Annotated in this window: 45 protein-coding genes and 1 tRNA gene; 14 read left to right on the top strand and 32 right to left on the bottom strand. The window is 60.5% G+C overall.

Annotated features, from left to right (window positions below; translation table 11 throughout):
• Nucleotides 1-290: 290 nt before the first annotated feature.
• The 5 genes from ABD112_RS00615 to ABD112_RS00595 all read right to left on the bottom strand — a co-directional run bounded on the left by ABD112_RS00615 (nt 291) and on the right by ABD112_RS00595 (nt 5,963).
• On the bottom strand, nt 291-1,169 hold the full coding sequence (locus ABD112_RS00615; RefSeq protein ID WP_343922245.1) for a DUF4268 domain-containing protein: 879 nt from the start codon (nt 1,167-1,169) through the stop codon (nt 291-293).
• Between the two features lie 247 nt (nt 1,170-1,416).
• On the bottom strand, nt 1,417-2,091 hold the full coding sequence (locus ABD112_RS00610) for an SDR family NAD(P)-dependent oxidoreductase (RefSeq protein ID WP_343922243.1): 675 nt from the start codon (nt 2,089-2,091) through the stop codon (nt 1,417-1,419).
• 145 nt (nt 2,092-2,236) lie between these two features.
• The gene (gene ychF / locus ABD112_RS00605; RefSeq protein WP_343922241.1) at nt 2,237-3,313 is read right to left on the bottom strand and encodes a redox-regulated ATPase YchF; all 1,077 of its coding nucleotides are present in this window, start codon (nt 3,311-3,313) and stop codon (nt 2,237-2,239) included.
• 73 nt (nt 3,314-3,386) lie between these two features.
• Complete coding sequence (locus ABD112_RS00600) at nt 3,387-4,883, bottom strand: CoA-acylating methylmalonate-semialdehyde dehydrogenase (RefSeq protein ID WP_343922239.1); 1,497 nt, start codon at nt 4,881-4,883, stop codon at nt 3,387-3,389.
• Nucleotides 4,884-5,042: 159 nt separating this feature from the next.
• Nucleotides 5,043-5,963 (bottom strand): LysR family transcriptional regulator, encoded by a 921-nt coding sequence (locus ABD112_RS00595; RefSeq protein ID WP_343922238.1) that lies wholly within the window; start codon nt 5,961-5,963, stop codon nt 5,043-5,045.
• An 80-nt stretch (nt 5,964-6,043) separates the two neighbouring features.
• Here ABD112_RS00595 and ABD112_RS00590 point away from each other — a divergent pair, with 80 nt between their 5' ends.
• Complete coding sequence (locus tag ABD112_RS00590; protein ID WP_343922237.1) at nt 6,044-7,351, top strand: DNA recombination protein RmuC; 1,308 nt, start codon at nt 6,044-6,046, stop codon at nt 7,349-7,351.
• Between the two features lie 4 nt (nt 7,352-7,355).
• Here the strand turns inward: ABD112_RS00590 and glpX are convergent, their stop codons facing one another.
• Nucleotides 7,356-8,345, bottom strand: coding sequence for a class II fructose-bisphosphatase (gene glpX / locus ABD112_RS00585; protein ID WP_343922236.1), 990 nt, complete (start codon nt 8,343-8,345; stop codon nt 7,356-7,358).
• A gap of 211 nt (nt 8,346-8,556) precedes the next feature.
• Here glpX and fbaA point away from each other — a divergent pair, with 211 nt between their 5' ends.
• Nucleotides 8,557-9,582, top strand: coding sequence for a class II fructose-bisphosphate aldolase (gene fbaA, locus ABD112_RS00580; protein WP_343922235.1), 1,026 nt, complete (start codon nt 8,557-8,559; stop codon nt 9,580-9,582).
• 79 nt (nt 9,583-9,661) lie between these two features.
• Here fbaA and ABD112_RS00575 read toward each other — a convergent pair whose 3' ends face one another.
• Together ABD112_RS00575 and ABD112_RS00570 are read right to left on the bottom strand one after the other, a co-directional pair.
• The gene (locus tag ABD112_RS00575; RefSeq protein WP_343922233.1) at nt 9,662-10,273 is read right to left on the bottom strand and encodes a DUF6264 family protein; all 612 of its coding nucleotides are present in this window, start codon (nt 10,271-10,273) and stop codon (nt 9,662-9,664) included.
• Nucleotides 10,274-10,276: 3 nt separating this feature from the next.
• Nucleotides 10,277-11,323: a 4-hydroxy-3-methylbut-2-enyl diphosphate reductase gene (locus ABD112_RS00570; protein ID WP_343922247.1), complete on the bottom strand. Its 1,047-nt coding sequence runs from the start codon at nt 11,321-11,323 to the stop codon at nt 10,277-10,279.
• A 135-nt stretch (nt 11,324-11,458) separates the two neighbouring features.
• Between ABD112_RS00570 and xseA the strand changes: the two genes are divergently transcribed.
• From xseA to ABD112_RS00545, 5 genes are read left to right on the top strand one after another with little or no spacing between them, the layout of a single operon-like run.
• Nucleotides 11,459-12,679: an exodeoxyribonuclease VII large subunit gene (xseA, locus tag ABD112_RS00565; RefSeq protein ID WP_343922232.1), complete on the top strand. Its 1,221-nt coding sequence runs from the start codon at nt 11,459-11,461 to the stop codon at nt 12,677-12,679.
• Nucleotides 12,680-12,698: 19 nt separating this feature from the next.
• A complete protein-coding gene (locus ABD112_RS00560) occupies nt 12,699-12,953 on the top strand; it encodes an exodeoxyribonuclease VII small subunit (RefSeq protein WP_343922231.1) in 255 nt (84 codons plus the stop codon).
• Nucleotides 12,953-13,597 (top strand): DUF4245 domain-containing protein, encoded by a 645-nt coding sequence (locus ABD112_RS00555; RefSeq protein WP_343922229.1) that lies wholly within the window; start codon nt 12,953-12,955, stop codon nt 13,595-13,597. Before ABD112_RS00560 ends, ABD112_RS00555 begins: the two co-directional genes overlap by 1 nt.
• The gene (locus ABD112_RS00550) at nt 13,594-14,232 is read left to right on the top strand and encodes a carbonic anhydrase (RefSeq protein ID WP_343922228.1); all 639 of its coding nucleotides are present in this window, start codon (nt 13,594-13,596) and stop codon (nt 14,230-14,232) included. The genes ABD112_RS00555 and ABD112_RS00550 overlap by 4 nt, the downstream gene beginning before the upstream one ends.
• Before the next feature lie 56 nt (nt 14,233-14,288).
• The gene (locus ABD112_RS00545; RefSeq protein ID WP_343922227.1) at nt 14,289-15,686 is read left to right on the top strand and encodes a class II fumarate hydratase; all 1,398 of its coding nucleotides are present in this window, start codon (nt 14,289-14,291) and stop codon (nt 15,684-15,686) included.
• A gap of 38 nt (nt 15,687-15,724) precedes the next feature.
• Here the strand turns inward: ABD112_RS00545 and ABD112_RS00540 are convergent, their stop codons facing one another.
• The 3 genes from ABD112_RS00540 to ABD112_RS00530 all read right to left on the bottom strand — a co-directional run bounded on the left by ABD112_RS00540 (nt 15,725) and on the right by ABD112_RS00530 (nt 19,005).
• Nucleotides 15,725-16,492 carry a fumarate hydratase gene (locus ABD112_RS00540; protein WP_343922226.1) on the bottom strand — a complete coding sequence of 256 codons (768 nt, stop codon included), beginning with the start codon at nt 16,490-16,492 and terminating at the stop codon, nt 15,725-15,727.
• Between the two features lie 73 nt (nt 16,493-16,565).
• Entirely contained in the window at nt 16,566-17,927 is a 1,362-nt protein-coding gene (gene phoH2 / locus ABD112_RS00535) for an RNA 5'-3' helicase PhoH2 (RefSeq protein WP_343922224.1), read from the bottom strand.
• Between the two features lie 292 nt (nt 17,928-18,219).
• On the bottom strand, nt 18,220-19,005 hold the full coding sequence (locus ABD112_RS00530; RefSeq protein WP_343922222.1) for an isoprenyl transferase: 786 nt from the start codon (nt 19,003-19,005) through the stop codon (nt 18,220-18,222).
• A gap of 63 nt (nt 19,006-19,068) precedes the next feature.
• Here ABD112_RS00530 and trhA point away from each other — a divergent pair, with 63 nt between their 5' ends.
• Nucleotides 19,069-19,818, top strand: a complete 750-nt coding sequence (trhA, locus tag ABD112_RS00525; protein WP_343922220.1) for a PAQR family membrane homeostasis protein TrhA — start codon at nt 19,069-19,071, stop codon at nt 19,816-19,818.
• Here trhA and ABD112_RS00520 read toward each other — a convergent pair.
• Nucleotides 19,799-20,158 carry a hypothetical protein gene (locus tag ABD112_RS00520; protein WP_343922218.1) on the bottom strand — a complete coding sequence of 120 codons (360 nt, stop codon included), beginning with the start codon at nt 20,156-20,158 and terminating at the stop codon, nt 19,799-19,801. The two genes, trhA and ABD112_RS00520, sit on opposite strands and share 20 nt — an antisense overlap.
• A 96-nt stretch (nt 20,159-20,254) precedes the next feature.
• Between ABD112_RS00520 and ABD112_RS00515 the strand changes: the two genes are divergently transcribed.
• Together ABD112_RS00515 and greA are read left to right on the top strand one after the other, a co-directional pair.
• The gene (locus ABD112_RS00515) at nt 20,255-20,719 is read left to right on the top strand and encodes a DUF4307 domain-containing protein (RefSeq protein WP_343922216.1); all 465 of its coding nucleotides are present in this window, start codon (nt 20,255-20,257) and stop codon (nt 20,717-20,719) included.
• A 66-nt stretch (nt 20,720-20,785) separates the two neighbouring features.
• Nucleotides 20,786-21,277: a transcription elongation factor GreA gene (gene greA, locus ABD112_RS00510; RefSeq protein WP_343922214.1), complete on the top strand. Its 492-nt coding sequence runs from the start codon at nt 20,786-20,788 to the stop codon at nt 21,275-21,277.
• Here greA and ilvA read toward each other — a convergent pair.
• The 6 genes from ilvA to ABD112_RS00480 form a co-directional block, all read right to left on the bottom strand.
• Complete coding sequence (gene ilvA, locus ABD112_RS00505) at nt 21,274-22,524, bottom strand: threonine ammonia-lyase (protein WP_425563782.1); 1,251 nt, start codon at nt 22,522-22,524, stop codon at nt 21,274-21,276. The genes greA and ilvA overlap by 4 nt on opposite strands.
• A complete protein-coding gene (locus ABD112_RS00500; RefSeq protein ID WP_343922211.1) occupies nt 22,502-23,668 on the bottom strand; it encodes an AI-2E family transporter in 1,167 nt (388 codons plus the stop codon). Before ABD112_RS00500 ends, ilvA begins: the two co-directional genes overlap by 23 nt.
• Nucleotides 23,669-23,738: 70 nt before the next feature.
• Nucleotides 23,739-24,821, bottom strand: a complete 1,083-nt coding sequence (locus tag ABD112_RS00495) for an ABC transporter ATP-binding protein (RefSeq protein WP_343922209.1) — start codon at nt 24,819-24,821, stop codon at nt 23,739-23,741.
• On the bottom strand, nt 24,818-25,696 hold the full coding sequence (locus ABD112_RS00490) for an ABC transporter permease (protein ID WP_343922208.1): 879 nt from the start codon (nt 25,694-25,696) through the stop codon (nt 24,818-24,820). Before ABD112_RS00490 ends, ABD112_RS00495 begins: the two co-directional genes overlap by 4 nt.
• Nucleotides 25,693-26,565 (bottom strand): ABC transporter permease, encoded by an 873-nt coding sequence (locus ABD112_RS00485; RefSeq protein ID WP_343922207.1) that lies wholly within the window; start codon nt 26,563-26,565, stop codon nt 25,693-25,695. The genes ABD112_RS00490 and ABD112_RS00485 overlap by 4 nt, the downstream gene beginning before the upstream one ends.
• Nucleotides 26,566-26,659: 94 nt before the next feature.
• Entirely contained in the window at nt 26,660-27,772 is a 1,113-nt protein-coding gene (locus tag ABD112_RS00480) for an ABC transporter substrate-binding protein (protein ID WP_343922206.1), read from the bottom strand.
• A gap of 195 nt (nt 27,773-27,967) precedes the next feature.
• Between ABD112_RS00480 and ABD112_RS00475 the strand changes: the two genes are divergently transcribed.
• Nucleotides 27,968-29,200 carry a winged helix-turn-helix domain-containing protein gene (locus ABD112_RS00475; RefSeq protein WP_343922204.1) on the top strand — a complete coding sequence of 411 codons (1,233 nt, stop codon included), beginning with the start codon at nt 27,968-27,970 and terminating at the stop codon, nt 29,198-29,200.
• Between the two features lie 51 nt (nt 29,201-29,251).
• On the opposite strand, the gene ABD112_RS00470 is transcribed toward ABD112_RS00475, so the two are convergent.
• From ABD112_RS00470 to ABD112_RS00450, 5 genes are all read right to left on the bottom strand, one after another.
• Nucleotides 29,252-30,136, bottom strand: coding sequence for a M48 family metallopeptidase (locus tag ABD112_RS00470; protein WP_343922202.1), 885 nt, complete (start codon nt 30,134-30,136; stop codon nt 29,252-29,254).
• A gap of 37 nt (nt 30,137-30,173) precedes the next feature.
• Nucleotides 30,174-30,740, bottom strand: coding sequence for a LemA family protein (locus tag ABD112_RS00465; RefSeq protein ID WP_343922201.1), 567 nt, complete (start codon nt 30,738-30,740; stop codon nt 30,174-30,176).
• A gap of 91 nt (nt 30,741-30,831) precedes the next feature.
• On the bottom strand, nt 30,832-31,974 hold the full coding sequence (locus tag ABD112_RS00460; RefSeq protein ID WP_343922200.1) for an FAD-dependent monooxygenase: 1,143 nt from the start codon (nt 31,972-31,974) through the stop codon (nt 30,832-30,834).
• A 61-nt stretch (nt 31,975-32,035) separates the two neighbouring features.
• Nucleotides 32,036-33,364 carry a D-arabinono-1,4-lactone oxidase gene (locus ABD112_RS00455; RefSeq protein WP_343922198.1) on the bottom strand — a complete coding sequence of 443 codons (1,329 nt, stop codon included), beginning with the start codon at nt 33,362-33,364 and terminating at the stop codon, nt 32,036-32,038.
• Nucleotides 33,361-34,587, bottom strand: coding sequence for an amino acid deaminase/aldolase (locus tag ABD112_RS00450; RefSeq protein ID WP_343922196.1), 1,227 nt, complete (start codon nt 34,585-34,587; stop codon nt 33,361-33,363). Before ABD112_RS00450 ends, ABD112_RS00455 begins: the two co-directional genes overlap by 4 nt.
• Nucleotides 34,588-34,762: 175 nt before the next feature.
• Here ABD112_RS00450 and ABD112_RS00445 point away from each other — a divergent pair, with 175 nt between their 5' ends.
• A complete protein-coding gene (locus tag ABD112_RS00445) occupies nt 34,763-35,065 on the top strand; it encodes a putative quinol monooxygenase (protein WP_343922194.1) in 303 nt (100 codons plus the stop codon).
• Here ABD112_RS00445 and ABD112_RS00440 read toward each other — a convergent pair.
• Nucleotides 35,062-35,307, bottom strand: a complete 246-nt coding sequence (locus ABD112_RS00440; protein WP_343922193.1) for a PLDc N-terminal domain-containing protein — start codon at nt 35,305-35,307, stop codon at nt 35,062-35,064. The genes ABD112_RS00445 and ABD112_RS00440 overlap by 4 nt on opposite strands.
• 64 nt (nt 35,308-35,371) lie before the next feature.
• Nucleotides 35,372-36,058: an aquaporin gene (locus ABD112_RS00435; protein WP_343922191.1), complete on the bottom strand. Its 687-nt coding sequence runs from the start codon at nt 36,056-36,058 to the stop codon at nt 35,372-35,374.
• Between the two features lie 66 nt (nt 36,059-36,124).
• Between ABD112_RS00435 and ABD112_RS00430 the strand changes: the two genes are divergently transcribed.
• Together ABD112_RS00430 and ABD112_RS00425 are read left to right on the top strand one after the other, a co-directional pair.
• Nucleotides 36,125-37,090, top strand: coding sequence for a metalloregulator ArsR/SmtB family transcription factor (locus ABD112_RS00430; RefSeq protein ID WP_343922189.1), 966 nt, complete (start codon nt 36,125-36,127; stop codon nt 37,088-37,090).
• A gap of 63 nt (nt 37,091-37,153) precedes the next feature.
• The gene (locus tag ABD112_RS00425; RefSeq protein WP_343922187.1) at nt 37,154-37,576 is read left to right on the top strand and encodes an arsenate reductase ArsC; all 423 of its coding nucleotides are present in this window, start codon (nt 37,154-37,156) and stop codon (nt 37,574-37,576) included.
• Nucleotides 37,577-37,628: 52 nt separating this feature from the next.
• On the opposite strand, the gene ABD112_RS00420 is transcribed toward ABD112_RS00425, so the two are convergent.
• From ABD112_RS00420 to ABD112_RS00390, 7 genes are all read right to left on the bottom strand, one after another.
• Nucleotides 37,629-37,701: transfer RNA gene (locus ABD112_RS00420), tRNA-Leu, on the bottom strand.
• Nucleotides 37,702-37,734: 33 nt separating this feature from the next.
• Nucleotides 37,735-39,051, bottom strand: coding sequence for an NAD(P)/FAD-dependent oxidoreductase (locus tag ABD112_RS00415; protein WP_343922186.1), 1,317 nt, complete (start codon nt 39,049-39,051; stop codon nt 37,735-37,737).
• 40 nt (nt 39,052-39,091) lie between these two features.
• The gene (locus ABD112_RS00410) at nt 39,092-40,345 is read right to left on the bottom strand and encodes a S8 family serine peptidase (protein WP_343922184.1); all 1,254 of its coding nucleotides are present in this window, start codon (nt 40,343-40,345) and stop codon (nt 39,092-39,094) included.
• Nucleotides 40,342-40,941 carry a DUF501 domain-containing protein gene (locus ABD112_RS00405; RefSeq protein WP_343922182.1) on the bottom strand — a complete coding sequence of 200 codons (600 nt, stop codon included), beginning with the start codon at nt 40,939-40,941 and terminating at the stop codon, nt 40,342-40,344. Before ABD112_RS00405 ends, ABD112_RS00410 begins: the two co-directional genes overlap by 4 nt.
• Complete coding sequence (locus tag ABD112_RS00400; protein ID WP_343922181.1) at nt 40,938-41,444, bottom strand: FtsB family cell division protein; 507 nt, start codon at nt 41,442-41,444, stop codon at nt 40,938-40,940. Before ABD112_RS00400 ends, ABD112_RS00405 begins: the two co-directional genes overlap by 4 nt.
• 30 nt (nt 41,445-41,474) lie before the next feature.
• Nucleotides 41,475-42,755, bottom strand: coding sequence for a phosphopyruvate hydratase (gene eno / locus ABD112_RS00395; protein ID WP_343922180.1), 1,281 nt, complete (start codon nt 42,753-42,755; stop codon nt 41,475-41,477).
• A 60-nt stretch (nt 42,756-42,815) separates the two neighbouring features.
• A complete protein-coding gene (locus ABD112_RS00390; RefSeq protein ID WP_343922179.1) occupies nt 42,816-43,775 on the bottom strand; it encodes a CPBP family intramembrane glutamic endopeptidase in 960 nt (319 codons plus the stop codon).
• Nucleotides 43,776-44,019: the final 244 nt, after the last annotated feature.

Raw genomic sequence — 44,019 nt, 5'->3', positions numbered from 1 at the left:
ACCGGCCACGCAAAATCCTCGGCTGGGCAACACCCGCCGAAGTCTTCCAAGAACTATCATCGAACGAAACCACACCGTGTTGCACTTCGAACTAGAACCCGGGGCTCGACTCGGCAGGAAACCTGTGTGCATCGAGTGCGGTGCGCAGTTTGGTGCCCGAATCAATAAGCCACCCGATCCACACGTCCCACTGATCAACTGATCAACTGATCAACTGATCAACTGATCAACTGATCAACTGATCAACTGATCAACTGATCAACTGATCAACTGATCAACTGATCAACTGATCAACTGATCAACTGATCAACTGAGGTTACCTTCGCTAAGGAGGTATAAGTTGCGATCTTTGTGCTCTTGTTGCCGTCCTTCGCATCCCAGATGAGTGCTGCCCCGAAAGCATGCTCAATGCTGTCGCGCTGGGCGTGAAGAGCCTTGAACTTCGCTTCATTAACTTCAGGATCGGGACTGCCAAACTCTAAATAGACCGCCAATCCGAGCTTCGTGAATGCGAACACCCACCGCACGTGCTGCTCGCCAGCCGACATAGCAAACCATGACGCTTTCGAAGATGTTGCCTGTGTCCAGGTTGGATTGGTTGACTTGACCGCTTCGCTGAACTTCACCCAGAAATCCTGATACTGCCGCTCTAATTCGGTCATCCCTGCTGACTTGGCGGCGATCTTGACCTGCTTGCCCCAATCATTCGGCTGGGCAATCAGTTTGAAGGCCGGCGCCGGCTGCGAGTCACCAATTCGCACCACGTGAATCTCGACGCCAAAGAACCGTGTGTCTTCGCCCGTGCGTTCGTTCAACCAGTCGAGCGCAGCTCTGTGTTCAGCCCGAAAGCGGGTGGCGATCCAGACGACAGAAGTAGCCTCCGTCCCTGCTGCATACGTCAGGATTTGCCCGAGATGACTGTGATCGGACTCCTCGAGTTGGTTCTCAACAATCACGCGTTCGCCCGTGGCCTCGTCTCGGCCGATCAGATCGAGCCAAAACCCACCGACCGGGTGTTCGGCAGCTTCAAGCACCAGCTCCATCCCGAGCAAATCCGAGAGCACCACCGAGTTTTTGAGCAGCCAGGGAGTGAAGTCCTGCGCCTCATGGGGCCAAATATCACGAGGCTTAACTGCGACTAGGCGTCCGAGCAATTCACTTGAAGTCATGCCCACACCCTACTGAACTGTTGATGCTGTGAGTTCGTGGGCGCAATCCAATCCGCACATCCGTCTAGTCGTTGCTCGATCCCCGAGTACCGACGATATCCGCGATGACAAAGGCATGATCAGCCCCAGCCGCTATCGCTCCCGGTATTCATAGCAAGCTTCGCCGATACTGATTTCGGGGCTTATCCAGGGAGCATCATAGCGTCGTAGACATCCTGGAGATCCGCGCGCGTTGCGGAGCGGAGCGCTACTCTTTGCCGTCCTCGAGCGGGATGAGCATAGTGCGGAAGGGTCCGGCGGCGGCGTGGATCTCCCAGATGCGAGACGCGACGTCGTCAATGCCGTTGGGCAGTTGAAGCTTGGGAATGCCTCCCGGGATCACGAGCTGACGGACGCGGATTCCCTCGCCCTCGAGCGCTTCGTAAAGCATCTCGCCGTAAGCACTCTCGGCCGGGAAAGCTACCGACGTTCCGGCGAAACCGGCGCGGGCCTTCACCGATGTTCCGCCGTTGATCAGGATGATGCTGCCGTCACCCGTTTCACGCATTGCGGGCAGCACTGTGCGCACCGCGTGGATGAGACCGAGCGCTGAGAACTGCAGCGCTTCCAGTGCTAGCTCGGGAGTCAACTCAAGCACCGGCTTCAGGTAGTCGCGCGACGGGAGCGGGCTGTACTGCAACGTCGTGATCGGCCCCAACTCGGCGGCGACCTGCGCGAGTGCGGCCTCGAGCTGCGCGGGCTCCCGCACGTCCGCGGCATAACCGCTGGCGGACAGGCCATCCGCTTCAAGCTCAGCGGCTAGAGCGTCGAGCTTCGACTGATCCCTTGAAATCAGGGCTACAGCAAAGCCTTCGCGTCCGAACTTACGAGCTACCGCTGCTCCGAGTCCCGGTCCGGCTCCAATGATGGCGATGACGGGCATGAAGTTCCTTCGGTTGGAGCTTGCGGCGGGTAGTGCCGTCCGAAAAGCCTATCGGCGTTTATCGAGATTGATCCGGATGAGGGCGTGCCCGAACAGTCGTGCCGAGACAATCGCCGCCGACATCATCGCGTCACCAGCCAGGGCGCTAGTTGTTGAAGCGGAACTCCACGACGTCGCCGTCGTTCATGACGTAGTCCTTGCCTTCAACACGTGCCTTGCCCTTGGCGCGAGCCTCAGCGATGGAGCCCGTCTCGACGAGGTCGTCGAAGCCGATTACCTCAGCCTTGATGAAGCCCTTTTCGAAGTCGGTGTGAATGACGCCAGCCGCCTGGGGTGCCTTAGCGCCCTTGGGAATCGTCCAGGCGCGGGTCTCTTTCGGACCAGCAGTGAGGTACGTCTGCAGACCGAGAGTGTCGAAGCCGATGCGGGCGAGCTGGTCGAGACCGCTCTCTTCCTGACCGGTGCTTGCAAGAAGTTCTGCGGCATCCTCTTCGTCGAGGTCGATGAGTTCGGCCTCCAACTTGGCGTCGAGAAAGATGGCCTTCGCGGGGGCAACCAGGGCTGCCAATTCGGCGAGCTTTTCCGTGCTGCCGAGCACCACTTCATCCACGTTGAAAACGTAAATGAACGGCTTGGAGGTGAGTAGACCCAGTTCGCGGATCAGTTCGAGCTCAATCTTCGTCGCCTCTGACAACGGCTTGCCGTCATTGAGGAAAGCCTGCGCGGCAAGCGCAGCGTCAAGAACAGCCGGCACGATGCGCTTGGTCTTGAGCTCCTTCTCGTAGCGAGCAATCGACTTCTCGAGAGTTTGGAGGTCAGCCAAAATCAGCTCAGTGTTGATGGTCTCCATGTCGGAAGCGGCATCCACCTTGCCATCAACGTGAATAACATCCGGGTCACTGAAGCCACGCACGACCTGCGCAATAGCGTCAGCTTCGCGGATGTTCGCCAAGAACTTGTTGCCCAGGCCTTCGCCCTCGCTGGCGCCCTGCACAATGCCGGCGATGTCCACGAAGGAAACTGGAGCGGGAAGGATGCGTTCGCTCTTGAAGATACCGGCCAGCACCTTCAGGCGCGGGTCGGGCAGGTTGACGATGCCCACGTTAGGTTCGATGGTCGCGAACGGATAGTTCGCGGCGAGCACCGAATTCTTGGTCAGAGCGTTAAAGAGGGTGGACTTGCCGACATTCGGGAGTCCAACGATTGCAATAGTGAGAGCCACAGAAGACAATCCTACCGGCGATAGCGGCCCCGAGGAACGGGACCGCTATCGCGACGGAAGAGCCAGCCAGAAGCTAGGCGTCGTTTTGCGGGAAGCCTAGGTTGATTCCACCGTGGCTGGGGTCGAGCCAGCGACTCGTTACGGCCTTCTGGCGGGTGAAGAAACGGATCGCGTCGGGGCCATAAGCCTTCGTGTCGCCGAACATCGAGTCCTTCCAACCACCGAAGGAGAAGAAGGCAACCGGCACGGGGATGGGAACGTTGATGCCGACCAAGCCGACCTCAACTTCGCGCTGGAAGCGACGAGCCGCTCCGCCATCGTTCGTGAAGATCGCGGTGCCGTTTCCGTACTGCGACGAGTTGATCAGTGCGAGACCCTCTTCGTAGCTTTCAACACGAATCACGCCAAGAACAGGTCCGAAGATTTCGTGCTTGTAGACATCCGACTCAGTGGAGACGTTGTCGATGAGCGTCGGGCCGAGCCAGAAACCGTTAGCGTCGCCATCGATCTCGATGCCGCGACCATCAACGACGACAGTGGAGCCGTCAGTCTCAGCCAGCTCGATGTAGCCAGCGACCTTGTCGCGGTGCTGCTGCGTGATGAGCGGACCCATGTCGCACGAGCGAGTTCCGTCGCCAACTTTGAGGGTCGCCATCCGCTCGCTGACCTTCGCAATGAGCTCGTCAGCAACAGGCTCGACAGCAACGACAACCGAGATCGCCATGCAGCGCTCGCCGGCAGAACCGAAACCAGCGTTGACAGCAGAGTCAGCAACGAGGTCGAGGTCAGCATCCGGAAGCACGAGCATGTGATTCTTAGCGCCGCCGAGAGCCTGAACGCGCTTGCCGTGGTGAGCAGCAGTTTCGTAGATGTACTTGGCGATCGGAGTGGAACCAACGAACGATACGCTGGCGACATCAGGATGCTCGAGCAGAGTGTCAACAGCGATCTTGTCACCGTGCACGACGTTGAAGACGCCATCCGGCAGTCCGGCCTCGGTGAAGAGTTCAGCCATCCAGAGCGACGCCGACGGGTCCTTCTCACTGGGCTTCAACACAACAGTGTTACCGGCGGCGACAGCCATCGGGAAGAACCACATGGGCACCATGGCCGGGAAGTTGAACGGGCTGATAATCGATACGACACCGAGCGGCTGCTGCAACGAATACACGTCAACACCGGTCGACACGTTCTCGCTGTATTCGCCCTTGCTGAGGTGCGCGATGCCACAAGCGAAGTCGAGAACTTCGAGGCCGCGTGCGATTTCGCCAGCAGCATCCGAGAGGACCTTGCCATGCTCAGCGGTGATGATGGCAGCAAGCTCATCCTTGCGAGCGTTGAACAACTCGCGGAAGGCAAACATGACCGCGGTGCGCTTAGCGGTCGAGGTGTTGCCCCAGGCGGGGAATGCTGCCTTCGCAGCGGCAACCCCAGCGTTGACGTCATTGACGGATGCGAGAGGAACGGTGCGAGCGACAGCACCCGTTGCGGGGTTGAAGACATCGCCACGGTTGGGCGAGTCGCCCTCGGTAGCTGAGCCGTTGATCCAGTGTGGAATCGTGGAGTACATGGGCCTACTTTCGATCAGAGGTAGGCCCAGTCTGCAACCCATACGATCTGCAATCAAGACCTATTAGCGCACGGGCAATCTGCGAAAACGCACAAGGTGCTCGTTGGGTGCTCTGCGATCGGCGCTTTGCCTCGCTGCACCTTCGCGCTATACACCTCGCTAGCGCGAAGGCAGCAACTCTGCGCCCCGCCGAGCAACCTCGCGATGCAGCGCCGCGCGAACCAACTGCACGGCCTCAATCTCCGCAGCTTCCTTGCGCACCGACAGCGCGAATTCCAACCGAAAGCTCACCTCATCGGGCAACACCGCAACGAGTCCGTCATCATGCTCGGCCATAAACGCGTGCAGCAACCCAACGCCGGCTCCCCGACGTGTGGCCTCCAGTTGCGCAAACACGCTCGTGGAACCGAACCCCACGCGCATGCTGCCGAGCACCGGCGCCAGGTCGAGCTCGCGAACCATGAGCAGGGCATCCACATAGAAAACTAGGGGGTGACTGTCGAGATCGGCGAGGGAATGAATAGGCGTATGCGTGGCCACGTAGTCGGGCGAGGCGTAGAGCCTAAGCGCATAGGCGGCGAGAGGTTCGGACGCGAGGCGTGAAGTTGCGGCCGAACCAATCGTGATCGCCAGATCGAAGCCGGCTCCGCGCAGGCTGAGGGGCCTCGTCGACGTGATCAATTCGACAGTGATGGCCGGATGTTCCGCCTGCACTGCCGCAAGCGCTGCAGTAACAAAGGTGGCCCCGAATCCATCGGGCGCAACGATTCTCACGGTGCCGCGAACCTCGTCGGCTCCCCCGCTGGTTGCTCCGACCACGTTTTCGACAATGTTCTCGAGTCCGGCGGCACGGGTGGCGACTTCGCGGCCAATGGCGGTGAGTTCCCAGCCGTCAGCACCCCGATCGAGCAAGCGCACGCCGAGCGCGGCTTCGAGCCGGTCAATGCGGCGGCGAACCGTGGTGTGGTCGACGCCGAGCAGGGTTGCTGCCGACACCATCCGGCCGGCTCGTGCGACGGCGATCAGGTACCGCAGATCGTCGGTGCTCACATCGAGCGGATGCACGGAATCGCTGGCCATTCCCCCAGCCTAGAGCGGTGAAGCGGTCGCCCTCCCGCATTGCTCCCCGAAATGTCCGCGCAGGCTGGCACACTGGCGGAATGGATCCCATCCTCGCACTCATCATCGGCCTTCTTGTCGGCGCAATTCTTGGCGTCGTTATTGGGCTGCTTGTCGCCCGCGTGCGTGCGGCGGCACCGACCGATCGCATCGACCCAGAAGTTCTTGAGGCCCGCCACCAGGCCGCAATCGCTCAGGTGACAGCGCAAGAACGTGAGCAGCAAGCGCGGCTCTCGGCCGAACTAGCGTCGATTACGGCGCGTGCCGGAGCAATGGGCGAGCAGGTTGCGTCACTGCAACAGCAGTACAAGGAGACCATCGACCGTCAGCGAGATGAAGCTCAAGCGCTGGCCGAGCGCGAGCGTCGCGAATCAAAGGTGTTGCAGGCGCTCACTCCCGTGCAAGAGACACTGCGCACCATGCAGAACAAGGTCACCGAGTTGGAGTCACAGCGCAGCCTGCAGCACGGCGAGCTGAGCCAACAATTGAAGTCGGCCACCGAATCCGAAGAACGTCTTCGCAGCACCGCCGAGTCGTTGGCGTCTGCCCTGCGCAATAACTCCACCCGTGGCGTGTGGGGAGAAACCCAGCTGCGCAACGTTGTGCAGGCTGCGGGCCTCATCGAGCGGGTCGACTTCGACGTGCAGTCGAGCATCACTTCGGATGCCGGCGCCGGCCGCCCCGACATGGTCGTGCACCTCCCTGGTGGCAAGAACATCGCTGTCGACGCCAAGGTGCCGTTCAGCGCATTCTTGGAGGCAAGCCAAATCTCGGTCACTGCCACCGGCGAAGAAGGTGCGCGTCGCGAGGCGCTCATCAAGCAACACGTCAAGGTGATGCGCGGCCACATCGACACTCTCGCCAGCAAGGCCTACTGGGCCGGGCTCGATGCCTCCCCCGAACTTGTGATCGCCTTCATCCCGAGCGAATCGCTGGTGTCCTCAGCGATGGAAGCTGACCCGTCGATCATGGATTACGCCTTCGGCAAGCGAGTAGCACTCGCCTCGCCCGTAACGCTGTGGTCAGTTCTGAAGACCGTCGCGTTCTCGTGGCAGCAAGATGTGCTCACCGACCAAGCCAAAACCCTGTTCGACCTCAGCAAAGAGCTCTACCAGCGCCTGGCCACCCTCGCCGAGCACGCCGACAAGTTGCGTCGCTCCATCGATACCACGGTGAACAGTTACAACCAGTTCGCGAACTCCCTAGAGACTCGCGTGCTCGTTACCGCTCGCAAGCTCAACGCCCTCGACGAGTCAAAAGTCATCGGTGCCACAAACACGGTAGAAGGCACACCGAAACACATCACGGCAGCCGAAATGGACCTCGAACTTCCCGACGAAGACGCCTAAAGGCTTAGTGGTCGAGCCACTTCTCCGCGAGGTGATCGGCCGAAATGCGGCGGATCGTTCCCGAGTGTGATCGCAAGACAATCGACTCCGTGCGAATGATCGGGCCAAAACGACGCACACCCTTCACGAGTCCGCCGTCAGTCACTCCGGTCGCGACGAAGAAGGTGTTATCGCTGGCCACCATCTCGTCTGCCGTATAGACGTGATCAAACTTGAGCCCGGCATCCATTCCACGTTGACGCTCGTCGTCAGTTTGCGGGTACAGGATCGTCTGAATCTCCCCGCCGAGAGCCTTGATGGCACACGCCGTCGCAACACCCTCAGGGCTGCCGCCGATACCGACACACATGTCGATACGGGTGCCGTAGAGCGCGGCGTTGATTCCGCCAGCAACATCGCCATCGAGCATGAGGCGCGTTCCCGCACCCGCCGCACGGATGTCTTCAATGAGCTGCGCGTGACGCGGACGGTCAAGTACCGCAACCACGATGTCTTCGGGGAGCTTGCCCTTAGCCTTGGCCAACGCACGAATGTTTTCGCCAATGGGCTTATGGATGTCGACAACACCGACGCCTTCAGCACCGGTGACGATCTTGTCCATGTAGAAAACTGTGGATGCGTCGAGCATCGTGCCGCGGTCAGAAACAGCAATCATCGAGATCGCGTTCTGGCGCCCCGCAGCCGTTAGCGAGGTGCCGTCGATCGGGTCAACCGCGATATCGCAGGCGGGCCCACGACCGGTGCCAACCCGCTCGCCGTTGAAGAGCATGGGGGCGTGGTCTTTCTCGCCCTCACCAATAACAACAAGACCATCGAACTCGACGGTTCCCAAAAATTTGCGCATCGCATCGACGGCGGCACCATCAGCACCGAGCTTGTCGCCCTTGCCAATAAAGGGAACGGCGCGAATCGCTGCCGCTTCGGTGGCCCGCACAAGCTCAAGAGCGAGGTTGCGGTCGGGATGGAGGAAAAGCGTTTCGGTTTCTGGACTCACCTAGAGGCATCCTTCGTTGATAGAGGTCGACTGGGGACGCGCCGGTGGTGGTCAGCGCGGCCCCAGTCTACCGGAATCCCGATTGGCCGTCGCCGTACAGAGGGCCCCACCGTCGCACTGCGAAACAGTTCGCGCCCACACAGAGGTGGTGGATAGAATCGACGCGAGCCGTACCAGAGCGGTAATCGGTACCGTACGAGGAGAGACAACAATGCCCGTCGCAACCCCAGACCAGTACGCAGAAATGCTCGACAAGGCGAAGAAGAACTCTTTCGCCTATCCCGCCATCAACGTCTCGTCGTCATCGACGATCAACGGCGTGCTGCAGGGACTCAGCGATGCCGGCTCTGACGGCATCATCCAGGTCACCACCGGTGGTGCAGACTACTTTGCCGGCCAGTCGGTCAAGGCACGCGCCTCCGGAGCACTCGCATTCGCCGCATTTGTCACCGAGGTTGCCAAGAACTACCCGGTCACTGTTGCTCTGCACACCGACCACTGCCCGAAGAACGCCCTCGATGACTTCGTTTACCCGCTGATTGCGGCATCCGAAGCTGAGGTGAAGGCCGGCCGCAACCCGATCTTCCAGTCGCACATGTGGGACGGTTCCGCTGTTCCTCTCGATGAGAACCTCGACATTGCGCGCGAAATCTTGCCACGCATGAAGGCAATCAACTCGATTCTCGAAGTAGAAATTGGTGTTGTTGGTGGCGAAGAAGACGGCGTAAGTCACGACATCAATGACAGCCTGTACACGACGCTGGATGACGTAATCGCTACCGTTGAAGCGCTCGGTCTCGGCGACCAAGGCCGCTACATCGCCGCCCTCACGTTTGGCAACGTGCACGGGGTGTACAAGCCAGGCAACGTGAAGCTTCGCCCCGAACTGCTCGGCGAAATCCAGGCAGGTATCGCCGCCAAGTATGGCACTGATGCTAACCCGCTCGACCTCGTCTTCCACGGTGGATCAGGTTCGACGGATGAAGAAATTGCGACCGCTGTTGCCAACGGTGTCATCAAGATGAACATCGACACCGACACCCAGTACGCCTACAGCCGCTCAATCGCGGACAGCGTTCTGAGCAACTATGCCGGCTTCCTCAAGGTAGACGGCGAAGTCGGAAACAAGAAGATTTACGACCCCCGCGCCTGGGGCAAGACCGCAGAGTCCGCTCTTGCGCTTCGCGTTGTCGAAGCAACCAAGCAGCTCGGTTCTGCTGGGCACTCCAGCAAGTAGCCATTTATGCAGAACGGGGTCAACCTTCGGGTTGGCCCCGTTTGGCGTTTAACGCGTAGCCGCCCAGCTACGCACGCAGCTACTGCTGTTGCTGGATGCCCTCTACGTACGCGATGAAACCAGGGTCATTCATTACGGCAACGACGACCGCAACAGTAAGGACGATTCCAGCGATCGTAGCCCCGACAACAGGAATCCAGAACGCGAGGCGCTTGCGTTGGATCTGGATGAGAGCGAACACAATCGTGAGAACCAGCACGACAACGCGCACAATGTTGGCGGCGCCTCCGGCCTCGGCCGCAACAGCATCTGAAGTAAACGACGCGCCCTGAGGCTCGAGCGCCTCCCGCAAAAATGGTCCCATAGCGGCCAACACAGGGATCGTTCCCACGACATCCAGGACTCCCAGGAGAAGCAATGCTGAGGTGAGCAGAACATCCCACATGCGCCGTTTGCGTTCAGGGGCGACAGCGTCACTCGCGGTGTTAGCGAAAGCGGGCTGTGCTGAATTGGGCTGAGCTGCACCGTGGTGGACGGCACCGGGCGGCGGCGCGGGGGGCGCCGGGTACTGCGGCGCTACGGGAGCGACCGAACCGGGCGAACCGTCAACAGCATCGGCAACGTTCTCAGGGCCAGCAGGGGGCAGCGGCGCGTACTCACCGTACTTCGGCCGGGGGCGCGGGTCAGTCATGGTCTATTGCCAATCAAGTTTGCGATTGCGACCGCCGAGGCCGCGCTCATCAGGGTTGCCTGCGGCATCAGTGCGCAGTTCTTTGGGCAGCGAGAACATGAGATCTTCCTCGGCAGTCACCACGCTGGATACATCGCCGTAGCCTGCATCAGCAAGGTCAGCGAGAACTTCTTGAACCAGAACTTCAGGGACGGATGCCCCACTCGTAACACCGACGGTCGAGATTCCGTCAAGCCACTCCTGCTTGATTTCGCTGGCGTAGTCAACGCGGTAGGCGGCCTTGGCGCCGTACTCGAGGGCAACATCCACCAATCGCACGGTGTTTGAGCTGTTCGCACTGCCCACAACGATCACGAGTTCTGCCTCTTCGGCAACCTTCTTGATCGCAACCTGGCGGTTCTGAGTCGCATAACAAATGTCGTCGCTCGGAGGATCTTGCAAAGTTGGAAAGCGCTCGCGCAGCAGGCGAACCGTCTCCATGGTTTCGTCAACGCTCAGAGTGGTTTGTGAAAGCCACACGAGGTTGTCGGTGTTGTCGACCACGATATTGGGCACATCAGCGGGGCTATTGACGAGGATGGTGCGCTCGGGCGCGTGGCCCATCGTGCCCTCAACCTCTTCGTGGCCGTGGTGGCCGATCAGCAAGATTTGGTAGTTGTCGCGAGCGAAGCGCGTTGCCTCGCGGTGCACCTTGGTGACCAGCGGGCAGGTGGCATCAATCGCGTGAAGTTCTCGGTCGGCTGCGCCCTTGACGACGGCGGGCGAGACGCCGTGGGCAGAAAACACCACGGTTGATCCTTCAGGAATCTCTTCAACTTCATCCACAAAAATGGCGCCCTGAGCTTCAAGCGTTGTCACGACGTGGATGTTGTGAACAATCTGCTTGCGCACATACACGGGAGCACCATAGTTTGCGAGCGCTTTCTCAACCGCGATGACGGCCCGATCTACTCCTGCACAGTAGCCACGAGGAGCAGCCAACAGCACGCGTTTGCCACCCGCAACCGGCAGGTCTTTCAGCTGTTCGCGGCGTGCGGGCATCGGGGGCATCGCTAGCGCTTGGGCGCTTCCGTTAGAAATGGTGCTCACTTGATTTATTCTACCGAACGCTGCTGCACGAACGCCGAGCGCACTGCGATATCAGCGGCATCCTCTACCCTGTAATCACAAGCTTGAGGAGGCTAGGTGACGATCACAGAGGGCCCGCCCACCGTCGATACTCCGTGGCCGGTATCAGTTCTGTCGCACAAGATTCGCGGCTGGATTGAACGACTCGGCACCGCGTGGGTTGAAGGCGAAATCACCCAGTGGGGTGGTTCGGGCGGCAATATCTACGGCAAGCTCAAAGACCTTGAAGTAGATGCCACCATTTCGTTCACCGTTTGGTCGTCAGTTCGCACCAAACTTCCCAATGATCTGAAGCAGGGCGACCGCGTTGTTGCCCTCGTCAAGCCCAATTACTGGGTCAAGGGCGGCACGCTCACGATGCAGGTGCTTGAGATGCGCCACGTTGGTCTCGGCGACTTGCTCGAACGCCTTGAGCTGCTGCGCCAGAAGCTGCGCGCCGAGGGCCTCTTCGAGCACAAGAAACCGCTGCCCTTCTTGCCGAACTGCATCGGTCTCGTGACTGGCAAAGACAGCGACGCGGAGAAAGACGTGCTGCGCAATGCGCAATTGCGGTGGCCTGCCGTGAAGTTCCGCACCGTGCACGCCGCAGTGCAGGGCGAGCGTGCCGTCAGCGAGGTTTCGAAAGCGATCACACAGCTGGATGCTGACCCTGAGGTCGATGTCATCATTGTCGCCCGAGGCGGTGGAGACTTTCAGAACCTGCTCGTGTTCAGCGATGAATCACTCGTGCGTACGGCTGCGGCCTGCCAGACTCCCTTGGTCTCCGCGATTGGACACGAGAACGATCGGCCACTACTCGACGAGGTTGCCGACCTGCGAGCATCCACCCCCACGGATGCCGCCAAACGGGTCGTTCCCGATGTTGCCGAAGAGTTGAGCCGGGTGCAGCAGGCGCGCGCGGGGATGCGATTGCGCATCACTCAACGTCTGGCCCACGAGGGTGACCGCTTGGAGTCACTGCGTACCAGACCGGTGTTGGCTAATCCGGTAACGCTCGTTGATGCGCACGCCGATGAGCTTTCACGCTACGTTTCGCGCAGCAACGAGTTGGTTGAGCGGGCGATCGAGAAAGCCCATGCTGGCGTGACCGAGCTCACCGGCCAGTTGCGTGCTCTGTCTCCGCAGCGCACGCTGCAGCGTGGCTATGCGATTGCTCAGCTTTCCGATGGCACTGCGGTGCGCTCCACGGCTGATACTCCCAACGGCACCGAGCTCCTGCTCACCGTTGCCGACGGCAAGATTTCCACCACTGTCACCGGCCAGCCGGCAGACACCTAGAGGACAGTAGAATTACTCCGTGGCTACCCCCAACGAGACCCCCGTCAGTGACCTCAGCTATGAACAGGCTCGGGATGAGCTCATCGCCGTTGTCAACGAGCTAGAGCAAGGTTCAGCGACTCTCGAGCAGTCACTCGCCCTCTGGGAGCGCGGAGAAGCGCTAGCTCAGCGGTGTGAAGAGTGGCTCATCGGAGCGCGTGCCCGCCTCGACGCCGCCAGAAGTGTTGCGTCGACGGATGCTGACCCCACCGGTGACGCGAGCGCTGACCAGTAATGGCCAAGAACACCGAACCGCGTGTCGTCGCCGAACTTGGTCGCCCAGAAACCCCAGAAGAGACATTCGCGCGCAAGGCAGAAAATTCGCGCAAGCACCGCGCGAATCAAACGCTGTTCAACTTGGTGATCGCCACGGTCGCGTCTCTCGGCATCGTGCTACTCCTTGTGTTGGTCGTCGTTCGCCCGACTGATGACAAGCCAGTAACCGCTGATTACCAGACCATTGCTGCTGATGCCCAGACCGATGCCAGCGAACCTCTTCTTGCACCAACGCTCCCCCCTGATTGGTACGCGAATTCAGCGCGGCTTGGAACCAGCTCGTCGGTTCAGACTTGGTACATCGGCTTTGTGACCCCGCCGTCGCCATCCGCACAGTTTGTTGCCCTTGAGCAGGGAATTGAGGCGAACGAGACCTGGTTGTCGATCGCTACCGACGGTGCTCCAGCCACTGATGCGACGACGATCGAGGGAATCGACTGGAAGATTTATGACCGTCGGTCTTCTTCAGGCACCGGAAACTACGCATACTCAATGTCGGCGCAGATTGCGGGCAGCACGGTTGTGCTGCACGGAACAGCCACGGACAACGAGTTTGAACTACTGGCAGCGTCCATCGCTGCCGAGGCGGAGGCGCAACGATGAGTCCCACCAGAACACCAGCACAGGTGTGGAACGAGATGGCTCGCGGTAACGAACGATTCGTTGCTGGCGAGCCGAATCATCCTCGCCAAGACGTTGAGCGACGCACCGAAGTAGCCAACGCTCAAACGCCTCACGCTGCTCTGTTCGGCTGCAGCGATTCACGTCTAGCTGCAGAGATCATTTTCGATAAAGGGCTCGGTGATCTGTTTGTTGTGCGTAACGCCGGCCAGATCATCTCCGACTCTGTCATCGGATCGCTTGAGTACGCTGTCGGAGTTCTCGACGTGCCGCTCATCCTGGTTCTCGGGCATGACGAGTGCGGCGCCGTGGCGGCAGCCATTGAGTCCCAGGCGTCAGATGCTCCCGTACTCCCCCCGCACATCCAGTCGCTCATCTCAAAGATCGTGCCCGCCGTGCGCCGCGTCGCCGGCAGTGAGACGGGTGCGATCGACATCGAGAGCATCAGTTCTACGGATGTCGGCCGCGAGCACCTGCGCGAAACAATCGCCGAACTGGTGAGCTCCTCTGAGCTCATCAGCGACGCAATTGCCGCAGGTACGCTTGCAGTAGTTGGCGCGAACTACCGCTTGCTTGAAGGTAGAGCTGTGCCCGACGTCGTTGTCGGCACGGTCTAGCGCTCTCCACCACGTTCTCACCCCCAGTTCGCTCGCAAACAAAGGATTACAACGCTGTGACGAGTTCCACCGAATACCGCATCGAACACGACACCATGGGCGAGGTTCGCGTGCCCAAGGATGCCCTCTACGGCGCTCAAACCCAGCGTGCCGTCGAGAACTTTCCCATCTCGGGCACTGGCCTAGAGCCAGCCCAGATCATCGCCCTAGCCCGCGTCAAGCGCGCGGCGGCAATGGCCAACGCTGAACTTGGCAAGCTTGATTCGGCGATAGCTGATGCCATTGTCGGTGCTGCAGACCAGATCATCGATGGCCAGCACCACAACCACTTCCCGGTCGACACATACCAGACCGGCAGCGGCACCTCATCGAATATGAACATGAACGAGGTGCTTGCTCGACTCGCAAGCGACTCACTCGGCAGCGCCGTTCACCCCAACGACCACGTGAATGCCTCACAGTCGTCGAACGACGTCTTCCCCACCTCGGTACACCTTGCCGTTACCGGTGCACTTCTCGGCGATCTGATTCCCGCGCTCGAGCACCTCGCTGCAGCACTGGAAGTGAAAGCAGAACTGTGGAAGGGCGCAGTCAAGGCTGGCCGCACCCACCTCATGGATGCCACCCCAGTGACCCTCGGTCAAGAGTTTGCCGGCTACGCCCGCCAGATCCGTCTCGGCGTCGCCCGCGTGCAGTCGAGCATCCCGCGCGTTGCTGAGGTACCGCTCGGTGGCACCGCAGTTGGCACCGGAATCAACACCCCGCTGGGCTTTCCGCAGCGCGTGATCGCGATTCTCGCCGAGAACTCGGGCCTGCCAATAACCGAAGCCGAAGACCACTTCGAAGCTCAGGGTGCGCGCGACGCACTTGTTGAAGCCTCCGGCGCATTGCGCGTGATCGCGGTTTCTGTCACCAAGATTTGTAACGACCTTCGATGGATGGGTTCCGGCCCGAACACTGGGCTCGGCGAGCTACGCATCCCCGATCTTCAGCCCGGATCCTCGATCATGCCCGGCAAGGTCAACCCCGTCATTCCCGAAGCCGTGCTCATGGTGTGCGCACGCGTAATCGGCAACGATGCGACGATCGCGTGGGGTGGAGCATCCGGAGCATTCGAACTGAATGTCGCGATTCCTGTGATGGGAACCTCGCTGCTTGAATCGAGCCGACTGCTCTCCAACTCGCTGCGTGCACTCGCCGACAAGACCGTTGACGGCCTCGAAGCGAACCTGCCGCGTGCACTCGCACTCGCCGAGTCATCGCCGTCGATCGTTACACCGCTCAACAAGATCATCGGCTACGAAGCGGCCTCCAAGATTGCCAAGCACGCTGTAGCGCAGTCGATCACCGTGCGTGAAGCCGTGATCGACCTCGGCTTCGTCGAGCGCGGCGAAGTAACCATTGACCAGTTGGATGCTGCACTCGACGTTTTGTCGATGACCACGCCTGGCTAGTCGATGACCACACTGGGCTAGTTGATAAACAGGCCGGGCTAGTAGCCGAGGTCCACCATCGTGAGGGGCGCGCCGTCGAGAGTTTCGACGGTGCGTTCTCCTATTGGGTCACTCAGTGTGATCGGAATCAGCACCGAACCAGCGAGATCTTCACCCAACGGGCAGCCCTCAGCGTTGTCAGGTTCTGAGCCATCCCTTGGGGTCGGCAGCCCATACATCACAGCAAGTTGAACCCGCTCTGGCGTTTCAATCGCGACAACGCGACGAGGGATGCACAGCAGAGGTCCGCGCACCTTGACCACCACATCTGCCCGGCTAATCGTGGAATCAGTCTCACTAGGCGTGCTGCCGATATAACCGGGGATGTTGGTAGTTCCGAGTCGAGAAAATGGTTCAAGATCAAGCAGATACAGTGGCGCGCGCTCTTCGTCATTCACCGGCAGATAGCTCTCAATGGGCACATCGACAAGCGTTTCGTCTATCGAACGGCTCGTCTGAAAAGTGCGGTACACCAGCAGAGGCTCGGGCGTTCCCCACGCCTGTTCGATGTCATTGGCGCGGGGTGGCTCGACAGGCTCCCTGGCGGCAGAGGCCACGACAGAGAGCACGATCGTTAGTAACGCAACGCTTAGGGCAACGGCCGCAATGAGCTGACGGTAGGCGAATGCTGCACCGCCCGGTTCTGAACTGTGGGTGTTGCCCACCGACCACGAGAACAGGCTGCGCCACTGATTCCGGGGAGCAAAAATCGCCCATACAGCGACTAACGCTAAGGGAACCGCAAGAAACCACCAGTTCGAGCCCACGAGAAAACCTTACGTTGCCTGAGCGCGCCCTGCTGACACTCGCACGGCACGCTCAGACTTCGAGAGGTAATTGTTAGGCGAGTTCGTTGCCTTCCAGAAGCTCGGTGACGAGGGCAGCAATTGCTGACCGCTCAGAACGAGTCAGGGTGATGTGTCCAAACAATGAGTGGCCCTTCAGCGTTTCAATCACCGAGGCAACACCGTCGTGGCGTCCCACTCTGAGGTTGTCGCGTTGCGCCACATCGTGGGTGAGCACGACACGAGAATTCTGGCCGATGCGGCTGAGCACTGTCAGCAGAACGTTGCGTTCGAGTGACTGCGCCTCATCCACGATCACAAAGGCATCGTGCAATGAACGACCGCGGATATGCGTCAGCGGCAGAACTTCGAGCAGGCCACGATCGAGCACCTCCTCGAGCACATTCTCAGAAACAACAGACCCCAGGGTGTCGAACACTGCCTGCGCCCACGGATTCATCTTCTCGGAAGCATCCCCGGGGAGGTAACCCAATTCTTGGCCACCCACCGCGTACAGCGGGCGGAAAACCATGATCTTGCGGTGTTGTTGCTTCTCAAGCACCGCTTCGAGACCGGCGCAGAGAGCTAGAGCAGACTTACCTGTTCCCGCGCGACCACCGAGCGAGACGATCCCCAGCTCCGGGTCAAGCAGCATCTCGATCGCTAATCGCTGTTCGGCGCTACGACCGTGGAGACCAAAGATGTCGCGGTCGCCGCGCACGAGCGACATCTTGCCGCGCGCCGTCACACGAGCGAGAGCCGAGCCTCGTTCGGAGTGCACGATGAGGCCGGTATTGATCGGCAAATCGCCAACGGTGCGGGAGTGAAGTTCTTCTTTGTCGTAAAGTTCGGCGACCTGATCTCCGCTGAGCTCAATCTCGGCTTGCCCTGTCCAGCCAGAGTCGACCGCAAGCTCTGCACGGTACTCCTCGGCCGCGAGACCGATGGATGCCGCCTTCACCCGCAGGGGAAGATCCTTTGACACGACTGTGACATCCAGCCCCTCATTGGAGAGGTTCAGCGCAACAGCAAGGATTCGGGAATCGTTGTCACCGAGCTGCAGGCCGGAGGGAAGCACCGACATGTTGGAGTGGTTGAGCTCGACTCGAAGCGTGCCACCAACGTCGCCGACCGAGATCGGAAAATCGAGTCGCTCATGCTTGACGCGCATCTCATCGAGGTTGCGCAACGCTTGCCGAGCGAAATACCCGATCTCGGGATCGTTTCGTTTGGCTTCGAGTTCGGTGATCACCACAACGGGCAGAACAACATTGTGTTCGGCGAACCGCTTGATCGAACTCGGATCGGAGAGCAAAACGGAAGTGTCGAGCACGTAGGTGCGCTCGGCTTGTCGTTGGGCCCGCCCTCCCGCCTTCGACGTGGTGATCGTGGTCTTGGGGGTAGCTAGATCGGCCAACGTGCACTCCATCCCCGAGTGCGCGAGCACTCGGATCCAGTCTGCGAAGACGGCCAGTACTTTACGAAAACGAACTTACGTGGCCGTCTCGATCAGGCGCCATACCTGATATTTGAACGCTAATCCTGTCGCGCATTCTGGGCGCGACGACACGCCACGAGACACCATTGCGCCACAAACTGGGGGCAAAGTTCACCTCACCAACGGGCGCCGCGAAAACCCAGGCTGCAGCAGGCAGAAGCATTCCCGCGGGTGCTGCGGCCGAAGCTGCAGCTAGGCCTCGCAGCGGCGACTAAGCGCCGTAGCGACGATGGCGACGCGCGAAGTCGCGCAGCGCACGCAAGAAGTCGACCTCACGCAGGTCGGGGCCGAGCGCCTCGACAAAGTACAACTCGCTGTGCGCGGTCTGCCACAGCATAAAGTCACTAATGCGTTGTTCGCCCGAGGTGCGGATGACCAGATCGGGGTCAGGCTGCCCCTTGGTGTAGAGATGCTCACCAATGAGTTCGGGGGTCAACAACTCCGCGAGCGCCTCAAGGCTGTGACCCTCAGCGCTGTGGTTGCGCACAATCTTGCGCATCGCTTCTGCAATCTCATGGCGTCCGCCATAACCGATCGCGAGATTCACGTGAAGCCCAGTGTTCGTGGCGGTGCGATCCCGAGCCGCAGTGAGCTGAGCCTTGAGCTGATCGGGGAGTCCGGCATCCGACCCGACATGTTGCACACGCCAGTCGCGAAAGTGAGAAAGGTCTTCGGCAAGATCACCAATGATCGTGAAAAGCTCTCCTAGCTCTTCGGGTGACCGGCTCGTGAGATTGTCATTCGACAGCAGGTAGAGCGTTGCAACCGAGATGTCTAGGTCGTCACACCACACCAGAAATTCTCTATATTTGGCCGCGCCAGCACGGTGGCCGTGCGCAACAGTCTCGAGGTCTTTCAGCTTTGCCCAACGCCTGTTGCCATCAATGATCATGGCTACGTGGCGCGGCAATTGCTGGCCCTCTAGTTGGCGCCGCAGTTTTTTCTGGTAAAGACCGTAAAGAAAACCGCGACCGAGTGGAAACTGTCGCTGACTCACGGAACTACGTTAGACCACTGCGGCGCACAGCAAGTGAATCTGCGCCGGGCGTAAACTGTGCGCATGATCCAAGATGCCTCAGAATCTGCCGCTCTCGAGGCCGTAGACAACGAAGAAGCAGCGGGCCTGCCCCAGCTCCCCCTTGTCGAAGACGCGATCGAATTCGATGCGGTTGACCAGAAGCCGACGTGGCGCGGCTGGATTCATGCCGGCACTTTCCCTGTAGCAATTGTGCTCGGCGTGATTCTGCTGGTGATGGCGGATGGCGTAGCCGCCAAGGTGAGCTCGGCAGTGTTCGTTGCTTCGTCTCTCATGCTGTTCGGCATTTCGGCGCTTTATCACCGCTTCAACTGGAGCGACAGAACGCGGATGCTGCTCAAGCGGTTCGATCACTCCAATATCTTTCTGCTGATCGCGGGCTCCTATACGCCCATCACGGTTCTCGCCTTGCCACCCGAGAAGGCAACCCTGCTGCTCTGGATCGTCTGGATGGGAGCAGCTCTCGGAATCGGCTTCCGCATCTTCTGGGTTGGCGCCCCGCGCTGGCTCTACGTTCCCCTCTACGTGCTGCTCGGCTGGGGCGCGATGATGTTCATCGTCGACTTCTTCCAAGCCAACTGGATCATGATGACGCTCATCATGGTTGGCGGACTCTTCTACACCGTTGGCGCCGTCATTTACGGCCTCAAGCGCCCTAACCCGATCCCCGGAGTTTTTGGCTTCCACGAGATCTTTCATACGCTGACGCTATTGGCGTTCCTGTGCCACTGGGTCGGAATCTTCCTCGTGGCGACTAATCCGCCCGTTGTGTAGGCGGAACATCGTCGTCGGATTCCGTGCCCGTGGCCGCGCTGGTGGTCCCGTCAGCGACGGGGTCAGAGTCGCTGCCAACGCCCTCACCGTCAGCAAGCGCCTGCTCAGCGCGGATCGTTTCTTGAGCGAGCTCGCGGTAGCGCACCCGTCGAACGCGGCGGTTCATGTCAGCAACGATGAGCAATGTCGCAACCGCGATAAAGAGCGTCGCGGCAAACCCGATAACTCCAGGCGTGACCAGATTGACGTCACCGTCGTACTCCGGGTACAGGCTCGGTTCGGGGCTCGGAGTCGCGGTCCAGAGAATCGCGCTGTAGGCGAGCGAAGTGAAAGAAATCAACTGTTGTCCTCTGAAATGTGCACCCGATGATTCCATCATCCGAGTTTGCGAATAGCCTTGTAGTAACCAGAATACCGCCGCCAGAAGGAGCCACGCGTGCCCGAAGCATCCAGTAGCAACGCTGGTAGCGCTGACACCGCCGCTGTTGTGGGCACCACGAGTTCCTCGAACACCGATCTCGATGCCCGCTATGGGCGCAGCCCGAAGGCCAAGCGCAACAACCGCTTCATCGTTGTGACCGTGGCGATCGGCTTCGTCGCCGTGTTTACGGCCTGGCTTGTGTGGGGTGGGCTGCTCGAAGCACCCGCCCAGTTCGAAGCCAAAGACACCGGATTCGAGCTCATCGACGATTCCACCGTCACTGTTCGCTGGCAATTTAACGTGCCTGAGAACACGGATGCCCGCTGCGCTGTTCAGGCTCTCAACTCAACTTTCGCGATCGTAGGCTGGAAAGTGGTCGACGTTCCTGCTAGCGATCAACGCAACCGTGCCCTCAGCGAAACAATCCGCACCACAGAACAAGCAGTGTCTGGCTTGATCTACCGGTGTTGGCTCACCTAGGCTGTAGCAAATAGTCTCGAAACCGGCCATAGCGGCCGGTTTCTCTTTTGTATAGGGAGAAGCACAGTGGCTGCACAAGATAACGTCACGTGGTTGACCCAGGAGGCGTTCGATCGTCGCACCGCCGAACTGGAACAACTCACTGGTGAAGCACGGTATGACATTGCCAAAAAGATTGAGGCCGCCCGCGAAGAAGGCGACCTCAAAGAGAACGGTGGCTATCACGCTGCCAAGGAAGAGCAGGGCAAGATTGAGGCCCGCATTCGTGTTCTCACCGAACTTTTGCGTCATGCCGTTGTTGGCGATGTGCAAGATGCTGACGGTCTCGTTGAGCCCGGCATTCTCGTAACAGCCAACATCATGGGCGACGAAAGCGTGTTCTTGCTGGGCAGCCGCGAAATTGTCGCCGACGACAGCGACCTCGATGTCTACAGCGAGAAGAGCCCACTCGGCTTGGCAATCAACGGCCTCAAGGTGGGCGAATCGACCACCTACACCGCGCCAAATGGCAACGAGATCAAGGTTGAGATCTTGAAGGTTGCAACCTACTCAGGCTAGAAGTCGACCTGAGGGTCAAAGCCTTCGTCCCTGAGCCGCGCGAGCACTGCTTCCGCGTGCTCAGGGCCACGGGTTTCAATGTGCAGTTCGAGCTGAACCTGGCTGAACTGCACTTTGTTGTTGTGCCTGCTGTGCAGCACCTCAACCACATTGGCGCTCGCCTCAGCGACGATGCCCGAGATGCGCGCAAGTTGGCCTGGCCGGTCGGGTAGAGGAATGCGCAAACGCAGGTACCGTTCGGATGCCGATAGCCCGTGGCTGATGATGCGTTCCATCATCATGGGGTCGATGTTGCCACCGCTCAGCAGCACCACGGTGTTGCCGCTCGGCGCAATCTTGCCCGCGAGGATAGCCGCGACACCCACAGCACCAGCGGGCTCGACGACGAGCTTGGCGCGCTCGAGAAGTACGAGTAGTGCGTAGGCGGTCTGGTCGTCGCTGACGGTGATGACCTCATCCACCAGATCGCGCACCATGGGGAAATTGATTTCGCCGGGTTTGCTGACCGCAATTCCGTCGGCAATGGTTGGCGTGGTTGTGATCTCAACGATCTCGTCCTTTTCGAGCGAGGGCGGGTAGGCGGCTGCATTTGCTGCTTGCACGCCGATCACACGAACGTTTCGGCCGTCTTCGCGGGCGCGCTGCTTGATCGCTCCAGCAACACCCGAGATCAGTCCGCCTCCGCCAATGGGCACGATCACGGTGTCGACCTGAGGAACCTGGTCGAAGACTTCCAACGCCAAGGTGCCCTGACCGGCGACGACATCAAAGTGATCGAAGGGGTGGATGAGCACGGCACCCGTGTCTTCAGCGAACCGTGCGGCTGCGCGCAGTGGCTCGTCAACCGTGTGACCGCGCAAGATGACTTCAGCGCCGTAGTGACGGGTGGCCTGCAGCTTGGGCAGGGGCACGCCCACGGGCATGAAAATGGTGGACTTGATGCCGAGCTCCCGAGCAGCGAATGCGACGCCTTGGGCGTGGTTTCCTGCCGAAGCAGCGACCACTCCTCGAGCTTTCTCTTCATCCGTTAGTCCGGCAAGACGGTTATAGGCTCCACGAATTTTGAACGAGCCGGTGCGCTGGAGATTCTCGCACTTCAGGAAAACAGGCGAGCCCAGAATTTCTGCAAGAAACCGCGAGGTTTGCATGGGCGTGATGTCAGCAACTTCCGCGACCCGTTCACGTGCTTTCTGATAGTCAGCAAGTGTGGGGCCGGGCATCCGGTTATTTTCCATCACCGAGAACATCGTTCAGTGTTGGGTGCGGGTTCGTGCGCCAGTCGCCAGCGGCGACATACTTGGTCATCACATTCACTACGGCTACGAGCGGAACGGCAAAAAGCGCGCCGGGGATACCTGCAATGAACGAGCCAGCGGCAACCGCGAAGACGACTGCGAGCGGGTGAATTTTCACTGCGGTTCCCATGATGAGCGGCTGAAGAATATGCCCCTCGAGCTGCTGCACCAGCAACACAATACCGAGCATGATCACTGCCGGGATCGGGCCCAAGAAGACGAGAGCGATGAAGATCGCGAGAACACCGGTGATGAGCGCACCTACGACGGGGATGAATGAACCCAAGAATACGGCGACGGCGATGGGAATGACTAAGGGGAAGCCGCCGTAGAACAATCCAAGGATCCACGCGCCGGCACCGATGCCGAGGGCATCCACTGCGGCGACAAAGATCTGCACCTTGACGAATGTCGTGAGCGTCAACCATCCCGCCTGACCAGAACCATCAACCGCCGGACGAGCCCGACGCGGGAATAAGCTCACAGCCCAGACCCAAATGCGTTTGCCGTCGATCAGCACAAAAATGGTGGCGAAGACACTGAGCAGTGCGCCTGTCAGCACGTGACCTGCAGTGGATCCGACCGAGAGTACACCCGAAACGAGTGCTTCGCTGTCGCGCTGAATCACGGCGGTCAGTTCTTGCAAGTAACCGTCGATGTCTTGATCGCTCAACTGCAGCGGGGAGTCACTCAGGAAGCTGCGGAAGCTTTGGAACGCCGCAATCGACTGTTGCTGCAATGACGGCAGCCCCAAACGAACCTGGCTGACCACGACGACGACAAGGCCGGAGACAACCGCAAAGAATCCGATGAGGGTGACGGTGACGGCAAGCCACTTCGGCCACCGGCGACGTTCAAGAAATTGCACCAGCGGGACGAGAAGTGCGCCGATGAGAATCGCGACGAGGAAGGGGATCACGATGTATTTGAGCGTGATGATCAAATAAATCAGAACCGCAATCAAGCCCAAAACAACAAGCAGGCGCCACGAGAATGCGGCAGCAATCGACAGCGCCTTAGGCACGGCCGCCGACTCCGCAGAGATAGCGCGCGACTCTCCCCGACTGGTTGGTTGTGTACGTCGTCCGAATAGCACGTGCCCATCCTAGTTGTGCTTGAGTGTGCTCCTGCTCCTGCTGCGCTGAGCGTCGAGCTCGCGCGCGAAGCTACTTCTTATGCTTTGGCGGCAGCGCGCTCACCGGCGCACCCTTCAATCGCACCGAAACTGCTTCACCGGGAAGCGGATGCCGTTCGACCTCATGCTGGATCGCCACAACGGTGCCGTCGAACAGTCGCACGCGCGTGCGCCGCAGCGAGCCGAGAAAGCTGGAGGAGATGACGGTGCCCGCGATGCCGTCCGCTGCGAGAAACATGTCCTCCGGCCGAACCAGCGCCAAGACGGGGCCATCGGGCATCGAAGCGCCGAGGAGGTTGAGACTGCAGCCGTGCAGCGTCACTGTTCCGTCGATGAGTTCTGCGGGCATCCGGTTGCTGAGGCCTACGAAGTCGGCAACGAAGGCGTTGGCCGGGGTTGCATAGAGCTCTTCTGGCGTGCCGATTTGTTCGATGCGACCGTCGCGCATGACGGCGACGCGGTCGGCGACGGCGAGCGCCTCTTCTTGGTCGTGGGTCACAAAAACGGTGGTGATGCCGAGCTCAGTTTGGATGCGGCGGATCTCTTCGCGAAGTTGCACCCGAACTTTGGCATCGAGTGCGCTGAGCGGCTCATCGAGCAGCAACACTCGGGGCCGAGTGACGAGCGCACGGGCAAGTGCCACGCGCTGCTGCTGACCACCCGAAAGCTGGTGGGCAAATCGGTCGCGGTGCTTGGTGAGACCGACCATGTCGAGAGTCTCGAGAGCACGTTCGCGACGCCGAGTGGCGGCGACCTTGCGCATCTTGAGCCCGAACTCCACGTTCTCCAGCACCGTCATGTGTGGGAACAGCGAGTAGGCCTGAAAGACCATTCCGATGTCGCGCTTGTTGGTGGGGGTCTCCGCGACATCCTCGCCGTCAATAAGGATGCGCCCGCTGTCGATACTTTCGAGTCCCGAAATACTGCGGAGTGCCGTGGTCTTTCCGCAGCCTGATGGCCCGAGGAGCGCAACGAGTTCGCCGGGAGCAACCTCTAGGTCGATGCTGTTGAGTGCGGTGTGGCCCGCGAAGGCTTTAACGACGGCGCTGAGGTGGACTGTTGCTCCGGTTGTCGGCGCGGTCGTCGTGCGGCTCTCGGTGAGCGTTGTGGTCATGATTTTCTCCTAGAGAGCGTCGCTGATCCGAGTCGACCAATGATGAGTAGCAAAACAAAAGCAAGGGCAAGCGCGAAGAGCGCGAAGATCACCGCGACCCAGGGGTCAGACTGCGAGACCTGAAGCAGCGCGGTCTGCAGGTTGCGACGATTGAGCAGGCTCGCGATCGTGAACTCGCCAAGTACCACCGCGATGGAGATGAAGGATGCCGCAAGCACTCCCCGGCGAAGGTTGGGCAGCAAGATCGTCCACAGCACGGTCATCCACCCGGCACCGAGCGTGCTGGCTGCTTCGCTGAGGGTCTTGACGGGAATTGCGTCGAGGTTCGACTGGATGGCGCGGTAGGCGTACGGCAACACGGTGATGCCGTAGGCGAAGGCGAGAGTCCAAGTGGATCCGCCGAGAACCTTCACGACCACCGAATAGACGGGAGCGAGTCCGACGACGAGCACGATAGCGGGAACCGTGATGGGGATGATGCAGATGAACTCGAGCGTGCGCTTCAGTCGCGGCAACTGCATGTGCACGAGCACCATGGTCGGCAGCAACAACAGGAGCACGATGCCCACGGTGACTGCAGCGAGTACGAGCGAGTTTCCGATCGCCTGGTAGAGGCCACGGTAGGTGCGCGCGCTGTCTTCGCTGAAGAGCCCCGTCCAGTGACTGACCGTGTAGTCACCGGCGAGCCCATTGCGGAACGTGAATTCAATCATCGCGATCACGGGGATCAGGAAGATCGCGCCGATGATTCCGAGGATGAGGCGGCGCGTGAGAGCGCTCGGTTCGGCACCGATGCGAACGGCCTGGTTCGCAGGCTTGGCTCTCGTGCTCGCCGTCTCGCCCCGCTGCACGGGTGCCGTCCGACTCGCGCTCATCGTTGCCACCGTGAGGTTCGCGACTGCAACACCGAGTAGGCCCACATGACGACGACCATGACCACGATCATCCCGAGCGCAAGGGCGCCCGCCATGTTTTCGCGGCCCAGCACGGTCTCGCTGACGAGCGCCGCGCGGATCTGGAGCGGGACGATCTGCGAACCCTGGCTGATGAGTGCCGCTGCCGTGGCGAACGAGGAGAACGCATTCGCGAAGAGCAGGAGTAGCGAGCCAAGGAAGGCTGGCGCAACCACGGGGGCCGCGATGTGGCGCCAGTACGCGAAGCGGGTGCCGCCGAGCGTTGCACTGGCCTCAGCCCATTGCGGGCGCAACGCGGTGAGGGCGGGCAAGAACGTGATCACCATGAGGGGAACCTGAAAGTAGACGTAGGGAAGAACGAGACCCGGCACTTGATAGAGCCACACACCGTCCGCAAAAATATCGACTCCGAAGGTGTCACGCAGGATAACCGTGACAAGGCCCTGAACACCGATTGTGGCGATGAAGGCGAACGCGAGCATCACCCCACCGAATTGGGCGAGCACGCTGGCTGCCGACTCGATGATCGTACGCAGCACTCCCCCGACGCGTGTGCCGAGCATTGCGTAACAAATGAGGGCACCGACAACAGCGCCGATGACAGCGCTGACACCCGATAGCCAAAATGAGCTACCGAAGGTGGCGATGATGGTCGGGGTAAACAACCCCGTCACGTTGTCGAACGTGAGCGTGCCATCGTCGGAGAAGAAGCCCGTGACCACGGCAAGGATCGTGGGCAAGGCGAGAAAGATAAGAACGTAGGCCGCAAACGGCGTCAGCCCCGCATAGGCGAGGCGACGACGCCGGTTCGACGGCTTAACCAGTGCCACCCGAGGATGGTGCCGAGCGGAGTGCTCGACACCATCCTGTTCGGGCGCTGGCGCAGTGGCTAGCGACACGATGCACTAATAGGCGGAATGGGCGTTAGCCGATTGCCGCTGCCCACTTCTCAGCCAAGATCGTTGCGTTATTCTCGGCCTGCTCGGGCGTCGGCGTGACTAGTTCGCCCTCGAGCGCACCGAGTGCATCGAGTGCGTCGGAGTCAACGGTTCCGGCATCCTGCAAAGCTTGGATCGTTACGGGGTAAGCGCCACCGACGATGAACAGGTTCTGCGCTTCGGGGCTGAAGAGGAACTCTTGCCACAGGCGAGCAGCGGCGGGGTGCGGGGCATCCTTGCTGATGGCCTGGTTGTAGAAGCTCGTGTAGACGGCGCCGGGAAGCGTGGTGACCTTCCAGCCGTCAACCGTTGCTGCTGCAGCAAGGTTGTTGTAGCTCCAATCGAAGGCAACCTTGGTCTCGCCGGCAGCAATGGTTGCTCCCGTGACGTTGACCGGGATGAAGTTGCCGGCGTCGTTGAGCTTCTCGAAGAACTCGATGCCCGGGGTGAAGTCATCAAGCGTTCCCCCCTCGTGAACCGTCGCGAGACCAAGAGCTGCGAATGCTGCACCAGCCTGGGTTGGATCACCGTTGAGCGCTACGGCACCGCGGTAGTCAGCCTTGAGGAGGTCGTCGAGGCTCGCCGGCTCGGGAACCGAGTTGGAGTCATAACCGATTGACATGCTGCCGGTGTAGTCGTTGACCCAGAGGCCAGTTGCTTCCTTGTTGCCCTCGGGGATTTCATCCCAGTTGGCAACCATGTAGGGAGCGAAGTAGTCGAGGCTGTCGAGGGCAACAGCGGTTCCGAGGTCGAAGACGTCGGGTGCAGCGTCTTGGCCCTTGAGGTTGTCAGCAGCAGCGATTTCTTCGGCACTGGAAACATCGGGGTCAGCAGAGTTGACGACGATGTCGTACTTCTCTTCAAAGAGAGCCTTGATCTCGCCGTAGTTTGCCCAGTTATCGGGAAGGGCGATGACGTTGAGCTCTCCCTCAGCCTGCGCAGCTGCGATAAGAGCTTCCATGCCGCCAAAGTCTTCGACGGTGGTGGCGGTCGACGCGTCGACATCGCCCGCTGTTGCCTCAGACGTGCTGCAGGCACTGAGAGTGATCGCCGATGCTGCAACGAGTGCAACAGCGGCGAGGGTGCGCTTAGTGAACAAGAGTTCCTCCAACGATCCTCACGGCCGCCCGCGCTGTGAGCGGGCAGAGGGTACCGAAACGATCCGTGGATGACCGTACTTAGCGGCGAGGCTCGCTAACTGTCAGATAGGTAAACGAGTGATGAACGACACAAACACAATCACTCGCGGCGTCTCTCGCGCCGGATGTCGCAGCCTCTCGGTAGAGTCGATTCCGTGGTCGATTCTCTTTCTGCAGTCCAAGCGCGCCGCGTGCTGCTGGCTGCTCAGGGGTTCGGGCGCCCCACTGCGACCGCAGCCAAGCCCGCTGGTACGCGACAACTTAATGTGCTGTTTGACCGCATCCGACTGCTTCAGCTCGACTCGGTTAACGTGTTCGAACGCAGTCACTACCAGCCCGTCTTTTCGCGTCTGGGGTACTACGACAAGGCGACTCTCGACGCCCTCACCTTTCGCACGCCCACAACCCGCACGCCCGGCCGCTACGTCGAATACTGGGCCCACGAGGCCGCACTCATTCCGCTCGAGTCGTGGCCACTCTGGCGCTGGAAAATGGATGCCCTCAGCCACCGTGACGCTGAGCGCTACGAATGGGTGCGCGACAACCAAGCCATGCTGCAGTGGTTGCGCGACGAGCTCGCTAGCACCGGCCCGGTCTCGGCTCGCGAGATTGAGCACGACGCCAATCGCCGCACCGGACCCTGGTGGGGCTGGTCAGATGTTAAACAAGGCTTAGAGATGCTGTTCCGTTGGGGCGAGGTTGTGAGTGCCGGCCGCACTCGATTCGAGCGGACGTATGCGCTGGCCGAGCACGTTGTTCCGGCCGAGTTCCGTGCGCGTGAGGTGAGCCGCGCCGACGCGCACCGAAGCCTGGTCGCTCAGGCCGCACAGGCTCTGGGAGTGGGCACGGCATCCGATTTGGCTGACTATTTTCGGCTCAAGAATGTCGACGTGCGTGCGGCAATTGCCGAGCTGGCAGACAGCGGCGAACTTGTGCCCGTGATAGTGCAGGGCTGGCAGCAGCCGGCTTGGCTGCACCGGGCTGCTCGCCTGCCGCGGCGCATTCAGCACGTTGCGCTGCTCTCCCCTTTTGACCCAGTGGTCTGGGATCGCAAACGAGCCGAGCGCATGTTTGGGTTTCACTACCGCATCGAGATTTACACGCCAGAGCCCCAGCGCCAGTTCGGCTACTACTCGCTGCCTGTGCTCGTGGATGATGCCCTGGTCGGCCGCATCGACCTCAAGACCGATCGACAGGCACGTGTGCTGCGCGTGCAATCAGCCTGGCACGACGAAGGCTTGGAGGCGCGCACGGGCAGCCTCGGCGCTCTCGCTGAACGCATCGTGCCGACCCTGCGCGAGATTGCGCACTGGCAGGGCATGGAATCGATCAGCGTGACCGGCCGCGGCACCCTCTCGCCAGTGATTGAGGCAGAGCTGCTGCGCTAAACAGCGCGACCCGACTGCTGTCGGTGCCGGCTTACTTTACTGCAGCGTCAGTTAGAAGCCGCCGCCGATCTTGCTGAGGCGCGCGACGCGGTCGGCGAGCGGCGGGTGCGTGCTGAACAAGCGATCCATGATGCCGGGCTTAGTGGGGTCAGAGATCCACATGTGGGCCATCGTCGAGTTCTGCTTTTTCATCGGCCGACTGTAATCCGAGAGCTTCTGCAGGGCGCTGGCGAGAGCATCCGGGTGACGGGTCGTGAGTGCGCCGGTGGCATCCGCCAAGTATTCACGCTGACGCGAAATAGACGCCTGCACGGCCGCGGCGACGAGCGGCGAAATCACAAGCGCTGCAAGACCAACGATGATCATGATCGGGTTGGAGTTGTTGTTATTGCCGCGGCCGCCGAACAACGTGAAGCGCAGCGCAATGTCAGAGATGAAACCGACGGCGACGACGAGGCCGAACACGATCATCGACACTCGAATGTCGTAGTTCTGCACGTGACCCATCTCGTGAGCCATCACACCCTCAAGCTCGGAATCATCAAGCAAATCGAGAATGCCCGTAGTGGCAGCAACGGCAGCATGCTCCGGATCACGCCCAGTAGCGAAAGCGTTCGGCGCCGGGTCGTTGACGATGTAGACCTTCGGCATCGGCGTTCCGGTAGTGATCGAGAGGTTCTCGACGATTCGGTACAACCGTGGATTGTCAGACTTCTGGATCTCAATCGCACCACTCATCGACAACGCCTGCTTTGACGCGGCGAAGTACTGGATCACCGTGAAGGTGCCGGCACCAATGATCGTGCCGATCGTGACCGTCAGCGGATCACCGCCCATGAGGGAACTCAGCGCGAAGCCAAGAAACCCGATGAGGATGACGAACAAAATGATGATCAGAACGGTGTTGCGCTTGTTTTTCGCTATGGCGCGATACATCTAAACTTCCTGGCCGTGCTCTCAGTGAAGCAGAGGATTAGAACTGAACGCGGGGCGGCTCGGCGATGGATGCGGCATCCGCAACCTCGAAGAAGTCGCGCTCGGTGAAACCAAGGTTGCGCGCGAACAAAGTGTTCGGGAAGATCTTGATCTTCGTGTTGAGTTCGCGCACACCACCGTTGTAGAAGCGACGGCTGGCCTGAATCTTATCTTCAGTGTCAACCAGTTCGCCCTGAAGCTGGAGGAAGTTTTGGCTGGCCTGCAACTGTGGATATGCCTCAGCGACCGCAAAGATGCTCTTGAGGGCAGACTGCATGTGATTCTCAGCGGCAGCAGCATCCACCGGACCCTGCGCGTTGAGAGTCTCGGCACGCGCTTTAGTGACCGACTCAAAGACGCCCTTTTCGTGAGCTGCATAGCCCTTGACTGCCTCGATGAGGTTCGGCAGCAGGTCAGCACGGCGCTTGAGCTGCACCGTGATGTCGCTCCACGCCTCATCAACGCGAACGTTGAGAGTAACGAGCGAGTTATAGGTCGACCAGAGGTAGATACCAACGATGACGACAAGCAGAACAATGACGCCAAGTACGATCAGGAATTCCATGCATCAACTATAGAACGTCACGCTGTGCCTCCACCGAGAAAAAGGGCGCCCAATGGCCCCCCAATCATGGGCGGAATGGCTACTTGCTCAGCTACTTGCTCGGCTTAGTTCCCGTAATCGCCGAAGTGACGAACTTGCCGAAAAACGGGGAGCGCAACAGCGCGAGAGAAACGCGGCGCACCCAGAGCTGAAGCGGGGTGCGCGGGAGAAAGCCGCTGGCAGCCCGACGCCCGGCAGCCTGTTTCTCGACGACAACCGGCATCCATTCCTCTTCGTACTCGGCAAAGGCCGCGCTGAGCTCAACACCACTCGTGATTTTTTCGACCAGAAGCACTCCCCCGGCAATGGCCAGCGAAGCGCCCTGACCCGCGAGCAGCGAAACGGCCTGACAGGCATCGCCAGCGAAGACGACGCGGCCACGACTCCACACCGGCAACTCCACTTGGGCTACCTGGTCGTAGTACAGGTGTTCAGGCTCGGGGCACTTGTCAATAGCCTCCGCGATGTCGTCACCCATGCCCTCATACGCTTCACGGATTGCCTCTCGCGGGTCAGCAGGAAGCACGGTATCGCTAACGCGGTGGGCGGCGAAGAGAGCCACACTGCCATCTCGCAAGCCATAGAGCCCGACCATGCGATCCACCTCGTCGGTTGACACCAACGCGTCTCCCAATTTGCCGTGCAGGCGAGGAGAGTCGAAGGTATATGCGCACGTGTGCATACCGAGTTGCCGATCAAAGGCCGCCGAGTCGCCGAACAGGTTGTGTCGCACTGCCGAATGGATGCCGTCAGCCGCCACCACGATGTCACCAGAGATACGTGACCCGTCAGCCAACACTGCCGTGACGTAGTCGGTGCGATCTTCGACCGAAACGACAGCACTGCCGAAACGCACGTCGACGCTGTCGGGAAGAATCTCAAAGAGCGTCTGCTCAAGATCTTGACGCATCAAGCTCAGGAGCTTGCCGCCCTCATTGGCCGCCACAATGCCGTAGTCCACCGACTGGCTGCGACCATTGGGCCGCACGAATCGCGCCTCGCTGATCGGGTAGTGCAACTCGCGCAGCCGATCGAGAATGCCAATCTTCTCCGCAGCGTCATAGCCGGGGCCAAAGAAATCAATCATGTAGCCCTGCGTGCGACGTTCAGGCGCGGCCTCGAGGAGGGTCACCTCCCAGCCTTTGCTCGCCAACTGACCGGCGACCGTAAGCCCCGCAATTCCTGCTCCACACACAATGGCTTTAATAGTCGCGCCCTTTCATTACTGCCGGCCTAAATCACTGCCGTCCGAGCAGCTACTGCCCTAACACCTGACGCAAATAGTCGTTCGCAAACACCCGACCCGGATCGAGCCGATCACGAATCGCTAAGAACTCATTGAAACCCGGATACGTCGCCGCGAGCGAATCGGCATGCCGGTTGTGCAGCTTTCCCCAGTGAGGCCGACCATCATGTGCAACCATAATCGCCTCAACTTCTCGGAAATATTCGGTGGGGTCTTCGCGCCAATAACGGTGCACAGCGACATATCCGGTGGCCCGCCCCGACGCGGTCGACAGCAGCAATGAGTCCGCGGCTGCCGAACGCACCTCGATCGGGAAGGAAACTTTCCACCTTCGGTCAGTGATCAGCTTCTGGATGGCGCGTACGGCATCCGGCACTGCCTCGATGGGAATGGCGTATTCCATCTCGCGAAAGCGTACGGTGCGATCGGTGACGAACACCCTGCTAGAGACATCGGTGAAATCGCGATTGCCCGAGAGCTTCACCGCGAGACGGTTAATGGGCGGGATGACCGCCGGTGCAGCTTTGCCCGCGGCGACGATCGCGCGGTAGACGCCGTTGGCCATGAACTCGTCGTCGAACCAGCTCGAAAACTTGGTGAGTGGATGCTGCGGCGCATCGCCCGGCAACCGTGTGTTGCTCTTGGTGAGTGCCGTGGTGGTGTGCGGCCACACGTAGAACTCAAAGTGGTCCGTTTCGGCACTGCGCTGCAACCACTCATGCAGCACGGTTTCGGCGGGTTCTGGCCGCTCGACGGCGTGCAGCAGGAAGGTGGGCACGCATTCGATGGTGACGTCGATGAGGATGCCGAGCGCGCCGAGCCCGAGAGCGGCAGCCGGGAGTAGTTCTGGGTTCTCGTCGGCATCGACGCGCAGCACGTCGCCTGCGGCAGTGACGAGGGTGACGCCCCGCACTTGGCTGGCGATGCCGCCAAAGCGTGTGCCGGTGCCGTGAGTTCCGGTGGAGATTGCGCCAGCGATGGTCTGGCGGTCGATGTCGCCCATGTTGGTGAGGGCCAGGCCGAGCGGTTCAAGCAAGGCCGGCAGTTGGTAGAGGTTGGTACCGGCACCGAGCGTGACCAAGGTGCCGTTGACCGCGAGCACACCATCGAGGGCACCGACGTCGAGGTGAACGCCCTCCGTAGCCGCAATTGACGTGAAGCTGTGGCCGGCGCCCAGCGCCTTTACCGTGAGGCCGTGATCGCGCGCAAAGTTGACTGTCGCCGCGACCTCATCGGCGCTCGTGGGGCGGGAAACGAACTCGGGGCGCGTGCGTTGTGAGCGACCCCAGTTGCGCCACTCGGCGCCCGGGCGGATGGTTGCTCGGGCGGGTGCGCTCACAGGAAAGCTTTTCCTTCGCCGCGGTACGTCGGCACCGTTTCTCCGATGCGACCGTCTTCGACCACCGCGAATTCGTTCAGGTGCTCAGAGAGTTCGCCCGCTTTGGTGTGGCGGAACCAGACGCGGTCGCCGACCTCCAGGGCTTCGGCTGCGGGGCCGGTGAGCGGTGACTGCACTTCTCCTGCGCCCTCGCGCGGAAGATACTTGAGCCCGGCGGGCCACGTGGGCTGGGGCATCCGGTCGGCACTGGGATCACCGGATGCGATCCAGCCGCCACCGTGAATCGTTGCGATGTGGGGTAAGAATTTGCGGTCGACGGAGAGCGCGAATGCTGCTGCGGGGGCCGGAGCAAAGTGGCTGTACTGGTCGAAGAGGTGCGGGCCGAACAGCCCGCTGCCTGCCGCGACTTCGGTGACGGTGGGGTCATCGGCGGTGGATTCAAGCGACCCAGTGCCTCCACCGTTCACGAATTCAAGCTCGGCGACCTCCCGGATGGAGGCCACGATTTCGCCGCGGCGTTCGCGCAGCTCGTGTGCAGACGACCGTTGCACAGCATCGAGCACGCGCCCGTAGAGCGGCTTGCCCGGCGGACGATTGCCGACTCCCGCGATCTGCGCTTCGTAGGCCATGACACCAACGAGGGTGAAGCCGTCACGATCAACGACCGTGCTCGCGAGCGTGCGCGCTTGGGCTGCCGAATGCACCGGAGAGCGGTGTGCGCCAACGTGGCCGAGCAGTGGTGAGTGCCACGACGCATCCACATCGATGCAGACCCGAATCGTTTCCCGGTGTTGGGGTGAAAGAACCGAGTCAACGAAGTCGAGGTGCTCGACCGTATCGATCATGATGGTGACGCGTTCGGCGAGCGCCGGGCTTGTTCCGAGCGCGGCGATTGCGGCGCGATCCACTGAGGGATAGCCGACCACCACATCGTCAATGGTTTCGGCAAGCCAGAGCGCCTCCGTAAGGGTGTATGCCAGAACCCCGCGGTAGTCATCGAGGGCGAGCACGGCATCCATCACTTCGCGCACGCGAATCGACTTGCTGGCGACGCGAATGGGGAGACCGGATGCTCGTCTCACCAGATCGGCGGCGTTGTGGGAGAGCGCATCGAGTGACAGCACACCGTAAGGGGTGTCGAGGGCGGCGGTTGCCTCTGAGAGTTGCTGCCAGTAGTGCTCGGGAGTGTGCCAGGGAGTTGCGGGGGTGCTGAGCAGCTTCACAAAGTTCCTTCGGGTGCACGGCGGTGGGCGAGAGTTTTGGCGGTAAAGCGCTGCTGGTGAGGGTGCGGCAAAGCGCCTTGGTCGCTCAACTTTCCCAGAACCACACGCGCAACACAACGAGCCCCGCGGTTGCCAGCCGCTTGACCCGCAGAGACCGGTGCCCTTAAGTGGAGTCATGACTTTTGCAAACGTAGGAACCCTCGGTGTGAAGCCCGGCCAGCGCGATGAGGTTGTGGCGATTCTCACGCGCCGCAGCACAGACCTGGATGGGGCCGGATGCCTCAGCTATGAGGTTGGCATAAGCGACGAGCATCCCGACACTGTGTTCGTTTCTGAGCTCTGGGTTTCGGCCGATGCTCACCAAGCTTCGCTACAACTCGCGAGCGTTCGGGCAGCGATCAAGGAAGCCATGCCACTGCTGAGCGGGGAGATGGGCGGCGACCGTTTTGAGATTGTTGGGTCGCCGCTGCGCAACTAATGTTTGCGGTGGGTGGCGCGGGTGAAACCGGGAAGGCCGCTGCTTTTGCGCAGCATGCGCCAGACAATCCACGCCAGTAGACCAAAGCCGGGGAACAGGATGAGGGCTGCAACCCAGAGCGCTGTCATCAGTGGCAAAACGGTGCTGTCGCGAACGGTGACAATGATCGCCCAGATTGTGACGACGTAGAACGCGATTATGCCCAGCAAAATAGCGACGTTTAAACCTGTGAATTCGACCATGTTGTTTCCTCCTTGGCGAAACCCTGACACTGGCTTTGCCCTGAGAGTACTCCCGCTGCGGCGACTATGCGATGCGACGCTCGGGAAATAGCCACCGCACGAGCGCGAACCCGATCGCTGCGCCGATGAGTTGTGCGGCAATGAAGCCTGGAGCAGAGGTGGGGGTGATCCCTGCGAACGTGTCGCTGAACATCCGGCCAATGGTGATGGCGGGGTTCGCGAAACTGGTCGAGCTCGTGAAGAAGTAGGCGCCACCGATGTAGGTGCCGACAGCGATAGGCGCGAGGTTTGCGCGGCCGGTGCGCACGAGGGCGAAGATCACGACGATGAGTCCGGCGGTTGCGACAACCTCGCTGAGAAAGTGGCCCGGTGTGAGGCGCACTGTGGTGCTGAAGGTAACGGCGGGCTGCGCAAACATGAGGTTCGCGAGAATGGCGCCGACGATGCATCCGAAGATCTGAGTGGGAATGTAGAAGGCGGTGTCGCGCCACGACCGCAGCCCGCTGAGCGAATCAACGATCGAGACGACGGGGTTGAAGTGGGCGCCGCTGACGGTCACGAAGACGAGGATGAGCACGCCGAGACCGAACGCAGTGGCGAGGGCGTTCTCGAGAAGCTGTAGGCCGATGTCGCCGGGCGAGAGTTGTTGGGCTGCAATGCCAGAGCCGATCACGACGGCGGCAAGACCGGCGCTGCCCACGAATTCTGCGGTCAAACGGCGAGTTAGGGCAAGGTGGCGGGGCGGCGTCATTGGGCGATCATACCGAAACATTGATAACTGTCTATGAATTAGCTGGGGGCACTTAGACTGCTTGCTATGTCAGCGACTGGATCCCGCGCCTCCGAACGCGCCGTCGCTGAGCGCATCGCGCAAAGCATGCGGGCGATCGCCGACCCGACCCGGGTGCAGATTTTGCGACTACTGATGGATGCCCCGGATGGTCGCCGCGGAGTCACCGACCTCGCTGGTCGACTGGGCCTCACCCAGCCGACGGTGAGCCATCACGTGCGCATTATGGCCAACGACGGGATCCTGCAGAGCTCTCAAGAGGGCCGCCAGGTTTGGTACTCACTCGTGCCGTCGCGACTTGCTGACGTGTTCGATTTCGTTCAGCGATCCCCTGCGGATTCCGCCACCACGACCGTCGACCCCGCGGTACTGGAACGCATAACCGATGATCTCGCTCTCCGCTTCACGGGCATCTTCTCTCGCGAAACTGTCGCCGAGTTCGTCGCGAGCAGCTACGAGCTACTGCGCCAGGGTGCTCCGCGTGATCGCCACTTGTCATCACACACCTCGCGGTTTGCTGCCGATCGGTTGGGTTCGCTCGCCGGAGCGGATGCCGCGACGGAGACGATTGCCACAGCATCCTTCTCTCCCATCGACGTGCTGTTCGTGTGCGTTCAGAACGCGGGTCGCTCGCAGTTGGCCTCCGCGATTTTGCGTGCTCTCGCCGGAGACCGCGTGCGGGTACTGACTGCCGGATCGCAACCGACCGAAACCATCAACCCAAAAATTGTGGCGGTGCTCGACGAGATCGGCGTTTCAGTTGATGGCGAATACCCCAAGCCGCTGACCGACGAGGTCGTGCGGGGTGCGGATGTCGTGATCACGATGGGCTGCGGCGACGCCTGCCCCATATATCCAGGCCGTCGCTATCTCGATTGGGAGCTGCCCGACCCGGCAGAGATGTCGATGGATGGTGTGCGTGCTGTGCGCGACAACATCGATCGTCGGGTGCGCGAACTGTTGCACTCGCTGCCGTCGATGAACGCTGAGTGAACTAATCTCGGCCGACGTCATCGCCCCTCGCGCAACCCATAGATATTCATCTATGCTTTAGTCATGACCACTGAGACTGTCGCATCCCAAAAGCCTGTAGTTCTTTTCGTTTGCATCCACAACGCCGGTCGCTCGCAAATGGCCGCCGGCTACATGACCGCCCTCTCGAATGGTGCCGTAGATGTGCGCTCGGGCGGCTCCGAGCCCGGCAACGAAATCAACCCCACCGCAATCTTGGCCATGGCCGAAGAGGGCATCGATATCTCGCAGGCAGTCCCCCAGCTCATGACCACCGACCAGGTGCAGGCCTCGGACGTCGTTATCACGATGGGTTGCGGCGACGTCTGCCCGATCTTCCCCGGCAAACGCTACGAAGACTGGGAACTCGTCGACCCCCGGGGCAAGGGCATCGACGACGTGCGCCCCATCCGCGATGACATCAAGGCGCGCATCCAGAAGCTGCTGGCGGAGATTCTGCCCGCCTAAGCACGGCCGCACGCGCACAAGGAAACGCGCACGACGGCGCGATCAAACACAGTGCCCCGACAGGGACTCGAACCCTGACTGTGATGATTTTAAGTCATCTGCCTCTGCCATTGGGCTATCGGGGCACGCCCCACGCACAGCGCGGGGCACTACAAACCTTACTTGGGGCGGGATGCGAACTCTTCGAATGCGCGGCGCGGTTCTACGCGTGCCTCGATCGAAACGGTGTCGCGACCCCAGAAGAAGTTGGTGATCCAGGTAGTGAAGACGCGAGCTTTACGCTCGAACATCGGCATTGCCATGCCGTGGTAACCGCGGTGCATGAACCAGGCGGGCAAGCCCTTGACCGCGATCTTTCCCGACTGGAAGACGCCCTGGTACAGGCCGATACCCGCAACCGCACCCAAGTTCTTGTGGAAGTAGTCCTTGGTGCCTTCGCCACGAAGCGACGCCACAATGTTCGTGGCCATGAGCTTGGCCTGGCGGACAGCGTGCTGAGCGTTCGGAACGCAGAAACCGCCAACGCCACCACCGGAGAGGTCAGGAACAGCACACACATCGCCAGCACCCCAAGCACCCTCGACGACACCGTCGTCGTTGATGACACGGAGGTCAGCCTGCACGCGGACCCGGCCACGCTCTTCAATGGGGAGGTCGGTGCTGCGTACAACCGGGTTGGCCATAACGCCAGCGGTCCACACGATGGTGTCTGATTGAAAGCTTTCGCCGGTCGACAACTCAACCATGCCATCCACAGCGGACTTCAGTTGGGTGTCGAGGTGAATCTGTGCGCCACGGTCTGCGAGGTTCTTGATAACCCACTTGCTGGTCTCCAAAGAAACCTCGGGCATGATGCGACCCATTGCCTCGATGAGGTGGAAGTGGGTATCTTCGAACGAGAGGTTCGGGTAGAGCGGCAGCAGCGACGACGCCAGGCTGCGCATTTCGCCAAAAGCCTCGATACCAGCAAAGCCGCCACCGACAACAACAAACGTCAGCAGACGGTCGCGCTCAGCACCAGCAGGCAAGTTGGATGCCTTGTCAAAGTTGGTGAGGATGCGGTCACGCACCTCAACAGCCTCTTCGATTGTCTTCATGCCAATCGCTTCGTCAGCGACGCCCGGAATCGGGAACGTGCGCGACACAGCACCAGCGGTGACGACAACGAGGTCGTAGTCGATCTCCCACGAGTCACCCACTTCGGGCTGAATCGTGGCCGTCTTCGTTGCGTGGTTGATTCCGGTGACCTTCGCCGTGACAACCCTGGTGGTCTTCAAGTGGCGACGGTGGGGAACGACCGCGTGACGAGGCTCGACTGTGCCTGCAGTAACCTCAGGCAAGAAGGGCTGGTAAGTCATGTAGGGAAGCGGGTCAACCATAGTTACCTCTGCTTCGCCGCGACGCAGCAAGTTTTCGAGCTTACGAGCAGTGTAAAAACCGGCGTAACCGCCGCCGACGATCAAGATTTTTGGCACGAGTTAGAGTCTCCTAAAAGGGGCAAGTTCGCCACCAAACCTACTCTGTCTCGCGCGTACTCCTAAACCGACGCCAGACCGCAAGGCCCCAGACAGCGAAAATAGTTAGAAAAATACCATAAACAGCAAGTGGTACACCCACATTGCGAAGCATGCTCACTGTTGGGAGCAGGGTTCCGAGCGGACTGACGGGGCCCGCGGCATCCGGAACACCATCAACTACCGGTGCCGGGGCGGGCGTAGAGCTAGAGCTCGGAAGCGGCGCCGGAGTCGACTCGGCACGACGGTAGATTGTGATCCACTCGGCGAGGCTGCCCATCGGGTTCTCCTCCACCTGTGGCACGTACGCGTTCACGGCATCTTCGGCATCGATCAGCCCGAAACCGTAAATCGCATCCGTGCCCGGAGCACCAGTGTCGTGTGCGGTTTTCACAATTCGGTTGATGACGTTATCGGCATCAAGTTCGGGATGTGCGGCACGCACCAGCGCAACAATTCCCGCCACAATCGGGGTTGCCCCACTTGTTCCATTCCAGAGCACGTGCGAACCGCCAGGGGCAACGCCCACAAGGTCTTCGCTCGGCGCCGAAACACCGATCGTGATGCCTTGAGTGGAGGCGTTGAAACTCGCCACCCCGTTCACGTCAACACCGGCAACGGTCAAGACACCCGGCATCGTCGCCGGTGCCCCCACCGAGGTGGTTCCGCTGCCACGGTTGCCGGCAGCCGCAACAACAACGACATCGTTGTCCATGGCGTAGAGGAACGCGCTGTCCCAGCTGAGTGGCCAATCCAAGGTTTCGCGAGTGAGAGACAGGTTGATGACATCCGCCCCCTGATCGACGGCATAACGAACCGCCTGCGCAATCTGGTCGTCCGAACTAATCGGACCACCAGTGAAGCCGATCGAGATCGCCAAAATGTTGGCCTCGGGTGCAGCACCAATCACGCCAGCGCCCGTGCCCGTGCCGCGACCTGCAGCCAACGAGGCAACAAGAGTGCCGTGCGCTGGATTGTCGTCGCCGACCGGAGTCTGCCCGTCAGGCGAGCCTTTGCCTGAGAAATCTGTTCCACCCGTCACTGCGCCGACGAGTTCTTTGACACTCCCATCAACACCGGTGTCGATCACCGCAATCGTGACACCGGCACCCTTCGTGGTCTGCCAGGCGGCCTCAATGCCGTACTCCTGGAGCCAATACTCCTGATCGCGAACCGCATCCGCGTGGGCAGGCGTCGCCACCAACAGCGAGGCCAAACTCGCCATTAGTACAGCGCCAGCCGCCCAACGCTTCACTTGCCGGACTCCTTTGTGGGGTTCGCAAACTCGTCAATGGCCGCAGCATCAGCCGCAGGAACGTCACCAGCACCAGCATCGTCAGCCGCAGCATCCGAGTAGTCGGGACACTGGCACACGGTAGGGCTCCACGAGGCGCGCTCAAGCGCAATATCGCCAATGGGATTCACTCCGGGGCCCGCAGCGAGCGTGTGGCCAACGAGCGCGTGCAAGCACTTGACGCGAGTGGGCATGCCGCCAGCAGAAACGCCAGCAAGCTCAGCGACAACTTCAATGCCATCCCGATCAGCAATGTAGGCGTCATGCGCTGCCTGATACTGCTCGGCGATGTCACCCTCAAGCATTGCTGCCAGTTCAGGCATGTGCCCTTCGGCCTCTAGCGTCGACACGGATGCCGTAGCAGCCGGGTGGCAGAGGTAATAGATGGTGGGAAACGGCGTTCCATCGCTCAACCGCGGTTTGGTCGAGACGACGGTTGGCGCACCACAAACGCAGCGTGCCGCAATGCCGATTACGTCGCGAGCTGGTCGACCAAGTTGAAGCGACACAATGCGCACATCTTCATCGCTGACAGTGTCAAACGGTGGGGTGGTCATTGCGTTGGTCCTTCAATCACGGGGGCGGTCAGCTTGTCAGGCGCGTCTTCTGTGAGACCAGCAGTGTAGATGGACGACACCAAGGTCTGCACCCAATCAATTTTGGTGGTCTGGATGCTCGTGCTCACTGGCACCCCGTCGTTGGTGGTTACGTCGGCAGCTTCACCGGTCACCAAGTAGCTCACTTCGCCCGGATACACGTAGTAGAGCCGGTCGCGAGCCTGCGACTCAATGTAGGCGCGATCGTTCCAGCGGGCAGCATTCTCGTTGAGGTCGTCGACAGACTCTTGAGCCTCATCTACTTCTGTCTGCAACTGGGCGATGGTCTGCTGTTGTTCGATCAGAATGCGCAGATTGGGGGCAAGAACGATGACGGCGAGTATGAGCAAACCAAGCATGAGCACGGTGAAGCCCGAGAAGCGGATCGTGCGCAACCAGTGTTCGGGCGCGCTCTCCTCGGGCAGCGATACCGCTACCTTTTTTGCTCGTACTCGCCTAGCCATGCGTTCGATGCTAGACGACGCTGATGGGCGCTAGCCGACGAACCGCGGGAACGCGGAACGGCCAGCGTAAACTGCGGCATCCCCGAGCTCTTCTTCGATGCGCAGCAGCTGGTTGTACTTAGCTACGCGCTCGGAGCGAGCCGGCGCACCGGTCTTGATCTGGCCGGTGTTTAGTGCAACTGCGAGGTCAGCGATCGTGGTGTCTTCGGTCTCACCTGAACGGTGCGACATGACTGCCGTGTAGCCGCTGCGCTGCGCGAGAGAAACTGCGTCGAGGGTCTCGGTGAGTGAACCAATCTGGTTTACCTTCACGAGGATCGAGTTTGCGGTTCCGGCGTCGATTCCCTTGGCGAGGCGCTTCGGGTTCGTGACGAAGAGGTCATCTCCGACGATTTGAGTCTTGGCACCGATCTCAGTGGTGAGCTGAGCCCAGCCCTCCCAGTCGTCTTCGTCAAGAGGGTCTTCGATCGAGACGAGCGGGTAGGCCGAAACGAGCTCGGCGTAGTACGCGCTCATTTCACCTGCCGACTTCGAGGTGCCCTCGAAGGTGTATGAACCATCTTTATAGAACTCGGTTGCGGCAACGTCGAGGCCAACAGCGATGTCCTTGCCCGGCGTGAAGCCGGCCTTCTCGATTGCTTCCATGAGCAGATCGAGTGCTGCGCGGTTGCTGGAGAGGTCGGGGGCGAATCCACCCTCGTCGCCAAGGCCAGTGCTGAGGCCCTTGCTCTTGAGGAGTCCCTTGAGCACGTGGTACGTCTCAACGCCCCAACGGAGGCCCTCGCTGAAGGTATCTGCGCCGTGCGGGAGAATCATGAATTCTTGGATGTCGACGTTGCTGTCGGCGTGCGATCCACCGTTGATGACGTTCATCATCGGTACGGGCAGTACGTGAGCGTTGGGGCCGCCGAGGTAGCGGAAGAGGGGAAGATCTGCGGAGTCTGCAGCAGCCTTCGCAACAGCAAGCGAAACACCGAGAATCGCGTTGGCGCCCAGGTTCTTCTTGTTTTCGGTACCATCAACAGCGATGAGCTCAGCATCAACGAGACGCTGGTCGGAGGCGTCGAGGCCCTCGATTGCGGGGCCGAGGTCGTCGATTACTGCGTCGACAGCCTTCTGCACGCCCTTGCCGAGGTAACGGTCATTGTCACCATCGCGAAGCTCGTAAGCCTCAAACGCACCGGTGGATGCTCCCGAAGGAACTGCGGCGCGCGAAACCACGCCGTCGTCGAGCAAAACCTCAACCTCAACGGTCGGGTTGCCCCGAGAGTCAAGAATTTCGCGGGCGCCAACTGCTTCAATCAAAGCCACGGGGGATCTCCTTCAAGAAAGATTGTTTGGACTACTAGTGGTGGATGTCCGGTTGAAAGCCTACTCCGCGCCAGCGATCGATGCCGACTCCGCAGGCAACGCGGAGTCTCTCGGCGCTGGGGCGCGAAACTGGCCCGTTGCCAACAAAACAATGACGAGCGCGAGCGGAACCAGCCACCCGGTCCAACCAAGAATTGTTGCTTCGAGTGGGCTGAATGTTTCGCCAGCCATAACAAAGACAAGCGAGAACCCCGCCGCGGCGTTGAATGCACCGTGCGCGAGAGCTGCCGGCCACACTGACGCCGAGCGGATGCGCAGCCACGAGAACACCGCACCGATCACGATCGTCATGCCGACCATTGCGGTGAGCGCCAGCCAACCTGGCGCGTCTACGTAGTTGTAACCCAACAGGATGAGGGGTGCATGCCACAGCCCCCAGATCACACCCGAAATCAGAATCGCGGGAACGATGCCCAACGGCAGAAGTTTGGGCAGCAGCCAGCCACGCCATCCAAGTTCTTCGCCCAACGCCGGGATGGTGTTGATGATCGAACCGATCAGCACATTCACAAACTGGGCTGCAACGAGAAGCACGATCGGCACAGGAAGTGGTGCCTGCCCGAGGGCCGCGAGCTGGGCATCCACCATCTCCTGAAAGCCAGAGAAGTTCACAAAGTCAGCAGGATAGACGCCGACGGCCGCGCCCACGAGTAGTGCCGCGAGAATGAGCGCTGGCGGCACGACAAGTGCGAGAGCCAAATACCGCAAAAACCGCCCGACAGGTCGAACCGAACCCAATCCGAGTGCGCGGCGACGCGATAGGCCATCAGGGTGTTTCTCGACAAAGAACACCACAACGAGAGCAGCGATTGCCGGAGTGAACATCATCGCTAGTGCAAAAACAAGAAAGATTGGGCTCGCGGGGCCCTCTCCGACGCCAAACCACAACGGCAACGCGATTAGCCACGACAGCCCAAAACTGACGCTCAAAAAAGTGGCGATCGGAGCAATCTTGCGCATCACAGCTTCTCCCTGAAGTTGAGGTGCCGCTGCCTGCTAGGACGCTGCTGATTTAGGGGTTTTTGGGAGGCCCGGCGAGTCGTGAGGGCCGTTTTTGACCTCTGTATTTCACGTTATCGCCTCCTTACGTTGTTGTGGTGGGTGAGGCCAAGGTTCAGGAGCCGTTTCAGGTTGATGCCGGCAGCACGATTCAGCCACCACGCGTTGTTTTTCACCACGCCCCGGTAAGGGACGTGGCGAGATT

This window comes from Rhodoglobus aureus (assembly GCF_039527955.1).
Taxonomy (GTDB): domain Bacteria; phylum Actinomycetota; class Actinomycetes; order Actinomycetales; family Microbacteriaceae; genus Rhodoglobus; species Rhodoglobus aureus.
Note: the sequence above shows the minus strand (reverse complement) of the source record. Positions and strands in the feature narration are given on the sequence as shown.

Coding starts and splice junctions, on each gene's coding strand:
- ABD112_RS00615 (WP_343922245.1), bottom strand. CDS start 1,169: ATGACTTCAAGTGAATTGCTCGGACGCCTAGTCGCAGTTAAGCCTCGT.
- ABD112_RS00610 (WP_343922243.1), bottom strand. CDS start 2,091: ATGCCCGTCATCGCCATCATTGGAGCCGGACCGGGACTCGGAGCAGCG.
- ABD112_RS00600 (WP_343922239.1), bottom strand. CDS start 4,883: ATGTACTCCACGATTCCACACTGGATCAACGGCTCAGCTACCGAGGGC.
- ABD112_RS00595 (WP_343922238.1), bottom strand. CDS start 5,963: ATGGCCAGCGATTCCGTGCATCCGCTCGATGTGAGCACCGACGATCTG.
- ABD112_RS00590 (WP_343922237.1), top strand. CDS start 6,044: ATGGATCCCATCCTCGCACTCATCATCGGCCTTCTTGTCGGCGCAATT.
- fbaA (WP_343922235.1), top strand. CDS start 8,557: ATGCCCGTCGCAACCCCAGACCAGTACGCAGAAATGCTCGACAAGGCG.
- ABD112_RS00575 (WP_343922233.1), bottom strand. CDS start 10,273: ATGACTGACCCGCGCCCCCGGCCGAAGTACGGTGAGTACGCGCCGCTG.
- ABD112_RS00570 (WP_343922247.1), bottom strand. CDS start 11,323: ATGCCCCCGATGCCCGCACGCCGCGAACAGCTGAAAGACCTGCCGGTT.
- ABD112_RS00555 (WP_343922229.1), top strand. CDS start 12,953: ATGGCCAAGAACACCGAACCGCGTGTCGTCGCCGAACTTGGTCGCCCA.
- ABD112_RS00550 (WP_343922228.1), top strand. CDS start 13,594: ATGAGTCCCACCAGAACACCAGCACAGGTGTGGAACGAGATGGCTCGC.
- trhA (WP_343922220.1), top strand. CDS start 19,069: ATGATCCAAGATGCCTCAGAATCTGCCGCTCTCGAGGCCGTAGACAAC.
- ilvA (WP_425563782.1), bottom strand. CDS start 22,524: ATGTTCTCGGTGATGGAAAATAACCGGATGCCCGGCCCCACACTTGCT.
- ABD112_RS00495 (WP_343922209.1), bottom strand. CDS start 24,821: ATGACCACAACGCTCACCGAGAGCCGCACGACGACCGCGCCGACAACC.
- ABD112_RS00490 (WP_343922208.1), bottom strand. CDS start 25,696: ATGAGCGCGAGTCGGACGGCACCCGTGCAGCGGGGCGAGACGGCGAGC.
- ABD112_RS00470 (WP_343922202.1), bottom strand. CDS start 30,136: ATGTATCGCGCCATAGCGAAAAACAAGCGCAACACCGTTCTGATCATC.
- ABD112_RS00465 (WP_343922201.1), bottom strand. CDS start 30,740: ATGGAATTCCTGATCGTACTTGGCGTCATTGTTCTGCTTGTCGTCATC.
- ABD112_RS00445 (WP_343922194.1), top strand. CDS start 34,763: ATGACTTTTGCAAACGTAGGAACCCTCGGTGTGAAGCCCGGCCAGCGC.
- ABD112_RS00440 (WP_343922193.1), bottom strand. CDS start 35,307: ATGGTCGAATTCACAGGTTTAAACGTCGCTATTTTGCTGGGCATAATC.
- ABD112_RS00435 (WP_343922191.1), bottom strand. CDS start 36,058: ATGACGCCGCCCCGCCACCTTGCCCTAACTCGCCGTTTGACCGCAGAA.
- ABD112_RS00430 (WP_343922189.1), top strand. CDS start 36,125: ATGTCAGCGACTGGATCCCGCGCCTCCGAACGCGCCGTCGCTGAGCGC.
- ABD112_RS00425 (WP_343922187.1), top strand. CDS start 37,154: ATGACCACTGAGACTGTCGCATCCCAAAAGCCTGTAGTTCTTTTCGTT.
- ABD112_RS00405 (WP_343922182.1), bottom strand. CDS start 40,941: ATGACCACCCCACCGTTTGACACTGTCAGCGATGAAGATGTGCGCATT.
- ABD112_RS00400 (WP_343922181.1), bottom strand. CDS start 41,444: ATGGCTAGGCGAGTACGAGCAAAAAAGGTAGCGGTATCGCTGCCCGAG.
- ABD112_RS00390 (WP_343922179.1), bottom strand. CDS start 43,775: ATGCGCAAGATTGCTCCGATCGCCACTTTTTTGAGCGTCAGTTTTGGG.